Below are 55,998 nucleotides of genomic sequence, written 5' to 3'. Positions count from 1 at the left end.
ACCTTTTCCTGAAGGAGAAGTTCGGCCTCACCTACGGCACCACCGGGGCCATCTTCGCCCTATCCGCCCTGGCCACCGGGGGGGCCATGCTCCTCCAGCCCCTGCTGGTGGCCCGCCTTGGGAAGCTGGGGGCCATCGTCTTTGTCCAGGCCCTTTCCCTTCCCTTCCTGGCTGCCTTGGCCTGGGCCCCCTGGCTTCCCGTGGTCACCCTGGCCCTTCTGGTGCGGGGGGCCCTCATGAACGCCGCCGGGCCGGTCTACGCCGCCTTGGTCATGGACTACCTGCCCGAGGAGGAGCGCCCCGGCTTCTTTCTCCTGGAAAGCGCCCTCTGGAGCCTTCTCTTCGCCCTGGCAAGCGCCCTTTCCGGGGCGGTGCAGGAGGCTTTGGGCCTGAAGGCCTTTGACCTCCTCTTCGGGGTAACCCTCGCCCTCTACACCTTGGGCATTGCCTTTTGGCCCTGGGCCTTCCGGGGGCTTGAGCGGGTAGACTGAGGTCCGATGCGGACGAACCTTTCCGTGGAGGAAGCCCTGAGCCTGGTCTTGGAGGAGGCGAGGGGTGAGCTTAGCGTGGAGGAGCTGCCCCTCAAGGAGGCCTACGGCCGGGTCCTGGCTGAGGACCTGGCCTCCGAGGTGGACCACCCCGACCAGGACGACACCGCCATAGACGGCTACGCCTGCCGGCAGGAGGACACCCGCTCGGCCTCCCCGGAAAGCCCCGTGCGCCTTAGGGTCATCGGCGAGGCCCCGGCGGGAAGACCCTTCCCCGGGGAGGTGGGGCCGGGCGAGGCCGTGGCCGTTTACACCGGAGCCCCCATCCCCAAGGGGGCAGACGCCGTGGTGCGGGTAGAGGACACGAGGCGGGAAGGGGAGTACGTTCTCCTCTTCGCCCCGGCAAGCCCCAAGGACATAAGGCCCAAGGGGGATGACCTCAAAAAGGGAGAGGTCTACCTCAAGCGGGGGGACCTCCTCACCCCAGGAAGGCTCGGCCTGGCGGCGGCCATGGGCTATCCCCGCCTGAAGGTTTTCCGGAGGCCTAGGGTGGGGATCCTCTCCACGGGGGACGAGGTGGTGGAGCCGGGGGAGCCCCTGCCCTTTGGTGGGGTCTACAACTCCAACGCCTATAGCCTCTGGGGGCTGGTCCTCGAGGCGGGCGGAGAGCCCGTTCTTTTGGGCAAGGTCCCGGACGACCCGGAGGCGGTGCTCGCGCGGCTTAAAGAGGCGGGGCCTTTGGACCTCCTCCTCACCTCGGGGGCGTGTCCATGGGGGAGTACGACGTGGTGCGCAAGGTCTTGGAGCGCCACGGGGAGGTGGTCTTCTGGAAGGTGCGGCAGCAGCCCGGGGGGCCCCTCCTCTTCGCCAGGCTAGGGGGGCTTCCCGTCCTCGGCCTTCCGGGAAACCCGGTCTCCAGCATGGTCACCTTCTTCCTCTACGGGAGGCCCTTCCTCTTCCGCCTTCTCCGGCGCACGGAGCCCCCCTACCGCTCCTTGAGGGCCAGGGCCCTCACCCCCTTCCGGGGGGCGGTGGACAAGAAGGTTTTTCGCCGGGGAGTCCTCTCCTTTGAGGGGGAACTGGTGGTGCGCACCACCGGGAACCAGAGTAGCGGGGTGCTCCGCTCCATGGCCGTGGGCAACGCCCTGGTGGTCCTCCCCCAGGCCAGGACGTGCGGGAAGGGGAGGAGGTGGAGGCCATTCCCTTGACATTCGTGCTTTAGTTCACTAAAATTAAAAGGTTTACGGGCTTTACCCCTCCTCCTCGGGCGCGGGTGGGGTCCGGGAAGCGAGAGAGAATGGAGTTTAAAGACTTTCCCCTGAAGGACGAGATCAAGGAAGCCCTTTTGCGGCGGGGCATCACCGCCCCTACCCCCATCCAGGCGGCGGCGTTGCCCTTGGCCTTGGAGGGCAAGGACCTCATCGGCCAGGCCCGCACGGGCACCGGCAAAACCCTGGCCTTCGCCTTGCCCATCGCCGAGCGGTTGGAGGCCAGCGGTGAGCGGGGACGGGCCCCCAGGGCTTTGGTCCTCACCCCCACCCGGGAGTTGGCCCTGCAGGTTTCCGGGGAGCTGGCCGCCGTGGCCCCCCACCTGAAGGTGGTCACGGTCTACGGGGGCACGGGCTATGGCAAGCAGAAGGAGGAGCTCCTCCGGGGGGCGGACGTGGTGGTGGCCACCCCGGGAAGGGCCCTGGACTACTTGAAGCAGGGGGTTCTGAAGCTCTCCCAGGTGCAGATCGCCGTCCTGGACGAGGCGGACGAGATGCTCTCCATGGGCTTTGAGGAGGAGGTGGAATCCCTCCTCTCCGCCACGCCTTCCGAGCGCCAGACCCTCCTCTTCTCCGCCACCCTGCCCTCCTGGGCCCGGAGGCTTGCTGAGCGCTACATGCGTTCCCCCGTGGTCATCAACGTGGTGCGGGAAGAGGGGGTCACCTACCAGGAGGAGGCGGTGCCCGCCCCCGGGGACCGGCTCGCCCTCCTCTCCGACCTCCTCTACGTGAAGGCCCCCAAGCGGGCCATCGTCTTCACCCGCACCAAGGCCGAGACCGAGGAGGTGGCCACGGGCCTTCTCCGCCTGGGCCACCCGGCCCGGGCCATCCACGGGGACCTCTCCCAGACGGACCGCGAGCGGGTCATGAAGGCTTTCCGCGAAGGGGAGGTGCGGGTGCTGGTGGCCACGGATGTGGCTGCCCGCGGCCTGGACATCCCCGAGGTGGACCTGGTGGTGCATTACCGCCTGCCCGACAAGCCGGAAACCTACCAGCACCGCTCGGGGCGCACGGGCCGGGCGGGCCGGGGGGGTGAGGTGGTGGTCCTCTACGGGCCCCGGGAAAGGCGGGAGCTTTCCGAGCTGGAGCAGGCGGTGGGCCGCACCTTCAAGCGGGTGAACCCTCCCACCCCGGAGGAGGTCCTGGAGGCCAAGTGGCACCACCTCTTGGCCCGGCTGGCCCGGGTTCCGGAAAGGGACTACAAGCTCTACCTGGACTTCGCCGGGAAGCTCTTCGCCGAGGGAAGGGTGGAGGTGGTGGCCGCCCTCATGGCCCTTCTCCTGGGTGGGGCTCCTAAAGAGAAGAGCCTCCTCACGGGCGAGGAGGGCTGGCTCACCTTCAAGGCCACGGGGCCTAGGCTCAGCCTGCCCCGCCTGGTGGCTCTCTTGAAGGAGAAGGGCCTCGAGGTGGGCAAGATCGCCCAAGGGGAGGAGGCGTTTTACGTGGACCTCCGCCCCCAGGACCTTCCCCGCCTGGCCGAGGTGCAGGGGGTTCGGCTGGAGCGGGCTAAGCGGGTGGAGGCCCTGCCCGAGGCCCCCGCCCGCGGTAGACGCCCAGTGCGCTCCTGAGCGCTACGGCAAAGACTATCCCCCTCCGCCTGGGAGGGGGGATGGGCGTTTTCCCCTTTGGTGCGCCCGGAGGGATTCGAACCCCCGACCTAGGGCTTAGGAAGTCCTTGGAAAACGTTTCCTGTGCTCCGTGGGGACCCATGGAGGGGCACGGGGACGCGATTTATTCGCTTGGCTGTTTCCTGGTGTTTCTCCGTTTAGGGGTAGCCGTGGGGGTAGTATGGGGGTAAAAAGAGGGGTAAAACTTTGGAAAAGGGCTAATCTTTCTCCCGCCCCTCGAGGAGCGGGTAACTACAACATGTGGCGGTTATCACTTGCGACACCACTATATGTTGGGGTACAAGTGGAACCGGAGGGATAGCGGATGAAACAGAGCACCGGGCAGCCCCCCCTGGCCGTGAGCGTGAACGAGGCCGCGCGTTTGCTTTCGGTGAGCAGGGTTACGATCTACCGCGCGATCTGGCGCGGGGAGCTCAAGGCCATGAAAATCGGGGCGCGCACGCTCATCCCGTACAAGGAACTCGAGGCGTTTCTGGAAAGGGGATTGGGGGGAAGGAGGTAAAAAAGGCGCTCCCACGGGGGGCGTGGGAGCGTACGCGCGATCCGGCTGATGCGCAAGGTTCAGCTTATCCACCCAAACGCAACCTTGCAACCCCGCCCTGGAAACCGGGAACGGGCGGCCCTCTCCTACCCCCTACGCCGCATGACGGCACGGGCCGCTAGGGTCGGCGTGATGAGGGAGAAGAAACTCCTCACCTTCAACGAGGTGGCCCCCATCCTGGCCGAGCACCTGGGTCTGGGGAGGGATGGGGTGCGGCGGTTTATGAGGAAATACGGCGTTCGTGTGGGGCGCAAACTTTACCTTCATTCCAGCATCCTCGAGGGCCTTCTGGAGCGGGGCCGCTTGCCCCGGGAGGAGGCGTAGCCGTGGGAAAAGCTCAAACGCTTCGCGACCGCATCCTCCTGGCGGTCCTGCGCGTCATCCTCGCCATGCTCACGCCCACGGGCCGCGTTGACGCGCTGTACGCGGCCAACGAGGCGGTTGATTGGGACCTGCAACGTGAAGAGGAGGGGGCGGAAAAAACCGCCCCCGCCCTCGAGGGGCGAGGGAGGTGAGCACGATGAACCCGGTGCCCGCCGGTACTCGCACCCTAGGCCCCGAGGGGGTCCTCGAGCACATCCTCTGGGCCACCCGGGCCCGCCCCTCGGGCCAGGGCCGGTGGATCGGCCATTGCCCCGCCCACGAGGACCGGGATCCCTCTCTCTCCATCCGCCTCAGCCCCGAGGGGCGGGTCCTGTTGCATTGCTTTGCGGGCTGCCCCACGGAGGCCGTCCTCGAGGCCCTGGGCCTTTCATGGGGCGCACTTTTCCCCGACTCCCACGAGGAGCCCTTGGGGAGGGTTTTTCGCCGCGTTCGGCCCGCGCCCTCTCCCCGCCCCGAGCCCCGACCGGACGAGGGGCGGCGGAGGCTCCTCGAGGCCATCTGGGCCCGGGCTGTCCCCCTCGACCGCCCCGGCGCGGAGCTGGGGCGGCGCTACCTCGAGGCCCGGGGCCTGAGCCTCGAGGCCGTCCTCCCCGGCCTCCAGAACCTCCGCCTCCACCCCGGCCTGGAGTACCGGGAAGGGGAGGAGGCCTTAGGGACTTTTCCCGCCCTCCTCGCCCGGGTGGAGCACCCTCAGCACGGCTTAGTAGCCCTGCACCGGACCTATCTGAGCCCGGACGGGAGGGGGAAGGCCCCGGTGGGGAGCCCCAAAAAGCTCAGCCGGGCGGTTCTCGAGGGCGGCCTGAAGGGGGCGGCCATCCGCCTCTACGCCCCTGGGGGCGGGGTTTTGGCCGTGGCCGAAGGGGTGGAGACCGCCCTCGCGGTGCGCGAGGCCGCGGGCCTTCCCGCCTGGGCCGCCGTGAGCGCGGGGGGCCTCGAGGCGTGGGAGCCCCCACCCGGGGTGGGAGAGGTCTTGATCGCGGCTGACGGGGACGAGAGGGGGGTGGAAGCTGGGAAAAAACTGGCGAAGCAGCTTTTGGCGCTTGGGATCGCGGTGAAGTTGGCCGTGCCGCCAGACGGCACGGACTGGCTTGACGTGCTGGCGGCGAAAAAGCGCGCGGGGCGGGTAGAGGCCGCCCCGGGAGAGGAGGAAACTGATGCTCAAGGAACACTCTAAGGTTTTGAACGGCGTTTCGCAACAGGCTGACGGCTTCGACCCCGAGAAGGCCCTCGAGGCCCTGCGCAACGTGCCCTACGTGCGGCCCGAGGACGTGGACGATTGGCCAGAGCCCCTGCCCCTGTTCCGGGAGGCCGACCCGCCCGAGCCCTACCCCCTCGAGGCCCTCGGGCCCCTGGAGGGCGTGGTGCGGGAGGCCCTGCGCGTGGTCCAGGGCGCGGAGGCCCTGACCGCCGCCGCGTTCCTCGCCGGGGCGTCCCTGGGGGCCCAGGGCATCGCCAACGCCGGGGTGGACGGGCGGACGTACCCGGCGAGCCTGTTTTTCCTGACCGTGGCCGACTCGGGGGAGCGCAAAACGGAGTTGGACCGCCTCGCCCTCCTGCCCGCCCGGGCGTGGCAGACCGCGAAGGCGGAGGTTGCCGCCTTGGCCGAGGAGGCCTGGCGCGCGGAGCGCGAGGCCTGGGAGGCGGAGCGCCGGCGCATCCAGGGGGAAAAGGGCCTCTCCCGGGAGGAGCGGGCCGAGGCCCTGAAGGCCCTGGGCCTCCCCCGGCCAGGCCGTGGAGCGGGATGTTCCTCCTCTCGGACGCCACCACCGAGGCCATCGTGAGCGCCCTGGCGGACGACTGGCCCAGCGTGGGGCTGTTCGCCTCCGAGGCCGGCGTGTTCCTGGGCGGCCACGCCATGAGCGAGGAAAAGCGGCTCTACACCATCTCCGTCCTGAGCCGCCTCTGGGACGGGCAGGGAGTGGAGCGGGCCCGGCAGGGGGACGGGAAGCGCCTCCTCCTCGGGAGGCGGCTCAGCGTCCACCTGGGCATGCAACCCGAGGTGGCCCGGGACCTCCTCGAGGACCGCCTGGTGCGAAACCAGGGACTCTTGGCGCGCTTCCTCACCGCCTGGGCCCCCCAGGTGGGCCCCCGGCGCTACGTGGAGGAGGACCTGACGCGAAACCCCGCCTACATCGCCTACCAGGGCCGTCTGGACGCCCTCCTCGAGGCCACCGCCGGGAACGTCCGGGACGACCCCGAGGCCCGGGTGCGGGGGTTGGAACTTCCCAGCCTCCCCCTGCACCCCGCCGCCAAGCGGCTGTACGTGGCGTTTTTTGAGTACCTGGAGGCGCAAAAAACGGGGCTTGGGGAGGCCCGGGCGTTCGCGGCCAAAACGCCCGAGCACGCGGTGCGCCTCGCCCTGGTCCTGGGCCTCTTCGAGGATCCGTCCCTCACCCGCCTGGGCCCCGAGCACATGGAGCGGGGCATCGCCCTAGCCGAGTGGTACATGCTGGAACACCGGCGGCTGATGGAGGGGGCCCGGGTGCCTGAGCCCCTTCGGCGGGCCGCGCGCCTCCTGGAGTGGCTGCGGGAGCGGGCGCGGGAGGGCGCGTTGCCCATCGCCACGCCGGACGTGGTGCGCTACGGCCCCCGGGCCGTGGGGCGCACCACCCAGGCCGTGCGGGAGGCCCTGCGGCTCCTCGAGGCCCACGGGTACGTTCGCGCCCATCGGGAGGGGCGCAGGGAGGCCTGGGAGTTGAACCCCCGGGCACTCTGAGCGGGGGGTGGCTATAGTGGCTATTTTGGCTACTGAACCCCACAAGCGCTGTCCAGGACGGCAAAAAAACAGTAGCCACCCCCTGGCTACTGTTGGCTACGGTTGGCTACGGAACGGCTACGGTCATGGGGAGCCCCATCCCGGGGCCCCGGCTACCGTAGCCGATCGTAGCCACAATAGCCACTCCGTAGCCACCCTGTGGCTACGGGATTTTCTCCGTTCTGGACGGAGAAAATCCCCCTTAGTAGCCAAAGTAGCCACCGTAGCCATAGCCGCACGGAGGAGGTATGGGGTACCGGCGGTTTCGGCCTGACCGGGTAGTGGAGCCCCCTGTTGCGCCAGAGAGCCGCACCGGGAGCGAGGAACCCCATCGGGCGGTGCCTGTCCGGCCCACCGGGCGCGAAGTCCGCGCCGCCTGGTTTGCCGCGCCGCCCCGCCCCCTCCCTCCCGAGGTCATGCGCAAGGTGGGGGCGGTCCTCGAGGTCCACGGCGTTCAGGGGGCCTGGAACATGGCGGGCAACCGCCTCCCCCCGGAGGAACTTGCCCGGCTCCTCGAGGCCTTGAGCAAGGGTGCGTTGCCAGCGTAAGGCCGGGGGTAGAATGGAGTCCCCTAGGGGGGGCCGGGATGAAAACGGTAGAGGTACCCATCAAGCCAGAAACCCTCCGGTGGGCCATGGACTGGGCGGGCCTCGAGGCAGAAAGCCTCGCCCGGAAGGTCCAGGTCAAGCCGGAGAAGGTGGAGCGCTGGCTAGAGGGGAAAGAGAAGCCCACCTACCCCCAGGCCCTGAAGCTGGCCCAGGCCCTCCATTTGGGCTTGGGGCACCTCCTCCTGCCCCCGCCCGAGGTCAAGCTTCCTTTGAGGGACTTTCGTCGGGGAAGAGGGCGGCAAGCCCCCCCAAGCCCGGAGCTCCTCGAGGCCTACCACGACGCGCGGCGTAAGCAGGAATGGTGGCGGGAGCGCAAGGGGAAGCCCCTTCCCTTCGTGGGAAGCGGCAAGGGCGCTTCCCCGGCGGAGGTGGCCCGGGAGATGGCGACCCTCCTGGAAGTGGAGGCCTTGCGGAGAAGGGCCCGGGACCATCAAGGCTTCCTCAAGGCCCTTGCGGACGGGGCGGAAGCCCTTGGGGTTCTGGTCCTCCGGCAAGGGCACGTGGGCACCCACACCCGGAGGACCTACGACCCGGAGGAGTTCTCCGGCTTCGCCCTGGTGGACCCCGTGGCCCCCGTGGTCTTCCTGAACGCCCGCGAGCACCCTTCCCGCCAGGTCTTCACCCTGGCTCACGAGTTGGCCCACGTGTGGCGGGGAGAAGGGGGACTGGAGGGCGGGCTGGAGGAGGAGGCCCGGGACGAGGTGGAGGTCTGGGCGGACCACGTGGCCGCGGAGCTTCTGATGCCCGAGGAGGAGTTTCGCGCGGCTTGGAACGGGCACCTTCCCCCCTTGGAGGCCGCCCGGGAGGCTTCCCGGCGCTTCTTCGTGAGCCCGAGGGCCGCCCTGGAGCGGGCCTTTCGCTTGGAACTTGTGCACCGGGAGGGGTACATGGAGGCCCTCGAGGCCCTGCGGAAGACCGCGCCTCCCCGTCCCAGGAAGGGGGGCGGGGACTTCTGGAAGACCCTGGTGGTCCAGAACAGCCCCGCCTTCGTGCGGGAGGTCAGGCGGGCGGCCCTAGAAGGGGAAGTGGACGCCAAGGACGTGGCCTTTCTCCTCAATGTGGACCTCAGGACGGCCTGGGCCTTCCTGGAGGGCAAGGGTGTACCTACTTGACGCCAACGCCATCATCACTCCCTTCGTCCCAGGCTTCCTGGAAGCCCTAGCTAAGGCCCTCGGGAGATCACCAGAGGAGGCCAAGGCCCATCTGGAGGCCTGGTTCCGGGACGGAATCAAAAGCGGCCTCCTCCGGCTAGGGCGCGAAGTGAGGGACGAGATCTTGCGAAAGCGGGGTCCGGGCCATGACCTTCTGAAGTCCTTAGACGGGCAGTACAAGCTTCTGGAAGTTACCGAAGCTTTTTTTGACGCCTTGGAGAAGGTGGCCCACTTCGTGAGGGAACACTATGCCCCTGAGGACGCTGAGCCTTTTCTCCGAGGCGCTGACCCGACCCTGGTGGCCCTGGCCAAGGTCCACAACCTCACCCTGATTACCCAGGAAAGGCACGTGGTGCCCCAGCTGGACGGGGCGAGTGGCCTAATCACGGGAAGGCCACGCCTACCCTATGTGGCCTTCGCCTTCGGGGTGCGGTGCGTGCCCTTGATGACGGCTCTCCTGGAGGTCCAGGGGCAGGCCAGCCTTCCTCAGGCTCCAGGCGAGGCGGGCGGAGGGTAATCGGTAGCCCATCCCTCGAGGCCCCGCCCGAACCGGTTCTGAACCGCCCTTCAATCGCCCGAGGCGCCGGAGGTCTTGGGCAGGCTCCAGGCCCCCCTAATCCTTCCGCGTAGGACTCGGAGCCAAGCGGGGTCAGAGACGGGCCGCTTGGCGGAGGGCATCAAGCTCTTGGAGGGTGCGCACCATGAGGAAGCGGTTGCCCGTCTTCCGGGCCCAGAGCTGGCCAATGGCCTCCTTCTCGTAGGTCTCGGGGGTGTGCGCCAGGTGCGCCCCCTTGTACTCCACCACGAGAAGGGTCCCGTTCCGAAGCTTGGCCAGGAAGTCCGGGAAGAAGGTGCCACCGGGGTAGGGCAGGCGGAAGGCGTGGCGCCAGGTGGGGTAGTTGCGCACCCAGAACTCCACCTCGTCTAGCTCGTCCAGAAGGCGGGCGCACTGGAACTCCTCCGTGCCGTCCTCGAGGTCGGCGATGACCGGGAAGAAGTGCTTGCGGAAGACGTAAGCCCCCCGGTAGGGGTTGGACGGGAAGTAGTCCCCCTCCAACCGCAAGGTGAGGGTCCCCAGGCTGGCAGGAGGGTTCTTCAAGAGGCGCTGAAAGACCTCCTTTCGGGCCGCTTCCCGGTGGGCGCGGATCTTGGCCTCCAGGAGGTCTCTGAGCCGCCGCTTCTCCGCCACCAGATCCTCTAGGGCGAAGCCCCGCTCCAGAAGCCCCCCAAGGCCCTGTAGAGGAAGGGCAGGGTCTCCTCCTGGGGCAGGTCGGGGTGGGGGATGTGGCGGTCCAGCCAAAGGGCGAGGCTTTCCAGGGTCCAGCCCACGTGGGGACCGAACAGCCTCCCCGCCCGGTCCAACCCCTCCAGGCGGGCGATGCGCACCCGGCCCCCCTCCAGGCCGATCTCCCCCCTCACCCCCAGGGGCCCCGGGACGAAGTCCACGTGGGCGTCCCGACCCGCCAGGCTCCACCCCTCCTCCAGAAAGTGCTCGGCCTCCAGGGGCTCCCCGTGCCAGGCGAGGAGGGGTACTTCCAGGACCCTGCCCTCCTCGGAGGGGGTGCGAACGGTTTGTGGAAGCTTGTCCCGGTCCTCCTCCTTCAGCCCCTCGCGGAGGATGGCCTTTTCGCTAGGGGTCAGGGGCTCCTTGAGGACCAGGGTTTTGGTCTTCGGGTCGTAGGCGATCTTGGACCCTAGGGACTCCAGGACCTCTGGCTTGGGATGGGCTTTGAGGGGCACGCGCTCCTCCAAGCCCAAGCCCACGGCGTACACGGCCCGCTCGGCCTCGTAGCGCTCAAACCCCTCGAGGACCAGGGCTTCCCGGAGGGTGTTGGCCGCCTCCCAGAAGTCCTCGGACACGGCGAAGGCGTAGGCCCGGTTGAGCTCCTCCCGCTCCTTGGGCCTGGCCCCCGGCATCCGCAGCACCCGGCCCAGCACCTGTTCAATGGCCGTGGACGACTTCAGGGAGCGCACCGAGGCCAGCACGTAGGCGAAGGGGCAGTCCCATCCCTCCTTGAGCTTGTCCACGGTGATGACGTAGCGCACGGGGGAGGAGGGAGAGAGGAGGTCCTGGCCCGTGAGGTCGTCCCGTTCCCCCGTGGAGACCGCTATCTGTTCTTCCTTTACCCCGAGCTCCAGGAGGAAGGAGCGGACCCTTTCCCAAGTGAAGGGGTCCTCGCCACGTTTGGGTTCGGCCTGGATCAGGAGGATGGGGCGGAGGTACTCCCGGCTTCCCTCGGCCAGGGCCTCGAGGTCCTTCCGCTTGGCCAGGGCCGCCTGTAGGACCGCCTCCCGGTCCTTCAGCACCACGAGCTCTATGGGCAGCTTGATCATGCCCTCCCGGTGAAGCTCGTGGGCCGTGGCGGCGAAGAGGACGTTGGAGTCCTCCCGGGGCGTGGCGGTGAACTCCAGGATGACCCCGGGCTCCAAGCGGGCCAGGGTGTCAAAGGAGAGGGGGGTGCGGGCGTTGTGGGCCTCGTCCACCACCACGATGGGACGCATGAGGCGGAGGAGGTTGGCCAGGGAGTACCGCCCCACCCCTTCCGGGGGCGAGGATGCCCCTTCCGGAAGGGCGGTCTCGAGGTTCCCGAAGACGGCCATGAGGTGGCCGTTGTCCTCGTAGACTTTGCGCCCCTCGGTTTCCTCCACCCGGAAGGCCTGGAGGGTGGCCACCAGCACCAGGCTGACCGCGCCTACGTCCCCGGGAGTCAGGGCCAGGGCCTCCCGTAGGTCCATGACCCGGACCTCACCCAGAGCCCCCTCGAGGGCCTGGCGGTAGGGATGGCGGGGGTCCTTCAAAGCCCGCAAGGTCTGCTGGCGGATGGCCTCCGTGGGCGTGAGCCAGACCACAGCGGGGGCGTCTTGGCCCAGGAAGCGCCGGGCCGGGGCCAGGGCGTGGGCCGCCAGGAGGGTTTTGCCCCCGCCCGTGGGGATGCGGAAGCACACGTAGGGGATCCCCTCGAGGCCCACCGGTTCGTAGTAAGGAGGGGGGTTGTCCAGATACCTCCCCGCCACTTCGCGGTAGGCCTGGCCCAAGGGGTTGGGAAGGCCGGCGTCCGCGTGAACCCTTACCCGGTGGAGGAAGTCCTCCAGGGCCTTCAGGGCTTCCTCTTGATAGGCCTTCAGCTTCATCATGGAGCCACCTCGTAAGGGATGTGGCGGAAGGTGATGCCCAAAGCCTTCAGGGTGGCGGGGCTCAGGCGGCAGGAGGTGCCGTAGACCACCTTGGGGCCGTCAAAAGGGGGCAGGTGGGCCAGGACCTCCCGGGTGAGGGCGTTTCCCCCCTTGGGGGACTTGTCCTTCAGCACCCCGTTGTAGAGGAGGTAGACCGCCACCCCGCGCTGGGACACGCCTAAAAGAGGGGGGGTGAAGGTCTCGGGCAAGGGCTCTCCCGTCTCCCGGTAGTAGACGTACCGGGCCAAGGTGAGGTAGTCCACCCCTTCCCGGATGCGCCCGTCTGGGGTGAAGAGGGGTTCCCCCAGGCGCAGGTACCGGAAGCCGCCCCCATGCGTCCTGGCGGCGTACTCCAGGCGCTTGCGGGTGATGTTCTGTGCGATCCCAGGGTCCAGCTCCACCAGGATGAAGCGCCGGTTACCCCCGTCCTCGGCGTTTTGCTTGAGCACCGCGTGCCCCGTGGTGCCGCTACCGGCAAAGGAGTCCAGGACGATGTCCTCGTCATGGGGGTTCGTGGCGATCTGCAGGATGCGCTGGAGGAGCCGGGTGGGCTTGGGGGTGGGGAAGTCCTCCCCTGCCAGGATTTGGCGCACCTCTCTGCGGGCCTCCTGGGTATCCCCAACGTCTTCCCGCAACCAGAGCGTGGTGGGCACCATGGCGGCCTGGACTTCACTTAGAAACTTCTTTAGCCTGGGTCTACCCCTACCATCTTTCCCCCACCAGATGCGATTTTCCTTCAAATGGCGCTCGTGTTCCTCACGGGAAAAGGCCCAGACCCGGGTAGGAGAGGGCCAGATCTCCTCGCCGGTGTTGGGGTTGACGATGGGGTAGTAAAGGTTGGGCCGCTCGTCTTTGGTTTTTGCGCACGTGTAATCTACCGACTGCCAAGGACCTCTCGGATCATCGTCCGGGTTTTGGTACCGGGCCACCTTCGCCGGCGTAGCGGGGAGTTTGTTCAGAGCCCATCCCGCAGGGTCGTCCCGGTTGGACTTTTTTCGCTTGGCGTAGACCAGGATGTAGTCGTGCATGTCGGAGAAGTAGGTGGCATCGTTTTGAAGCGAAAACTTCTTTTGCCAAATCACCGTGGCCACGAAGTTTTGAGGCCCAAAAATCTCGTCTAGGAGCATCCTCGCCCGGTGGACCTCGTTGTCGTCTATGCTCATCCACAGGCTTCCGTCCTCCCGCAAAAGCTCGTGGAGGAGCCTGAGCCTGGGATACATCATGGAAAGCCACTTGTCGTGCCGGGAGAGGTCTTCCGCTTCCGGGCCTACCACCTTCTTCAGCCAGGCCTGGATTTCGGGGCTGTTCACGTTGTCGTTGTAGACCCAGCCTTCGTTGCCCGTGTTGTAGGGGGGATCTATGTAGATGAGCTTCACCCGCCCCCGGTACTCGAGGAGGAGGGCCTTTAGGGCCTCGAGGTTGTCCCCCTCCACCAAAAGGTTCTCGCCCTCGCCGTAGGAGAGTTCGGGCACCGGGGCGAGGATGCGGTAAGGGACTTCCAAGTGGTGCCGCACCACCGCCTGCTTGCCGATCCACTCCAAGGCTGGCATGAGGAAGAGTATATCCCCAGGTATAATGGAACCATGCCACAGCAAAGCCCGGTCTATCCGGTGCCCACGCCCATCTACCACATCACCCACCTGGAAAACCTCGAGGGCATCCTCGTTTCATGCGAGACGACCTCCTCAAAGCCCCGGTGGAAGCCCTGGTCAACAGGGTGAACACCGTGGGGGTCATGGGCAAGGGGTGGCCTTCTTGAAGCGGGGGGCCCTCCGCCCCGAGGAGTGGCGGGACCGGCTTCCTAAACCGCCCGCCAACGTGGCCCAGGAAGCTTAGGCCACTCGCGCCCGCGCCTTCCCCGACTCCCGGGAAACCGCCCCGGGAGCTGTGCGTTGGCTACCGCATCCGGGGCAGGGAAGGCGGGACCATGTCCGGGTCGTTCACCACGTAGGCTTCCTCGTGAGGGGGCATGTAGCTGTGGGGCTCGTAGCGCTCCCCCCAGGCCACCTTCTGCTGGTAGTGGCGGATGGCCGCCCTCCAGAGCTTCTTCCAGTCCCCCTTCCAGTAGGCGGCCAGGCGCTCCCGGGCCACGGGGTCGTCCGCCTCCCCCTGCACGGGGGAGTCCTCCCCGTAGGCCTCTTGCAGCCAGCGCTTGATCCACCACCAGTAGGGGCCGAAGGCCACGTAGCTCATGGGGTCCATCCTCAGGAGCGTGGCCACCCCCTCGAGGAGCTCCTTTCCTGGTCCTTCCTTAAGCACGGCGGGCCTCCGTCACCAGCTTATACCAGAACTGCTCCAGAGCGTCTTTGATGGCGAGGCGGCTCCGGAGGCAAACTCCCAGGGAGGGTGGCCCACCTGCGGGAGAGGCGGAGGGCGAAAGGGGAACGGGATAAGGACCGTTATCCGTTGACAGGGGGGAGCGTCGGGGCATACTGAGGACGTGCCTGCGCATGGGCTCGCGCGCTAGACCCTGAAAGCCAAGCCTTCTACCTCGGCTTTGTGGGGCTTGGCGCGGCGTGGCACGGCCCGGCATGGCGAGGCGTGGCCCGGCGTGGCGCGGCTGGCGCGGTAAGGCCAGGCCTTGCGCGGCGACCCATCCGCACCACAAGCCTGCCTCTCTTGCGCTTGGCGAGGGAGGCAGGTTCTTTTGCTTGCAGGGGCTTGAGGGGCGGTCCCTTCTTGGGCAGGTGCTCCCTTCCCACACCCCCCTGGGCCACCTGTGCTTTAGCTCCACAAGAGTAGTCTAGTAAAGCAGTTGATTGATATAGTAGACTATCGGACAATGGGGCGGAAGCGCATTCGGTTCCGACTGCGGGAGTACCTGAAGGAGCGGGGGCTCAGCGTCTACAAGCTGGTGAAGCTCGTGCCCGAAATGCACCCGTCTACGGTCTACGCGATCGCCGCAGGTAGGATTGAAAGCGTTAGGCTCAGCACACTCGCCCAGGTGTTGGAGGGCCTCGAGCGGCTCACGGGCGAGCCCGTGGACCTGTGTGCGCTCCTGCGGGTAGAGGAGGTGGAAGGTGCCGAAACGGGGCGCTAAACCGCGCCGCCACGCCTCGGGCCTTTGGGAGGTCCGGGTGTATGTGGTGGAGGACGGCAAACGCGTGCGCCGCTCCTTTTACGGCAAGACGGCCAAGGAGGCGCAGGCGAAGGCGGCGGAGTACCAGGTCAAGCACCGGCTGGGACTCATCCCCAAGCGCGACCCCCGGACCTTTGCTGAGTTCGCCCAGGCCTGGCTTGAGCGCAAGGCCCGGGTGCGTGGCCCCACCACCATCCGGGCCTACGAGAGAGAGTTGCGGTACCTGCTGCCCACCCTGGGCAACAAACGCCTCCAGGACATCGTCCCGAGCGACATCCGCGCCGCTCTAGACGCCCTGGCCCGCAAGGGGCTTTCCCCCAGGTCGCTGAGGAAGGTCCTGGAGCGGGCCCGGGCCGTGTTCCGGGAGGCCCTGGCCCTCGAGCTGGTGGCGCGGGACCCCACCGCCGCCGTGCGGGTGGAGGTCCCCTCAAGGCCCCCCGTGGGCCGCGCCCTCGAGCCCCACGAGGTGGAGGCCTTGCTCCGGGCCTTTGACGCGTGGCCCACCTGGGAGGTGGGCATGGCCCTGCGCCTCTGCCTGGCCCTGGGGCTTCGCGCGGGTGAGGCGCTGGCGCTCCGGTGGGAGGACGTGGACCTCGAGGCGGGGGTCCTCCACGTGCGCCGGGCGTGGACTGCGATGGGCGGGCGGGGGGTCCTCACCGAGCCGAAGACGCCCTCCTCGAGGCGGAGCATCCCCATCCCCCATGCCACCCTGGCCCGGCTTCGCGCCCGCTACCAGGAGCTCCTCGAGCTGGGGATCCCGCCCGAGGAGCTTAGGTTGGCCTGGGTGTTTCCGGGGCGGACGGGGGGGCCCCTGAACCCCCACACTCTGGGGCACGCCTTACGGAAGATGACCACCCGCCTGGGCCTTCCCCCCATCCGCGTCCACGACCTTCGCCACACCTACGGGAGCCTGCTCCTCGCCAACGGGGCCCCCCTTGAGCTTGTGGCGGAGAGGATGGGGCACGCAAACCCCAGCATCACCCTGGGCATCTACCGCCACCTCTTGGCCCACGAGCGGGCGGCCTGGGTCGTGGACCCCGAGGAGCTGACGAGCCGGCCCAGGGGGCAAGCGTAGGTGGGCACATGAGGGGAGCTTGGCGCTATGGGGGTAGAACATGGGGGTAAAAAAGGCCCCGCCCACGCTTCCGTGGGCGGGAGGATTGCGTCCTGGTGCTGGTGCGCCCGGAGGGATTCGAACCCCCGACCTAGGGCTTAGGAAGCCCCCGCTCTATCCTGCTGAGCTACGGGCGCCCACAGGGAGGGATTGTACACCCTTCCTCCAAGGGAGGCAAGCCCGGCCCGCCGGGGTATAGTTTCACTGGCGGAGGGGGTTTTCCGCCAGGAGGAAGGATGAAGGAGACGCGGGACCTAGAGACCCTTTCGGTGAACGCCATCCGCTTCCTGGCCGTGGATGCGGTGGAAAAGGCCAAAAGCGGCCACCCCGGCATGCCCATGGCCATGGCCCCCCTGGCCTACCTCCTCTACCGGGAGGTGATGCGCCACAACCCCTTAGACCCCGCCTGGCCCGACCGGGACCGCTTCGTCCTCTCGGCGGGGCACGGGTCCATGCTCCTCTACGCCGTTCTCCACCTCACGGGCTACGACCTTCCCCTGGAGGAGCTTAAGCGCTTCCGCCAGTGGGGGTCCAAGACCCCGGGCCACCCCGAGCGCGGCCACACCCCGGGGGTGGAGGTGACCACGGGGCCTTTGGGCCAGGGGATCTCCACCGCCGTGGGGCTTGCCCTGGCGGAAAGGAAGCTTGCCGCTGAGTTCAACCGCCCGGGGCACGTGGTGGTGGACCACTACACTTACGTCCTCGCCTCGGACGGGGACCTGATGGAGGGGGTCTCCGGGGAGGCCGCCTCCTTGGCGGGGCACTGGGGCCTCTCCAAGCTCATCGTCTTCTGGGACGATAACCGCATCTCCATTGACGGTCCCACCGACCTCGCTTTCACCGAGGACGTCCTCTCACGCTTTCGGGCTTACGGCTGGCAAACCCTTAGGGTGGAGGACGTAAACGACCTCGAGGCCCTCCGCAAGGCCATCAAGCTCGCCAAGCTGGACGAGCGCCCCACCCTCATCGCCGTCAGGAGCCACATCGGCTATGGTTCCCCCAAACAGGATTCCCCCAAGGCCCACGGGGAACCTTTGGGCCCTGAGGCGGTGGAGGCCACCCGGAAGAACCTGGGCTGGCCCTACCCGCCCTTCGTGGTGCCCGAGGAGGTCTACCGCCACATGGACATGCGGGAACAGGGCAGGGCCTGGCAGGAGGCCTGGGAGCGGGCCCTCGAGGCCTACGCCCGGGCGTACCCGGACCTCCACCAGGAACTCCTGCGGCGCCTTAAGGGGGAGCTTCCTCCCTTGCCCGAGGAGCCCCCATCCTTTGACAAGCCCCTCGCCACGCGGGCGGCAAGCGGCAAGGCCTTAGACCTCCTCGCCCCCCGCATCCCCGAGCTTGTGGGCGGAAGCGCCGACCTCACCCCCTCCAACAACACCAAGGCCCAGGGCATGGAGGACTTCTCCCGGGGGAATCCCTTGGGCCGCTACCTCCACTTCGGGGTGCGGGAGCACGCCATGGGGGCTATCCTGAACGGCCTCAACCTCCACGGGGGGTATCGGGCCTACGGGGGGACCTTCCTGGTCTTTTCCGATTACATGCGCCCCGCCATCCGCCTCGCCGCCCTCATGGAGGTCCCTACGGTCTTCGTCTTCACCCACGACTCCATCGCCTTGGGCGAGGACGGCCCCACCCACCAGCCCGTGGAGCACCTCATGTCCCTCAGGGCCATGCCCAACCTCTTTGTGATCCGCCCCGCGGACGCCTACGAGACCTTCTACGCCTGGCTCGTGGCCCTGAGGCGTAAGGAAGGCCCCACCGCCCTCGTCCTCACCCGCCAGGCGGTGCCCCTCCTCTCCCCGGAGAAGGCCAGGGGGCTTTTGCGGGGAGGCTACGTTCTGGAGGACGTGGAGGAGCCCCAAGGGGTCCTCGTGGCCACGGGGAGCGAGGTGCACCTGGCCCTTAGGGCCCAGGCCCTCCTCCGGGAGAAGGGGGTGCGGGTCCGGGTGGTGAGCCTGCCTTCCTTTGAGCTCTTTGAGGCCCAGCCCGAGGCCTACCGGAAGGAGGTCCTGCCCCCCGGGCTTCCCGTGGTGGCCGTGGAGGCGGGGGCCAGCCTGGGGTGGGAGCGGTATGCCCACAAGGTGGTGGCCCTGGACCGCTTCGGGGCCAGCGCCCCCTATCCCGAGGTCTACGAAAAGCTCGGCTTCACCCCGGAGAGGGTGGCGGAGGCGGTCCTCTCCTTGGTGTAAAAAGGGCGAGATTGACCGGGGAAGGCCCCCGGGGGAGGGGCTTGGGCTAGGGGCATGGGGGAGGTGTTTCGCAAGGCCGAGGCGGCCATCTACCTCTTCGCCGGGCTTCTCGTGGTTCTGGGGGCGGTCTACGTCGCAGAAGTTCTCCTTCTCCCTCCAGGACCCCGGCTTCCAGGCGGTTTTGGCGGAGCTTCTCCTCCTTTCCCTCATGGTGCTGACCCTGGCCTGGGCCTACCGCCTGGTGCGCGGGGTATAGTGGGGCCCGTGCGGTTCGCGCCCTCCATTCTCACGGCGGATCTGGCGAGGCTAGGGGAGGCCATAAGGGAGGCGGAGGCGGCCGGGGTGGACTGGATCCACCTGGACGTGATGGACGGGGTCTTCGTCCCCAACCTCACCTTCGGGCCCCTCCTCGTGGAGGCGGTCAGGCGGGTCACCTCCTTGCCCCTGGACGTTCACCTCATGATCGTCCAGCCGGAGCGCTACCTCGAGGACTTCGCCCAAGCCGGGGCGGACCACATCACCGTGCACTTTGAGGCCACCTACCACCCCCACCGGGCGGTGCAGAAGGTGAAGGAGCTGGGAAAGAAGGCGGGGCTCGCCGTGAACCCGGGAACGCCCCTGGAGGCCTTTGAGCCGCTGCTTCCGGATTTGGACCTGGCCCTCCTCATGAGCGTCAACCCCGGCTTCGGTGGCCAGCGCTACCTTCCCACGGCCACGGAGAGGCTCCGGCGCCTCAAGGCCATGCGGGACCGGCTGAACCCCGCCTGCCTCATCGTGGTGGACGGCGGCATCAACCGGGACACCGTGGCCGAGGCCCGACGGGCGGGGGCGGACGTGGCCGTGGCGGGGAGCGCCCTCTTCAACGAGAGGCCGGTGGCGGAGAACCTAAAGGCCCTCCGCCTCGCCCTGATGGGTTAGGGCGTTAGGGCCTGGGGCGCCCTAGGACGAGGGTCCAGTACCCTTCCCGCCCCCAAAGCCCTGCGTGGACGAAGCGGGGGTCCATGAGGTTGGCGCAGTGGCCGGGGCTTTCTCGCCTCCGCCCGGATGGGGCTTTGGGCCACGTTCTCCCCCAGGGCGGACCAGGGGTACCCCGTCCGCTCCCGGACAGGGGAGCCGTCCGGGGCCACGTGCCCCACGAAGCCGTGGGCGGCCATCGCTTCCGTGTGGGCCTGGGCCGCGGCCCTAAGCCTGGCCTCCCAGGCCAGGGGAGGGGCCGCGCCCCCGCAGCCGCGCCCATCAGCCCGGATCCCGTTCAAGGCCTCGAGGACGGGGTCGGCCCCCTGCCCGGCGCAGGCGGTGAGGAGGGCGAGGAGAAGGAGGAGGCGCACGCTCCTTAGGGTAAGAAGACCCGCCCTTTTTTTGGGCGGGCCTTTCGCGCTGGTCGGGGAGGCCGGATTTGAACCGACGACCCCACGCACCCCAAGCGTGTGCGCTACCAGGCTGCGCTACTCCCCGGCGCGCAAAGGTTAGTCTAGCCCTCTTCCTCGCCCCCGTCAAGTAGACTCCGGACATGGAGATCAAGGACCTGAAGCGCCTCGCCCGCTACAACCCGGAGAAGATGGCCAAGATCCCCGTCTTCGAGTCGGAGCGGATGCTCTTTGACCTCTACGCCCTCCTTCCCGGTCAGGCCCAGAAGGTGCACGTCCACGAGGGCTCGGACAAGGTCTATTACGCCCTGGAGGGGGAGGTGGTGGTGCAGGTGGGGGAGGAGGAGGCCCTTCTCGCCCCTGGCATGGCCGCCTTTGCCCCGGCGGGGGAGCCCCACGGGGTGCGCAACGAGTCCGCCAGCCCCGCCTTGCTCCTGGTGGTCATGGCCCCCAAGCCCTAGGGCTTTCACACCCCTTTGAAACCCAGGCCTTAGGCTTTGAGGGATGACCCAAGCCGGCTCTCCCGGCGACCTGGGGTTTTTGGCGGAGCTCCTCCGCCGCTACCCTGTGCGCCTGGTGTTCCGGGGGGAGGTGCTCCCCGAGGGCCCGGTGCGGGGGAGAGGCTCTTGGAGGAGGGGGAGTTGGCCCTCTACCACATGGGCCGATACCCCGAAGCGGAGGCCAGCTACCGCCAGGTACTGGTCCAAGACCCCGGCAACCTGGACGCTCGCTGGGGCCTGGCGGAGGTGGCCTTGGCCCTGGGCCGCACTAAGGAGGCGGAGCTGCTCTCCCGGCAGCTCCTGGCCCTGGAGCGTTTTGTGGCCACGTTCCAGGTCTGGCGCAAGCGCGGCGTCTGGGGGGAGATGCGGCGCAAGGGCCTAGCGGCCACGAAAGCGCAGGACCACCAGGAGCCTTAGCCCCAGGGAGAGGAGGATGGGCAGGTGGTAGGGGCTTGGGCCAAGCCCAAGCCCCGCCACCGCCCCCGCCACCAGGCTTCCCCCTATGCCCCCTAGGCCCAGGGCCAGCCAGAAGAGGGCCAGGTACCCGTTCCGGGCCTCCTTGGGGGCCTGGGCTAAGGCGGCGTTGACCAGGGCGGTGCCCAGGCCGCTCCAGGCCAGGGCGTCGGCGGCGGCGGAAAGCCAGATGGGCCAGGGAAAGGCGGCGCTTCCCGCAAGCCAAAGCCCCGGCATGAGGGCCGCCACCAGCCCGGCGCGGAAGAGGACCACCCCGTGCCCCTCCCGGTCCGCCACCCGCCCCCACAGCGGCCCGAAGACCAGCCCGAAGAGGGCGGAGGCCACTGTCCAAAGGCCCACCTCGGTCATGGAAAACCCCCCTACCTGCACGAAGTAGGGGATGACGAAGGGCCCCCCCACCATCACCGCCCCATACCACAGGGCCACCAGGCCCAGGTAGCGGCGGTAGGGGCGGGCCCGCCAGGCGCCCGCCATAACTTCCCGCATCGGGGATGGCCGGGGTTCTTTGGGCTCGGCCTGCTGGCGGAGGAGGAGCACGGAGAGGAGGCCCGCCGCCACCCCCAGGAGGAGGACCACCTGGTAGCCGGAAGGGGGGGGCAGGCGGTCGGCCACCAGGCCCCCGAGGAGGTTGCCCAGGGTGCCCACCAAGCCCAAGAGGGCGTTGCGTAAGCCGAAGTAGCGCCCCCGCCTTTCCTCGGGTACAAGGTCGGCCATCCAGGAGAGCCAAAGCACCCCCACGGGGGCCGCCAGGAGCTGGGAGAGCCCGGCGAAGAGGAGGAGGCCTGGCACCCTGAGCCCCTCGGGTAGGAAGGCGGCCAGGACGGCGGGCAGGAAGAGGAGGCGGGCGAGGAGGTTGAGGCGCACCACCAGGGCCTTGCGGCTTCCCCTTAGGGCCAGGGCCAGGGGAGCGGTGAGCTGGGCCAAAAAGGGCAGGGCCCCCAGAAGGGCCAAGGCCTTGGGGGAAGCCCCCAGGGCCAGGGCGTAGCCCGTGAGGATCACCCCGGTGCTCCAGTTGATGAAGAGGATGGCCAGGGTTCCTTCCCAGATGGAAAGCCTTAGGGAGCGCTCCGGTTCCACCTACCGATTATCCTTGAACCGGGTAAAATCTGCCCCATGGAGACCGCCATCACCCGCATGCTGGGGATCCGCTACCCCATCGTGGCCGCTCCCATGTTCCTCGTTTCCGGGGCTCGGCTCCTCCAGGCGGTGGCCGAGGCTGGGGCCATCGGGGTCATACCCAGCCTGAACTTTCGCACCCACGCTGCCTTCCGGGAGTTCCTGGAGCACTTCCCCAAGGGAACGCCCTTTGGGGTGAACCTCATCCTCAAGGACAACCCCCGCCTCGAGGAGGACCTCCAGGCCGTGGCGGAGCGCCGGGTGCCCCTGGTGGTCACCTCCTTGGGGGACCCCACCCGGGTGGTGGAGCGGGTCAAGGCCTATGGCGGCGTGGTCTGGTGCGATGTGGTGGGTCTAAGGCACGGGAGAAAGGCGGTGGAGGCTGGGGCCGACGCCCTGGTTGCGGTGGCCGCCGGGGCCGGGGGGCATGCGGGGGGCATAAGCCCCTTCGTCCTCGGGCCCTGGCTTAGGGAGGAGCTGGGGGTGCCGGTGCTCATCGCCGGGGGCATCGCCACGGGCAGGCAGCTTTTGGCGGCTTTGGCCCTGGGGGATGGGGCCTATATCGGCACCCGCTTCATCGCCACCCTGGAGTCGGAGGCCCCCCTGGAGTACAAGGAGGCCCTCCTCCGGGCCACCCCCGAGGACATCCAGTACACCCCCGAGGTCACGGGGGTGCCGGCCAACTTTCTCCGGGAGTCCTTGGAGCGCTTCCGCCAGGGCGGGGGCAAGGCCTGGAAAGAGGTCTACTCTGCCGGCCACGGCGTGGCCTTCATCCGGGAGATCCCCTCGGCTAAGGAGGTGGTGGCCCGCCTGGTGGCGGAGTACCAGGAGGCCAAAGCTAAGCTCCCCTAGGGTATCTTGGAAGGGCCTCTGGGGATGCCCGGGGTTTTCCTTGCCTATGGCTAGGCTTCTCGCGTTTCTCCTGGCCCTGGGGTTCGCCTGGGCCCAGTACGACCTGGTGGTCTACGGGGCCACTCCCCAGGGGGTGACGGCGGCGGTAGCGGCGGCCCAAGAGGGCCTCAAGGTCCTCCTCCTGGAACCTGGCCGGGGGGTAGGGGGGGTCCTCACCCAGGGATGGCTGGCCACCCTGGACGTGGCCAAGGACCGAGAAGGGCTCCTCCAGGGGGGGCTTTTCCGGGAGTTCTACCGCCGCTTGGGCCAGGACCCCTCCTTTGACGTGAGGCAGGCGGAGGAGGCCCTCTGGGCCATGCTGCGGGAAGCGGGGGTGGAGGTGCGCCTGGAGGAGCCCCTGGACCGGCTGGAGCTGGCGGAGGGCCGCCTGGCCCTTCTTTCCACCCCCCAGGGGGCCTACCAGGCCCCCTACTTCCTGGACGCCACGGACACCGCCGAGCTGGCCTTCCGCGCCGGGGCCTCCTTCACCCTGGGTCGGGAGGACACCGGGCTGGACGGGCGGAGCATGGCTGCCACCCTGGTCTTCCGCCTCGAGGGCGTCCCCTGGGGGGCAGTCTTCCTCTCCCTCAACTACGAGGGCCAGGTGCGGCGCACGGGGGCCGGGGCCTGGGGCCGTAGCGGATGGGGCTTCGGGGAGCTGGTGCGGGGCTATTCTCCCTCCGACCCGGCCCGCTACGCCCTGAGGGGCCTGAACCTGGCCCGCCAGGACGACGGCAGCCTCCTGGTGAACGCCCTCCTCCTCTTCGGCGTGGAGGGGGCGGACCCCCTGAGCCTGGAGCGGGCCCGGGCCGAGGCCGCCCAGGAGGCCTTGCGGGTGGTGGCCTTCCTGCGGGAGAAGGACCCCTTGGTCTTCGGCACCGCCCGCTTGAGCGGGGTGGCCCCGGCCCTTTACGTGCGGGAAAGCCGCCACCTCAAGGCCCTCTACCGCCTGCGGGCGGAGGAGGTGCTTCTGGGCCGCACCTTCCCCGATGCCGTGGCCCTGGGGGGGTATCCCCTGGACGGCCAGGCCTACTACCCCGGGGAGACCCCTTACCTTCTCGGCACCCCGGCCCCCTACGGGGTTCCCTTCCGCACCCTGGTGCCCCGGGAGCTGAAAAACCTCCTGGTGGTCTCCCAGGCCGCCGGGTTTGACAGCGCCGCCGCCTTCTCCGCCCGGGTGGCCCCCTGCAGATGGCCCTGGGGGAGGCGGCGGGGGTGGCGGCCGCCCTTCTGCGCAAGGCCCCGCAGGCGGGCCTCCTCAAGGCGCCCCTGGCCGACTTCCACCAGCTGGCCCTAAGCCCCGCCGGGATGGAGGCCCTGCGCCGCCGCCTCTTGGAGCGGGGGGCGCGGCTCTCCTCCCCGGAGAAGGGGGTGGTGGAGGCGGACAAGCCTGGCTACCGGGAGGCGGTGGGCCTCTTGCGGCGGGGCCTTTTCGCCGGGCCCTACTACCTGAAAGGTTCCCTGGGGCTTTCCGAGCCCATCCTCCTGGGGGATTTCCTGGCCAACCTGGAGCACTACCATCGGGCCAAGGGACCTGACGAGCGCCTGCGGGTGATCCTAAAGGCGCGGGAGCTCTACCGGGAGGAGCTGCAACGCCCCTTGCGCCGGGCCACCTTGAACCAGCTCCTCCTGGCCCTGGGGGAGGCCAGGACCACGGGGGCGGAGGTGGTGAGCCGGGGAGAGGCCGCCCTTTTGCTCCACCGCCTTCTGCCATAATGGCCTAAGGTGCTGGCCGTCTGGCTTCTTCCCGAGTTCTCCGAGCTGGAGGCGGCCTTGGCCCTCGAGGCCGCCCGGCGGCTAGGGCTTCCCGCCTACACCGTGGCCAAGGGGCGGAAGGGCACGATGGCCCTCGCGGGCTCCGTCTGGACCCCCACCTACGCCTTCCCCGCGGCCCCACAGCCTAGGGCCCTGGTCATCCCGGGGGCGAGGCGGCCCAGGGAAAGGGCCCGGGACCCCGCCTACCTGGCTTTTCTGGAGGAGGTCTGGGAGGGATTGGAGGCTGTCTTCGTGGGCTTTAACGCCCACCTCTTCCTGGAGGAGGCGGGACGGCTTCCCGAGGCGGTGGCGGCCCCTTCCGGGCTTGGCCTCGAGGCCCGGGGCTACCGGGTGGTGGCCTCCCCCTGGCACCGGGAGGGCCGGGTCTACACGACCCGGGGGGGCTTCACCTCCTCGAGGCCCTGGGGGCCTGGGTGGGGCGGCCGGTTCCCCTTGTAGACTAGGTGCCATGGCCGTGCGTGAGTACCAGAAAAAAAGGCGGCGGGAGCGGATCTTCCGCGCCGCCATGGAGCTTTTCCGCGACCGGGGCTTCCAGGAGACCACGGCCACGGAGATCGCCAAGGCGGCCCACGTTTCCCGGGGCACCTTCTTCAACTACTACCCCTACAAGGAGGCGGTGCTTCTGGACTACGGGAGCCAGCTCCTCGCCGGCCTCCGGGAAGAGGTGCGGCGCCTCCTCGCCCAGGGCAGGGAGCCCGTGGAGGTCCTGCGCCACCTCTTCCGCGTCCTGGCCGAGGGGACGGCGCGGGAGAAGGACCTCCTCCTGCCCATGTTCTACGAGCTCCTCAACCCCGACCCTGTGCGGGCCCGGGCGGCCTTTGAGGCCCTGCCCCTGGGGGACCTGATCGCCGAGATCCTGAAGCCCCTTAGGGAGCAGGGGGTGCTGCGCCAGGACTTCTCCCTGGAGCGCATGGGCCGCACCTTGGCCGACCTCTACTTCCTCTCCGCCCTGCGCTGGGCCGCCTACACCCCGGGGCGGGACCTGGCCGAGGAGCTGGAGAAGAACCTCAGGCTTCTCCTCGAGGGGATGCTGGTCAGAGAAGCCCCCGCGCCCGGAGGGCTTTGAGGGCGGCCTCCCGCTCGTTCCAGGGCAGGGCCACCTGGCCCCGCTCCAGGGTGGTTTCGTGCCCCTTGCCGGCGAGCAGGACCGTGTCCCCGGGGCGGGCCTCGAGGATGGCCTTGAGGATGGCCTCCTCCCGGTCGGGAACGAGCTCGTAGACCCCGCCCTCGGCCCGGGCCGCCTGGGCCATGGCCTCCAGGATGGCGAAGAGGTCCTCGCCCCGGTGGTCCTCCTCGGTGAAGAAGGTCTTGTCCGCGAGGCGGGCCGCCACCCGGCCGATGTCCACGCGCCGCTGGGGGTCCCGCTCCCCGGCCGCCCCCACCACCAAAAGGAGCCTCCCCGGGGTGGTGGGGCGGAGGGTCTTCAGGGCGGCCTCCAGGCTCTTCCCGGTGTGGGCGAAGTCAATGACCACGCGGAAGGGGGCCTTGAGGACCACCTCCATCCGGCCCGGCACCCCGGGGAAGGTGGCGAGGCCCTCCAGCACCGCCTCGAGGCCCACCCCCAGGGCCAGGGCGGCGGCGCTTGCGGCGAGGGCGTTTTCCAGGTTGTAGGCCCCGAGGAGGGGCAAGAAGGCCTCCCCTGACCCCCAGGGGGTGTGGAGGCGGAAGGCCAGGCCCTCCGGGGTTTCCCGAAGCCCCTCCGCATAGACCTCCCCTCCCTCCCCGAAGCTCAGGTGGGGCCTCTGGGCGAGCCGGGGGAAGTGGGGGAGGCTACGGGCGAGGACAGCGAGGTCCGACCGCTCCACCAGGAGGGCCTTGGCCCGGAAGTAGGCCTCGGCGGTGCCGTGGAAGTCCAGGTGGTCGTCGGGGTAGAAGTTCACGAAGACCCCCACCCGGAAGGTGAGGCCCTCCACCCGCTTCAGGGCCAGGGCGTGGCTGGAGACCTCCAGCACGGCGCTTTTCAGGCCGCGGTCCGCCGCCTCCCGGAGGAAGGCGTAGACCTCGGGGGCTTCCGGGGTGGTGAAGTGGCCCACGGGGGGGCGGGCCTCCTCCCCCAGACGGAGGCCCACGGTGGAGAGGAGGGCGCTTCCGCCCTGGGCCCGCTGGAGAAGGTGGTGGAGGAGGCTTGCCGTGGTGCTCTTGCCCTTGGAGCCCGTGACCCCCACGAGGAGGAGCTTCCGGTCCGGCTCCCCGTGGAAGCGCCGGGCCAGGAGGGCGAGGGCCTGGCGGCCGTCGGCCACCTGGAGGTAGGGGACGGGGAGGGCGAGGGGCCTTTCCCCCACCACGGCCACCGCCCCCCGGGCCAGGGCCTCGGGGACGAAGTCGTGCCCGTCCAGGGGCTTCCGGTGGGGGAGGGGAACCCCGGGTACGGCCACGAAGACGAAGCCGGGCTCCACCCGCCTCGAGTCCAGGGTGAGGCCCCTGACGGGCACCTCCGGGGCTTCCTTCCCGAAGAGGGCGAAGAGTTCCTTCAAGGTGGGCATGGCCTCGTCCTCAGGGTATAGCCTCTCGGAAGGCCTAGGAGAAGCGTCCTGCCCAAGCCCACGCCGGCCTCACTCCCGTGGCCGGGCCATTAGGACCACGGTCACCTCCAGGCGCCTCCGGTCCCGCCAGAGGGTGAGGCGGACCCGGTCCCCGGGGCGGCGCTGGGCCACCAGGCGGACGACGTCCGCCTTGTCCTTCACCGCCACCCCGTCCACGGCCAGGATCACGTCCCCCAGGGCGAGGAGCCTCCCCTGGGTGTCCCGCTGGGCCCCTTTGAGGCCGGCCCTGGCCGCGGGGCTTCCCGGCTCCACCCGGTCCACCATGGCCCCCTGGGTGGAGGTGAGGCCCACGGCCCGGAGGAGGACGGGGGGGAGCTCGTCCAGGCTGATGAGGCTGGCCCCAAGCCACCCCCGTTGGGGGACGCCGAAGCGCTCCAGGTCGGCGATGCTTTGGGCCACCAGGTCCCCGGGCACGGCCACGCCGATGCCCCCGATCCCGGCCGGTCCCCCGATGACGTCGGCCACAAGGCCCACCACCTCCCCCTGGAGGTTGAGCAGGGGGCTTCCCGAGTTTCCCACGGTGAGGGGGGCGTCGGTGAAGAGGTACTCCCCCACCTCGGCGCCCACGCTCGGGTCCGGCAGGGGGACCTCCAGGGGGCCTACCCCTGAGAGGATGCCGAAGGAGGCCAGGGGCCCCTGGCCGTAGGGGAAGCCCACCAGGACCACCCCCATCCCCAGGGGGAGGCGCCTCGCCTCCACCTGGGCGAAGGCCAGCACCCTGGGGGCCCGCGCCCCCCGGACGGTGAGGAGGGCGAGGTCTATCCCGGGGTCCACGGCGTAGCGCTCCGCGAGAAAGGTCCTCCCGTCAGCGAGCCGGACGGTGAGGTCCTTGAGGTCCCGGATCACGTGGTAGTTGGTGACCACCCGGCTCGGCCCCACGAAGAAGCCCGTGCCCACCACGTCCTCCCCCCCGGGGGAAAGGGTGCTTCCCTGGACGCGCACCACCGCGGGGAGGGCCTTTTGGATCACCTGGGCCCGGGCCACCTCCTCGGGGGCGACCAGGCGCTGCCCCAGGACCAGGGTCAGGAGGAGGGCTAGGAGGAGAAGGGCCCGCATGGGCCTACATTACCTCAGGCGCGGGGATGCCGAGGAGGTCCAGGCCCGTGGCCAGGGTCCTTTGCAGGCTCTGGACGAGGCTTAGGCGGAGCTCCCTCAGCCCCTCAGGGGCGGTGAGGACGGGGGTGGCGGGCTGGCCGTTTTCCCGGGCGTTGTAGTAGGCGTTCCAGCTCGCCGCGAGGTCCAGGAGGTACTGGGCGAGGACGTGGGGGGTCTTCTCCTCGGCCGCGTCCAGCACCGCCTCCTCAAAGTCCAGCAGGTCCAGGGCCAGGGCCCGCTCGTAAGGGGTCGCCTGGGAGAGGTCCGGCGCTCCCCACTCCCCCGCCTTGCGCAGGATGCTGTGGGCCCGGGCGTGGGCGTACTGGACGTAGGGGCCGGTGTCTCCCTCAAAGGAAAGGGCCTCCTGGTAGCGGAAGTCGATCTGCTTCTTGGGCTCGGTCTTGACCATACTGAAGCGGATCGCCCCCAGGGCCACCATCCGCGCCGCTTCCTCCTTGTCGGGGTGGTCGGGGTTCTTCTCCTCCACGATGGCCCGGGCCCGCCGGGTGGCCTCTTCCAGCACCTCGTCCACGCTCACGGCAAGCCCCTTCCGCCCCGACATCTGCCGCCCCTCCAGGAGGACGGTTTCGTAGGCCAGGTGGTGGGCCTTCTCGGCGAGGTTTGGGTAGCCCGCGAGGGCCAAGGCGGCGCGCACCAGGGCCTGGGGATGGCTTTGGCGCACGTCAATGACGTTGATGGTCTCCTCTGCCTTGGGGGTGTAGGCTTCCCCTTCGGGGGCGCTCGTCCGGAGGCCGGGATAGTAGGGGTTCTCGTAGGGGCGGAAGCGGAGGCCTTCCAGGATGCCCATCTTCCAGAACTGGAAGGCGATGTCCTTGGCGTAGTAGGTGGCCGTGCCGTTGGAGCGCAGGAGGACGAAGAAGGGGTCCTCGAGGCCCGGGATCACGGGGCTCGCGTCCATGACCAGGGCCCCGGCGTACTTCCCCTCCCGGGGGCGGAAGACGTGGGGGCTTTGCTCCAGGAGGGCGAGGGCCTTCTGGAGGAGCCCCGCCCGGACGATGTCGGACTCCCAGACGAGGAGGTCGTAGCGGGCGTTCAGGGCGTGCATCGTGGCCATCTGGGCGAGGAGGATCCGGTTCACCTCCTCCCTGAGCTCCCCCCGCTCCAGGGCGTGGAGGACTTCCTCAATGGCGGGCTGGAGCCTCTCGTACTCGGGGTCCTGGTGCAGGCGGACGTAGGCCCGGCCGGCGAAGTGGTCGTACTTCTCCTTCCCGTCCCAGGTGAGGCCGTAGTGGCGGAGGGCGAAGAGGGTCTCCGCCGCCTGGCGGCCCGTGTCGTCAATGTAGTTGAGGACCAAAACCTCCCGGCCCGCGTAGGCCAGGATGCGGGCGATGGCGTCCCCCAGGGCGATGTTGCGCAGGTGGCCCACGTGGAGCTCCTTGTTGGGGTTCACCGAGGTGTGCTCCACCAGGACCACCCCGGGCCGCCTGGGGAAGGGGGCCTTGGGGCGGAGGGCCTCCCGGAGGAGGGCCTCGGTGCGGAGGCGGAAGTTCAGGTACCCCCCCACGGGGATGGCCTCCTCCACGAACTCGGGCAGGGGAAGCCGGTCCTTGAGCTCCTGGGCGATGGCCTGGGGCGGCTTCCGCAGCTCCTTGGCCAAGGCGAAAAGGGGGACGCCGTAGTCCCCCGGTTTGTCCTTGGGGGCCCGGGCCACCTTGAGGCGGACCGGAACCCCCATCTCCTTTAGGGCCTGGGCGATGGCCTCTTCCAGCGCGCGCCGCAGCATCAGGGGGTTATCTTAACCCCCGCGGCCAAGGCGGGGAGGACGAGGCCGGGGAGAAGCCCCAAGGCAAGGAGGAGGACCCCAGCGGCCAGGGCCGCGGCTCGGGCCCAGGGAGCGCCTGGGCGGAAGGGGGTTTCCTCAGCTCGCGCGAAGACGGCGAGCCCAAGCCCGAGGTAGTAGTAGGCGCTCACGGCGCTGGTGACGAGGGCCAGGACCAAGACCCCCCAGGCCCCGGCCCGGGCCGCCTCGGCGAAGGCCAGGTACTTGCCCCAAAAGCCCGCGAGGGGCGGCAGGCCCAGCAAGGAAAGCATGGCCACCAGGAAGGCGAGGCCCAGGAGGGGGTCTTTCCGGTAGAGGCCCCGGAGGGCCTCCAGGGGCACCCGGTCCGGGGAGATCTGGCTTAGGACGGCGAAGGCGAGGCCCGTGGCCAGGACGTAGGTGAGGAGGTAGAAGCCCAGGGCCTGGGCGTTTCCGGTGTAGAGGGCGAGGGCCATGTACCCGGCGTGGGCGATGGAGGAGTAGGCGAGAAGCCGCTTGGCCTCCTTCTGCGCCAGGGCCGCCAGGTTCCCCACCACCACGGAGAGGGCCACGAGGAGGGCGAGGGCCTCGGGGGGTGCGGCCACCCGGAGGAGGGCGGCGAAGGCCGCGGCCTTCACCGAGGTGGCCATGAAGAGGACCACGGGGGTGGGGCTTCCCTGGTAGACGTCGGGGGTCCAGAAGTGGAAGGGGGCGAGGGCCGCCTTGAAGCCCAGGCCCACCAGGAGGAGGCCTAAGGCGAGGGTGTAGAGGGGGCCTTCCCCGGGAGCGCCCAGGACGAGGCTCCCCGTGGCCCCGTAGAAGAGGGCCGCCCCGTAGAGGAAGAAGGCGGCGGCCAAGGCCCCCAGGAGGAAGTACTTGAGGGCGGCCTCGAGGCCCTCCCCCCGCCGCCAGGTGGCGAGGGCGTAGAGGGGGAGGGAGAGGGCCTCGAGGGCCACCAGCATCAGGACCAGGTTCTGGGTGGAGGCCAGAAGGTGCATGCCGGTGGCGGCGTAGAGGACCAGCAGGTGGAACTCAAAACGCCGCGTACGCACCAGCCCCACCGTCCAAAGGGCGCCCAGCAGGGCGAGGAGGGTGAAAACTTGGGAGATGTTGTCCGCCCGGTAGGGCCCGAAGGCGAAGGGCTTCCCCCAGGTGAGGAGGAGGCTTAGGAGGGCCAAGGCCAGGCCCAGGAGCGTGGCCCGTTTCACGCCCTGGGGCGGGAGGACGAAGCCGAGCAGGGTCAAGGCCACGGAGAAGACCGCGAGGATCGCCAAGGTCATGCGCCACCTCCAAGAAGCTTGGCGAAGGCCTCCGCCAGGGGGTAGAGCCCCCGGGCGAAGTAGCCGGGAAAGACCCCCATGAGGAGGAGGGCGAGGACGCTAAGCAGGGCGAAGCCCCACTCCGCCCCGCGAGGTCCTTCACCCCAGACCCCCCCTCCTCCCAGAAGGTCTTCTGGAAGGCGGTGAGGGCGTAGGCCGCGGAGGCGATGACGGAGAGGAAGGCCAAGGCGGCAAGCCAGGGGCTTGCCTTGTAGGCCCCGAGGAGGGTCAGAAACTCCCCAGGGAAGCCGGAAAGCCCGGGAAGGCCCACCATGGCGAGGAAGAGGATGAGGGCCAGGGCGGCGAGGCCCGGGGCGCTCTGCGCCAGGCCCCGGTAGCGCCCGATCTCCAGGGTGCCCGTCCGCTCGTAAAGCCTTCCCGCAAGGAGGAAGAGCCCCCCGGTGTAGACCCCGCTGGCCGCCAGAAGGTAAAGCCCCCCTAGGGCTCCTTCCGGCGTGCCCGAGAAGACCCCCAAGGCCGCTACCCCCATGTGGGAAAGCCCGGCGTAGGCGAGAAGCGTCTTAAAGTCCTTGGCGGCGAAGGCCACCCAGGCGCCGTAGAGGGCGGAGAGGGCGGCGAGGAAGAGGAGCATGCCCTGAACCTGGGCGAAGCCCTCGGGGGCCAAGGGGATGGCGAAGCGGAAGAAGGCGAAGACCCCCACCTTGTAGAGGGTGCCGAGGGCGTCGGCGAGGCCCGAAGGGTGGTTCTCCTGGTGGAAGGGGGGAAGCCAGGCGTGGAGGGGGAAGAGGGGCGTTTTGATGGCGAAGGCCAGGGCGAAGCCCAGGAAGACCCAGAAGGCGGCCTCTCCCTGGAGGGGGTGGGCCAGGAGGTCCTCCAGGAGGAAGGTGGGGCTGCCCGAGAGCAGCTTGGCCCGAGGACGGCGGCGAGCATGGGCAAGGAGCCCGCCAGGGTGAAAAGGACGAAGGTGTAGAGGGCCCTAAGCCGCCCCTCACCCCCGTAGAAGTAGAGCATGAGGAGGGCAGGGATCAGGGTCGCCTCAAAGAAGACGTAGAAGACGAGGAGGTCCCGGGCGGCGAAGAGGCCGAGGAGAAGCCCTTCCATGAGGAGGGCAAGGCCCAGGAAGCGCCCCTCCACCCTCGCCACCAGGGCCCCCAAGAAGACGGTGAGGGCGATGGTGAGAAAGAAAAGCGCGGAAAGCCCGTCCAGACCGAAGGCCCAGTACACCCCTGCCCCGGGGAGGAGGGGGGCTTGGAAGGCGTGGGCCACCCCGCCCGGGTGGGTAAGGAAGAGGTAGAGGTTGAGGAGGAAGGAAAGCCCCGCTCCCAGGACCCCGAGGGCCCGGGGTAGGCCCAGGAGGAGCAGGGCCCCGAAGAACATCGGTAGAAGGACCGCCAGGACTACCACCGCATCACCCCCAGAAGCACCAGCGCGCCCAGCACGAAGAGGAGGGCGTAAACCCTAAGGTAGCCGGTCTGCAAGCGGGCGAGGCCCTGCCCCAGGTTCCGCACCGCCCCGCCCAGGCCAAAGTAGCCGCTTAAGAGGCCCCGGTCCCCGTAGAAGAGGGCCTCCGCCAGGGCCTTCAAGGGGTTTACGATGAGGGCGTTGTAGGCCCGGTCCACGTAGAAGGCCTCCCGGCTCGCCGCTTCAAAGGCCAGATACCAGGCGGGAAAGGCCTTGCGCTGAAAGAAGACATAGCCCGCCCAGAGCCCCAGAAGGGCCACCGCCGCCGAGAGGGCGATGAGGCCCCACTCCACCCCCAGGGAGAGGTGGTGGGCCTCTACCTCCGCCAGGGCCGGCTTCAGGAAGGGTTCCAGGAGGTTGGGCAGGGGGTGGGGCAGGGCCAGGTAGCCTGCCAGCACCGAGCCCAGGGCCAGGAGGTGGTTGGGCCAGAGCATGACCGGAGGGGCCTCGTGGGGGTGGTGGTGGCCCCTTTCCTCCCCCAGGAAGACCAGGACGAACCAGCGCATGGCGTACATGGCGGTGAGGACCGCCACGAGAAGCGCCCCCACGTAGAAGCCCACCCCCCGAAGGGGTAGGTGAGGGTGGCGGTGAGGATGGCGTCCTTGGACCAGAAGCCGGAGAGGAGGGGCAGGCCCCCTAAGGCCAGGGCCCCGATCAGGCCGTGCCACCGGGTGGCGGGGAGGTGCTTCCAAAGCCCGCCCATCTTGCGCACGTCTTGCTCGCCCCCTAGGGCGTGGATGACGCTTCCCGAGGCCAGGAAGAGGAGGGCCTTGAAGAAGGCGTGGGTGAAGACGTGGAAGAGGGCCACCCAGTACGCCCCCACCCCCGCCGCCAGGAACATGTACCCGAGCTGGCTGATGGTGGAGTAGGCGACGATTTTCTTGATATCCGTCTGGCCGAAGGCGGAAAGGGCCCCGTAGGCCGCCGTGAGGAGGCCGATGACGGCGATGGTGTAGGAGACGTCGGGCAAGGCGCTATAGAGGAAGGAGCTCCGGGCGATGAGGTAGACCCCGGCGGTCACCATGGTGGCCGCGTGGATCAGGGCGGAGACCGGGGTGGGGCCGGCCATGGCATCGGGGAGCCAGACCATGAGGGGGATCTGGGCGCTTTTGCCCACGGCCCCGAGGAAGAGGAGGAGGCCCGCCAGGGCGAGGAGGCTGGGGTTCCGCAGGGGGCCCTCCATCGCTTCCTTAAGCTCGCTGATGGAGAGCGTTCCAAAGAGGGCCCAGAGGATGGCCATGCCCAGCATGAAGCCCAGGTCGCCGATGCGGTTCACGATGAAGGCCTTGCGGGCGCTGTCGGCGTACTGGGCGTTTTTGTACCAGAAGCCGATGAGGAGGAAGCTGGCCAGGCCCACCCCCTCCCAGCCGATGAACATCACCGGGTAGCTGTCGGCCAGGACCAGGGTGAGCATCATGGCGATGAAGAAGTTGAAGTAGGCGAAGAAGCGGCTAAAGCCCGGGTCCCCGTGCATGTAGCCGATGGCGTAGACGTGAATGAGGAAGCCCACCCCGGTGACGATGAGGAGCATGAAGCCGGAGAGGTTGTCCAGAAGGAGGCTGAAGGGTATGCCGGGAAGCCACTCCGCTTCAAAGCGGGCCCCGCCCGAGAGGAGTAGCCCCGTCCCCAGGAGGAAGGAGGCGAGGACGAGCCCCGAGGCGATGACCCCGGGGAGGGGTTCTTGCATCCTTCTGCCGAAAAGGCCCAAAAGGGCAAAGCCCAGAAGGGGAAGGAGGATGGTGGATAAGAGCGCCATAGCTACCCCCTAAGCTCGGAAAGGTCGTCCACCGCGGTGCTTTCCCGGTGGCGGAAGATGGCCACGATGAGCCCTAAGCCCACCGCCACCTCGGCGGCGGCGATGGCGATGACCATGAGGGCGGCCACCTGACCGTCAAGCCCGTAGGCCCGGGCGAAGCCCACCAGGGAGAGGTTGGCGGCGTTCAGCATGAGCTCAATGGAGAGAAAGACCAGGATGGCGGTTCTGCGGGTGAGGACCCCGTAGACCCCGAGGGCGAAGAGAAAGGCGGAGGTGAGGAGGTAGCTCACCGCACCACCTCCTCCCGCTTCTCCGCTTCCTGGGTCCTCGAGGCCTTCCCGGGCTCCACCAGGGCCACGGCCACCACTGTGGCGGCCATGAGGAGGAAGCCCACCGCGAGGAGGACGAAGAGCCAGTCGCCGTAGAGCAGGGGCCCCAGGGCCTGGGGAAGCCCGCCCTTCAGGTCCTGGGTGAAGGCGAGCCTGAGCCCCCAAAGCCCCGAGAGGAGTACCCCCGCCACCCCTAAAGCGAGAAGGGCGGCGAGGGGCTTGGAGCGCACCAGGGGGTCAAAGCCCACCTCCCCTTGGGCGGCGAAGAGGAGCATGATGACGAAGAGGAAGAGGACTACGATGGCCCCGGCATACACGATGATCTGGATGAAGCCCAGGAACCTGGCGTCCAGGGCCACGTAAAGCCCGGCTAGGATCAGGAAGTTGAGGATCAGGGCCAGGGCGGCGTGGATAGCGTTCCTTAGGGTCACCACCAGGACCCCGGTTCCCAGGAGGAAGAGGAGGGCCAAGGCTTCCAAGGGGCTCACTTCTTTCCTCCTTCCGTGGGGGCGCGGAAGCCCTCCAGCTCGGGCCGTACGTAGGGCACCACGTAGCCCACCTTCACCGGCTTGCCGGTCATCTTGGCCTCCCGGCGCTGGGGCTTGGTGCCCATCACGTCCACCAGCATGTCCTCCTTGCCGTAGATGAGGTCGGAGTACTGGTAGTCCGCCATCTCAAAGTCGTAGCCCAGCACGATGGCCCCCGTGGGGCAGGCCTCCTCGCAGAGGCCGCAGAAGATGCACCGGAGCATGTTGATCTCGTAGACCTTGGCGTACCGCTCCCCCGCGGAGACCGGGTTTTCCGGGTCGTTCTCCGCCGGCTCCACGTAGATGGCGTAGGCGGGGCAGGCGGCGGCGCAGAGGGAGCATCCGATGCACTTCTCTAGCCCGTTCGGGTGCCGGGTGAGGACGTGCCGCCCGTGGAAGCGGGGCTTCAGGGCCACGGGGGCGTCGGGGTAGGGGACGGTCACCGGCTTGGAGAAGAGGTACTTCAGGGTGATGCCGAGGCTTTGGGCGAGGGCCTTCAGGGTCATGCGCCACCTCCTTTGCGGGCGGGCTTGGGGGTGTAGAGGACCGCTCCCAGGAGGGCGAGGAAGCTTAGGGCGGAGAGGTAGAGGAGGTAGGTCCTGGGGAGGTCCAGGGCCACCACGAGGGCGGTGACGAGGAACCAGAGGAGGGCCACCGGGAAGAGGAAGCCCCAGCCGAAGCGGAGGAGCTGGTCGTAGCGCAGGCGGAACCAGGTGGCCCGGATCCAGATGAAGAGGAAGAGGAAGAAGGCGATCTTGAGGAACATCCAGAGGTAGGGCACCTCGAGGACGGGCATAGTCCAGCCGCCCAGGAAGAGGGTGGGGATGAGGGCGCTGGCGGTGATGAAGTGGATGTACTCCGCCATCTGGAAGAGGGCCCACTTGATGGAGCTGTACTCCGTGTGGTACCCGCCCACGAGTTCCTGCTCCGCCTCGGGGAGGTCAAAGGGGGTGCGGGCGGCCTCGGCCATGCTGGCGATGAGGTAGACCAGGAAGGCGGGGAAGGCGTAGAGGAAGAGCCAGCCGTTTTCCTTCTGCCAGTTCACGATGTCGTTCAGGTTGAGGCTGCCCACGAGGAGCACGGGGGCGAGGAGGGCGAGGCCCAGGCCGAGCTCGTAGGAGATGAGGCTCGCCGAGGAGCGGAGGGAGCCCAAGAGGCTGTACTTGCTCCCCGAGGCCCACCCGGAGAGGAAGATCCCGTACACGGCGAGCTCGCTCACGGCGAAGAGGTAGAGGATCCCCAGGTCCAGGTTGATCACCCAGGGCTGGTAGCCGAAGAAGCTTCCCGGCGGGCCAAAGGGGATGAGCCCGAAGGCGAGGAGGGCGAAGACCACGGAGATGAGGGGGGCGAGGACGAAGAGGAACCGGTCCGCCTGGGCCACCACGATGTCTTCCTTGAAGATGCTCTTGATGGCGTCGGCGAGGGGCTGGAGGAGGCCAAAAGGCCCCACCCGGTTCGGCCCCATGCGCACCTGGAAGCGGGCGAGGAGCCTCCTTTCAATGAGGGTCATGAAGGCGAAGGCGGTGAGGAGGCCCACCACCACCAAGAGGGCCTTTAGGGCCACCATCCAGTAGGGGTCTACGGGGTAGGACCAGTTCACGCTTCACCTCCCGCGGGCACCAGGACGCGCCCCTCCACCCGAAAGCCCGCTGCGGGCCCCAGGGCCGAGAGGTAAAGGTGGCCTTTGGGCACGTCCTCCCGGTGGATCACCCGGGCCTCCACCCGGCCGAAGGGGGTCTCCACGGCCACCTGGGCCCCCTCGGGCAGGGCCTCGAGGCGGGCCGTCTCCGGATGGGCCCAAAGCTCCGCCCGGGCCGCCTCTTGGACCTTGCCCACCGCCTGGTGGGCTTTCCACATGGTGGGCCGGAGGTAGAAGGCGCCCGCCCGCTCCTTGGGCCGGAGCTCCTTGAGGCGGAAGGCGAAGCGGCCCATGGCCTCCGGGACCTTCCTGGCCTTCAGGGCCTTCTGCGCCTCGAGGTGGAGCCGGAAGGGGGCCTCACCCCCAGGGCCTCGGCCAGGAGGGCGAGGACCTGGAGGGCGCCCTCTGCCTCCCCGTTCTCTATGGGGGCGGGGCTTAGGGGGAGGACCCGTCCCTCCAGGTTCACGAGGTGCCCCCGCTTCTCGTAGAAGGTGGGGGCGGGGAGGACCACGTGGGCGTAGCGCTCCGCCAGGGGGTGGAGGTGGCTTAGGTGCATCACCACGAAGCGCTTGCCCTTAAGGGCCTCTTCCGGGGGCACGAAGCCGTAGTAGGCGTAGAGGGCCCCGGGCTCGTCCCAGGAGGCCCCCTTCGCCCCGGGGAGGACCCCCATGGCCTCGAGGCCCCGGGCGTTCGCCGCCGGGGTCATGGCGAGGACCTTGGCCCCCTTGCGCTCGGCGAGGAGGCGGGCCCTTTCCGCGGCCACGGTGTCCTGGAGGACACCGGCCCCGAGGATGAGCACCGGGTTCTTCGCCTTCTCCCAGGCCTCCCTCGCCCGGGCCACCGTTTCGCTTCCCTCCTTGTCCCCGAGGAGGGCGAGGAGGATCTCCCGCTCCTCTCCCGGCTTGTGGACCTCGTGGATGGCGGCCCACTTCATGAGGGGGGCGCGGTACGGGGCGAAGAGGGCCATCTTGTCCGTGCGGCGGGGCATCCTTTCCTTGATCTGCAGGTCGGCGAAGGGGGTGCCGTGGTTGTAGCGGTGGGGAGGCTTGAGGTCGCGCACGAACTCGGAGAGGCGGAGGTGGAGGATGGGGGCTTCCTCCGTGGGGTCGCCGAGGATGAGGGCGAAGTCCGCCTGGAGGAGGTCCTCCAGGCTGGCGGCGGGGAAGAGGCTCGCCGGGGCGGCGGTGCGGCCCTGGAAGTCCAGGTGGGGGGTCTTCAGGGCCTTGGCGAGCTCGGAGGCCAAGAGGCCCTCCTCGAGGGTGGCGTCGTGGGCGAGGTAAAGCCCCACCTCCTCGCCCCTCGCCTCCTTCAGGCCCTCCTTGAGGGCGAGGAAGGCCTCCTCCCAGGTGGCCTCCACGAGCCTTCCCTCTTTCCGCACCAGGGGGGTCTTGAGGCGGTTTTGGTCCGCCCACTCGTGGCCGAAGCGGCCCGCGTCACAGATCCAGATCTCGTTGACCTCGGGCACCTCCCGGGCCCGGATCCTGAGGAGTTCGCCGCTGCGGGTGTCCGCGGTGATCCCGCACCCCACGGGGCAGAGGGCGCAGGTGGTGGGGGTTTCCTCCATCTCCCAGTTGCGGGCGCGGAAGCGGGCGGTGAGGTCCAGAAGGGCCCCCACGGGGCAGATGTCCGTGATGTTCCCGGAGAAGCCCGAGGGGAGGCCGAAGTCCATGGTGCCGATGAAGGTGTGCACTCCCCGCTCAATGAAGTCCAGGACCTCGTCCCCGGGGACCTCCTCAAAGTAGCGCACGCACCGCTTGCAGTGGATGCACCGCTCCCGGTCCAGGATGACGAAGGGGGAGAGGGGGTGGTGCTTGTCCACGTGGCGGCGGGTGAACTCAAAGCGGGTGTAGACGGGAAGCTCCAGGGGGCCCTTCTGGTAGTACTTCTCGTAAAGCCCGTACTCCACGGTGCGGTCCTGGAGCTCGCAGGCCCCGCCCTTGTCGCAGGTGGGGCAGTCCAGGGGATGGTTGAGGAGGGTGAACTCCACCATCCCCGCCTGGGCCTCCCGCACCACGTCCGAGAGGGTGTCCACCACCATCCCGTCCGCCACCGCCGTCACGCAGCTTGCGGCGAGCTTGGGCTGCCACTGGATCTCGGGCTCGCCCTTCTCGTTGAGGAGGGGCTTTCCATCGGGGCCCTTCTTGGGAAGGCCGATCCGCACCAGACACATGCGGCAGGCCCCGATGGGGAGAGGTGCTTTTCCGAGCAGAAGAGAGGCACGTCGTACCCCGCGTGGAAGACGGCGTCCATGACGCTCGTCCCCGGGGGCACCTCCACGATGCGGTCGTTCACCTTGACCCGGACCATCTCACCTCCAGAGGGAAGGCCTGGGCACGGGGCGCTTCTCCCGCGCCAGGGCCAGGTACTGGTCCTTGAAGTGCCTTAGCGAGCCCTTCACCGGCCACACCGCCGCGTCCGCCAAGGGGCAGAAGCTCCGCCCCTCAATGAGGGGGAGGAGGGCTTCCAGGTTCTCCACGTCCTTCTCCTCCCCTTGGCCGGTGCCGATCTTGGCGAAGAGGTTCACCATGAACCCCGCCACGCCCTCGCGGCAGGGGGTGCACTTGCCGCAGGACTCGTGGGCGTAGAAGCGGGTGAGGTTCCACATGGCGTCCACCATGCTCACCCGCTCCGGGATGAGGATGACCCCGCCCGTGCCCAGCATGGAGCCCTTGGCCTGGAGGTGCTCGTAGCTCATGGGGGTGTCCAGGACCTCCTCGGTGAAGGGCAAAGGCGGGGTGGAGGACCCCCCGGGGATGAGGGCCTGGATGGGCTCCAGAGGCCCTCCCGCCCACTCGTAGATGAGTTCCCGCAAGGTGGTGCCCATGGGGAGCTCGTACACCCCGGGGCGCTTCACGGGCCCGGAGATCTGGTAGAGCTTCATCCCCTTGGACTGCTCCGTGCCCATCTGGGCGAACCAGTCCGCCCCCCGCTCCAGGATGGGCACCACGGAGGCCAGGGTCTCCACGTTGTTGATGGTGGTGGGCTTGCCCCAAAGGCCCGACTGGGCGGGGAAGGGGGGCTTGAGCCGGGGGTTGGCCCTGAGGCCCTCTAAGGAGTTCATGAGGGCGGTTTCCTCCCCGCAGATGTAGGCCCCGGCCCCCCGGTGGACGTGGAGGTCAAAGGAGAAGTCCGTGCCGAAGAGGTTCTTCCCCAGGTAGCCCCGGGCCCGGGCCTCCTTGATGGCTTGTTCTAGCCGGTCCGCCGCCCTGCGGTACTCCCCGCGGACGTAGATGTAGCCCACCGTGGCCCGGATGGCGTACCCGGCGAGGATCATCCCCTCAATGAGGAGGTGGGGGACGTCCTCCAGGATGTAGCGGTCCTTGAAGCTCCCGGGCTCGGACTCGTCGGCGTTGCAGATGAGGTAGTGCTGCTTCCCGTCGTCCTTGGGCATGAAGCTCCACTTAAGCCCCGTGGGGAAGCCCGCCCCGCCTCGGCCCCTAAGCCCGGAGCGCTTCACCTCCTCTATGACCTCGTCCGGGGTCTTCTCCTTGAGCACCCGCTTCGCCGTCTCGTACCCCCCGTGCCGGAGGTAGTAGTCCAGGGTCCAGGACCCCTCCTTCCCCACGTGGGCGTAGAGGGTCCGCTCAAACCGGGGGTCCTTTCCGGATACGATGGGCCCGGTCATACCTCCACCTCGTGCACGTGGTGCCCGCACTTGCCGGGAAGCTCAATCTCCTCAAGCCGCTTCCCCGCCCTAAGGCCTGCGAGAAGGGCCTTAAGCCTCGCCCGGGTCACGCACTCCACGTAGGGCTCGTCGTTCACCTGGATCACGGGGGCGGTGTGGCAGCTTCCCAGGCACTCCACCTTTTGCACGCTGAAAAGCCCGTCCGGGGTCACCTCTCCCGGGCCGATGCCCAGCTCCTCTGTGAGGTAGTCCCAAAGCTCCTCGGCCCCGGCGAGCTTGCAGGAGAGGGTGGCGCAGACCTGGAGGTGGTACTTCCCCGTGGGCACGAACTGGTAGTAGGAGTAGAAGCTCGCCACCCCCATGACCTCCGTGGGGGTGGTGCCCACCAGGCGGGCGATCTCCTCTATCCGCTCGGGCCGGATCCAACCTTCCTCCTGCTGCACCCGCCGAAGAAGGGGCATGATGGCGGCGCGGCGCCCTTCCGGCGGGTACTTGGCGAAGGTTTCCTCCAAAAAGTCCTGCTTGTCGTCAAAAAACCCCATCTTCCCTCCTATCGGTCCACGTCCCCCATCACGGGGTCGAGGCTTGCGATGATGGCCACCATGTCCGGCACCTGCTCCCCCTTGCAGGCGTAGGGGAGGCTTTGCAGGTTGACGAAGCTGGGGGCCCGCACCTTGACCCGGTAGGGCATGGAGCCGCCGTCGGAGACGATGTAGTAGCCGAGCTCCCCGCGGGCCGACTCCGTGGGCACGTAGACCTCCCCCTTGGGGGGTGGAAGCCCTCGGTGTAGTGTTTGAAGTGGTAGATGACCGCCTCCATGGAGGTCTCCAGGAGGGGTCTTGGGGCGGGGTGATCTGGGGGTTGGGGTCGCGAACGGGGCCCGGCTCCAGCCGCTCCAGGGCCTGCTTGATGATCTTCACGGACTCCCGCATCTCCCGGATGCGGATGATCATCCGGTCAAACACGTCCCCGTGCTCCCCCAAGGGTACGTCAAACTGGTAGGTCTCGTACCCCGAGTAGGGGTAGGCCTTGCGCACGTCGTAGTTCACCCCGCTCGCCCTTAAGGACCCTCCGGTGAGGCCGAGGTCAATGGCCACCTCGGGCGGGATCACCCCCACGCCCCGGGCCCTCTCGTAGAAGATGGGGCTTTCGGCGAAGAGGGCCTCGTACTCGTCAATGCGGTGGGGCATGACCTCCAGGAACTTCTTGAGCTCGGGGACGAACTCCTCGGGAAGGTCTTCCTTGACCCCGCCGATGCGGATGTAGTTGTGGTGGAAGCGCTGGCCCGTGACCCACTCAAAGAGGTCCAGGATGGTCTCGCGCTCGCGGAAGGCGTAGAAGAAGGGGGTGAGGGCCCCGAGGTCCAAAAGCCCCGTCCCCAGGAAGACCAGGTGGCTTGCCAGGCGGGAAAGCTCGTTGAGGATGACCCTTATGGTTTCCGCCCGGGGCGGCACCACGGCCCCCACGAGCTTCTCCACCGCCAGGGCGTAAGCCAGGTCGTGGGCGAAGGAGTGCAGGTAGTCCATCCGGGGCGTGTAGGTGATGTTCTGGAGGTAGGTGCGGTGCTCCATGGTCTTCTCAAAGCCCGTGTGAAGGTAGCCGATGTGGGGCACCACCTCCAGGACCTCCTCCCCGGAGAGGGTCACCATGAGGCGGAGCACCCCGTGGGTGGAGGGGTGCTGGGGGCCCACGTTCAGGGTCATCACCTCGGTACGGAGCTCCTTGGCCTCCTCCGGGGGGGCGTCTAGGGGGATCTCCTCCAGGAACTCTTCCCTCATCCTTTAACCTCCCGGGCCTTCTTCAGGTCGGCCCAAAGGGACCTGTAGCCCTTGCGGCTCCCGCCCTTGTAGAGGGTGAGGCCGGGGTCTTTGCCGGTGAGGGCGGCGCGGAACTCTGCCGGGATGATGTACCGCCCCTCGCGGAAGAGGGTGGGGGTCTCCCCCAAGGGGTAGTCCTTGCGCAGGGGGTGGCCCTCGAGGTCCTCCGGGGTGAGGATCTTGCGGAGGTCGGGGTGGCCTTCAAAGACGATGCCGAAGAGGTCGTAGACCTCTCTTTCCAGGAAATTGGCGCTCCCCCAGAGGTCGGTGACCGTGGGGAGCCTGGGGTCCTCTTCGGGCACGTAGACCCGCACGAAGAAGCGGCTTCCGTCCCCGTCCTTCCAGCCCGGGAGGGAGACGAGCTCGTAGACCACGGCGAAGCGCTCGGGGCGGGGGTCCGGGTAGGTCAGGTAGTCCAAGCCCACGATGTCGGCCAGGAAGTTGAACCCCATGGCCTTGTAGTGGGCCATCTCCTCCTTGAAGCGTTCCTTGGGCAGGACCACCCAGAGGTTGCCGAGGCCGTTGTCCTCTATGGGGTAGCCCTTGGCCCGGGCCTCTTCCAGGACGCGCTCAAGCCGCATGCCTCACCCCCTCGTCCGCTTCCAGGCCGCCACCGGGGGAAGCCTCTCTCCCCGCTCGTTGTAGGCCTGGCCCCGCACCTTCTTCTGCAGCTGCATCACCGCGTAGATCAGGGCCTCGGGCCTGGGGGGGCAGCCGGGGACGTAGACGTCCACGGGCACCACCGAGTCCACGTTCTGCACGATGGCGTAGTTGTTGAACATCCCGCCCGAGCTCGCGCAGGCCCCCATGGAGATCACCCACTTGGGGTCGGGCATCTGCTCCCAGACCCGGCGCATCACCGGGGCCATTTTCTTGGAAAGCCTCCCGGCCACGATCATCACGTCCGCCTGGCGGGGGCTTGCGCGGAAGACCTCGCTGCCGAAGCGGGCCAGGTCGTTGCGGGCGTCCGTGGAGGCCATCATCTCAATGGCGCAGCAGGCGAGGCCGAAGGTGGCGGGCCACAGGGAGTTGCTCCGCCCCCAGGCCACGAGCTTCTCCAGGGTGGTGAAGAGGATCCCCTCCCGTTCCAGCTCCTGGACGTCCCGCTCAAAAAGGTCCTTCAGTGCCACCGCATCACCCCCTTCCACCACTCGTAGAGGAAGCCCACGAAGAGGAGGAGGGTGAAGGCGAGGACCCCGAGGAAGCCATAGAGGCCAAGCCCGCCCGCGCTCACGGCGTAGGGCCAGAGGAAGGCCACCTCCACGTCAAAGAGGATGAAGAGCATGGCCACCACGTAGAAGTGGACGGGAAAGCGCTTCACCTCCCCCGCGGGGTCGTTCCCCGACTCGTAGGGCATGAGCTTGGCCCTGCCCGGTTTCTTGGGGCCCAGAATAGCCCCCACCCCCAGGGCCGCCACCCCGATGAAGAGGGCCACCCCAAGGTAGATGAGGACGTTCACGTACTCTGTGATCGGCGCCAAGGTCCCCTCCTTTCGTGCATCTCTTCACGAGGCGGGGACCCAGTGGAGCCAAAGGACCCCGCCTCCTTTCCCGCCCATCTTACCACCCTACCCCCGAGACAAAAGGGGCGGGCTACACCGACCCGGGGGCTAATCGGTGTAAGTGCGCTGCTTATCGTGAGGTTTAAGCCTACACTGCGGTGTAGGATTCCCGCCTAGGGCTGGGGGGAGAGGAGAGCCTTCAGGCGGCGGAAGGCCTCCAGGCCAAGCTCCTCTGCCCGCACCTGCTCGGGGAGGCCCAGGGCCTTAAGGGCGGCCTCCACCGCTTCCCTGGGGTAGCCTGCTCCCATCAGGGCGTTTTTCAGCGTCTTCCGCCTCTGGCCGAAGGCCGCCTCTAGGAGGCGGAAGAGCCCGGGGTCGTCGGGTACCCCCTTGGGGGTCAGGCGCACCAGGCTGCTCCACACCTTGGGCGGGGGAAAGAAGGCCCCCGGGGGGAGGTCAAAGAGCCTCTCCGCCACGGCGTGGTGGGCTACCCGGAGGGTGAGGACCCCGTAGGCCGGGGTCTTGGGCCTCGCGGTCATGCGCTCGGCCACCTCCTTCTGCACGAGGAAGACGAGGCGGGCGAAGCGCCCGGTCTTGAGGAGGCGGGTGACCAGGGGGGTGGCGATGTTGTAGGGGAGGTTGGCCACGAGGAGGCTCCCCTGGGGCACCTCCTCCCAGGAGTAGAGGAGGGCGTCCTGGAAGACGAGGCGCACCGGGAGGCCGAAAAGGGTCTCCTCCAGGACGGGCCTCAGGCGCAGGTCCTTCTCTATGGCCGTCACCTCGGCCCCGGCCTCGAGGAGGGCCCGGGTGAGGGCCCCAAGCCCAGGCCCCACCTCAAAGACGGGCCCGGTGAAGGGCCGGGCCGCCTCCACGATGCGCCGGAGGTGGGCTTCGGAGACCAGGAAGTTCTGGCCGAAGCGCTTGTCGGCGAAGAGCCCGTGCCGCTCAAGGAGGGCGCGGACGCTTTGGGGCGAGGTGAGCTTATCCATGGAGGCGCCGCACCTCGGGCCTCGGGGGGTCGGCCTCGAGGTCTAAGGCCAAGTACTCCCCCAGGTCCAGGGCGTCAATGAGGGCGAAGCGGTCCTTGAGGAGGATGCCGTCCGGCATAGGGGTGTGCCCGTAGACCCCGTAGCGGTAGCCCATCCGTTCCACGTACTCGGGGGTGAGGAACCACCAGGTCTTGGCCTCGTTCTGGGCGTAAAAGAGGTCGTCGTACTCCTGGAGCCAGGGCACGGGGCCCACGTGGGCGAAGTGGACGCCCTTTAGAACGAGCTCCTTGGGGAAGGAGGCCATCCAGGACCGCAAGGCCTCGGGGAGGGCCTTCCCCCCGTGCTCCGGGTGGAACTCCAGGTGCTTAAGGTGCCGGTTGCCCAGGATGGGGCTTCCCTCCAGGAGGGCGGCCTCGTGGTTGCCAAGGAGGATGGTGACGTGGTCCCCCGCCTCCTCCTGGAAGGCCTTCAGGCGGAAGAGTTCCCGGATCTGCGCCCCCGCCGCCAGGCGGAGGTGGAAGGGGTCTTCGGGGTCGTAGGCCTCGAGGCCCGTGAGCCGCGCGTAGTCCCCCGGGGTCTTGGGGTGGACCAGGTCCCCCAGGAGGACGAGGCGCACCCGCCCCGAGCGCAGGGCCTCCGTGGGGCGGAAGCCTTCGTCGGCGAGCCCCTCCCGGCGCAGGATCCGCCAGAGGAGGGGGAAGTTGGCGTGGAGGTCCCCGAGGGCGATGACCCTCATCCCTTCAGAAGGTTGCGAAGCTCCCCGTAGAGCTTGCGCGTTTCCTCCGGGGTCTTGCCGTAGCCCCCGTACTTGTTCACGATCTGGGCTGCCTCCTTGCCCAGCCCCTTCTCTTTGAGCCTTTCCAGGAGCTGGTCAATGAGGCGGTGGGCCTCCGGCTTCTCCTCGCCCTCGGCCTCCGGCTCCGTCTCGGGGAGCTTGGGCGGAGTGAAGCGGCCCTTCTCGGGGTCGTAGTCCACCCACTGCTTCTCCAAGCGGTAGAGGTACCGCCCCACCCCGAACTTCACCGCCGCCCGTTTGAGGGCGTCGGAGAAGGCGGCCTTGAGGGAGTCCCCCTCCCCCACGTCCTCCTTGGTGACCCCGAGGACGGTGAGGCGGCACTTGACCTCGCAAAGGCGCTCCCGCCTCTCGCCCCTTTCGTCTTTCACCAGGCGCTCCGCGTCGGAGAGGACCTCGTAGGCGTCGTGCCAGCCTTCCGGACCCACCACCTTGTCCAGGCGGTCCAACACGGTGCGGGCGTCCACGTAGGGGACCACCAAGGCCCGCTTCTTGTCCCGGGAGAGGGCTTCCACGCGCCACTGCACCTCCCCCGGGGGAAAGGGTTCGGCCAGTTTCCGCCAGACTTCGTCCATACGTTTTAGTTTACTTTAGATTTCTCTCACCCCAAAGCCCCGGGGGAAAGCAAAGATGGGGGCATGAAGCGGTGGCTGGCGTTCCTTCCCTTCCTGGCCCTGGCCTGGGCTTTGGAGCTCAGGGTTACCGCCTCCTTGGTGGTGGACCTCTTCCCCCAGGCGGTGGTGGTGGAGCGGGTTACCGAGCCCCAGGGGATCGTGGTGGTTTACCAGGCTTCCCAGGCGGAGGCCGTTTTCCGCTACCACGACCTGGACCTCCGCCGCCGGGGCTGGGTGCGGGTGAAGTACGAGGTCAAGAAGGGCGAGTGGAAGGCGGAGTACCGCAAGGGTAAGGCCAAGGCCAAGCTCTCCGTGAAGGACAAGAAGGGCCGGGTGGAGGTGCGGCTCAAGGAGGGGGACTAGACAAGGCCCAAGCCCCTCGGTACCATATAGGGCGCGCGGGGCCGTGGCGCAGTTGGGAGCGCGCCTGAATCGCACTCAGGAGGTCAGGGGTTCGAATCCCCTCGGCTCCACCAGAAAAGCCTCCCGCCCTGGGGCGGGAGGCTCGGCTTTTCGCTCAGTAGCCCGTGGAAGAGTGGGGATTCAAGAGGGGAGCCAGGCTCTGCGGCGTGAGGGGGACCTGTTGGGGCCCCACGTGGTTGAGCGGTAAGGGTGTGGTGTCAATCGTGGCCACCGCCGAGAGGACCTTGGAGTTGCTGGAGTCGTAGTAGAGGGGGTAGTCGTTCGGCCCGGGCACCCATACCGAAGAGCAGGCGACGGTGACGTTCCGTGGACCTAGCGGCTGAGGGGCTGCACCGGATTGACCCCCTAAGGGGATTGCGGCCCCCGGGGGCCTTTGGCTAGCCTTTCCCCATGGGAAAGCGCCTCTCTGCCGTGGCGTATGACTTCCCGGACCACGTCCTACAGGTGAGGCCGACCCACCTCCTGAAAGGCTACGGGGAGGGGGTCCGGCGCTTTGGGTTTGCGGGCCCTCTGGGGGACCTCCGCCGGAGGGCCGGGCGGCTTCTGGACCTGGGCCCGAACGCCCCGTCCATCGGCCTGGACCCGGACCGGCCCTCCTGCCCGGCCCAAGCCCGGCACGGGCTCCTTTCCCTGGGGTTTTAGCCGTGGTCCTCGCCGCCTTGGTCTTGGTCCTCGAGGGGGAAGGCCTCCCCGAGCCCTTGGGCCTCAGGGGCTTCTTCTACGGCCTCCTTCGGGAGGTGGCCCCGGAGGTGCACGACCAGGGGGAAAACCCCTTCGCCCTGGGCTTCGGGGGGCGGGAGGGGGCGGCTTGGGCCCGGGTGAGCCTCCTCCGGGAGGAGCTCTACGCCCGCCTCGCCCCCCGCCTCTACGCCCTAGAGGGGGAGGAGGTGCGGCTTGGGCCCCCTTTCCGGGTGCGGGCCGTGCTCCAGGAGGGGCACCCCTGGGCGGGGGTTTCCACCTATCCCCGCCTCTTTCAGGGGCCTCCTTCCCGGGACCTCGCCCTGCGCTTCGCCAGCCCCACCTTCTTCCGCAGAAAAGGGGTCCACTACCCGGTCCCCGAGCCGAGGTTGGTGCTGGAGAGCCTCCTCCGGCGCCTCGAGGCCTTTGGCCCCCTGAAGGCCCCGGAAGGGGTGAGGGAGGCCCTTTTGGAGAGGACCACGGTGCGGAGCCTGGAGGGGCGGACCCTCCCCGCCCGCACGGAGGTGGACACCGCGGGCTTCGTGGGGCGGGTGGTCTACCACCTGCCCCGGGCCACGGAGGAGGAGGCCCTTTGGCTTTCCGCCCTGGGCCGCTTCGCCTTCTATAGCGGCGTGGGGGCCAAGACCTCCTTGGGCTACGGCCGCGCCCGGGCGGAAAGTGCCTAATCCCCCTTGGGCTTGCTTCGCCCTGCCGGACCGAGGGGAGGTCCTAGGCACCCCGCCTAAGGCGCGGGCCCTCAGTCCAGGCCCAGGAGGGTCCGGCGCAGGGCCTCGTGGACCCGCCCGTTGGTGGCGAGGATGTAGCGGCTGCCCAGGCGGTAGGGGTTCCCCTCGAGGTCCGTCACCCTTCCTCCCGCCTCCTCCACGAGGAGCCATCCCGCCGCCACGTCCCAGGGGTTCAGCTTTACTTCCCAGAAGCCCTCAAGCCGCCCCGCGGCCACGTAGGCCAGGTCCAGGGCCGCCGCCCCGGGCCTGCGGACGAGCAGGCCCTTGCGCAGGGCCCGTTCAAAGTAGGTGAGGTTTTCCGGGTCCTTGGCCACGTCGTAGGGGAAGCCCGTGGCGAGGAGGCTCCCCACGAGGCTCTCCCGCCCCGTGACCCGGATGGGGCGGCCGTTGAGGTAGGCCCCTTCCCCCCTCAGGGCGTAGAAGACCTCCCCCCGGGCGGTGTCCATCACCACGCCCATCTGGATGGCGCCCTCGGCCTCGAGGGCGATGGATACGGCGAAGAAGGGAAAGCCATGGGCGTAGTTCACCGTCCCGTCCAGCGGGTCCACGATGAAGCGGAGGGCCTTCCCGCCCTCGCTCCCCCCTTCCTCCCCTAAAAACCCCGCCTCGGGGAAGCGGGAAAGGAGGAGGCCCTTCACCGCCTCCTCCGCCTCCCGGTCCGCCTGGGTCACCAGGTCGGTGGGGCCGGACTTGGTCCCCTCGGTGAAGCCCCTTTCCAGGTAGTAGAGGTGGATGCCCCGGGCGAGGCTCGCCGCCTCCAGGGCCGCCTCCAGGTACGGGTAGTAGGGGTGGCGCCTTCCGATCACCCTTCCATCCTAAGGGAGGCGAGGCGGGCGAAGAGGGCCCGCAGCTTCTCCGCGCTCTTCACCCCGGGGGCCTCCTCCACCCCGCTCGCCAGGTCCAGGGCGTAGGGCCTGAGGGCGAGGACCTCCTCCAGGTTCTCCGGGGCAATCCCCCCCGCCAGGATGACCCGCCTTCCCGTGGCGAGGAGGGGCTTGGCCCAGGCCCGGGGGTAGGCCTCCCCGCTCCCCGGGCGCTTCCCGTCTAGGAGGAGGGCCTGGGCGGGGTAGTCCGCCCACTCGGGCCGCGCGGGGCCCTCGAGGGGGAAGGCCTTGATCACGGGGTAGAAGCGCCCCACGGCCTCCGCCCACTCGGGGGCTCCTCCCCGTGGAGCTGGGCCACCTGGAGCCGGGCCTCCTCCATAAGGCGGAGCACCTCCTCGGGCGGCTGGTCGCGGAAGACCCCTACCCGCACCACGAACGGGCCCAGGGCCTGGGAGATAGCCCGGGCGGCTTCCGGGGCGATCCTGCGGCGGGAGCCCGGTGCGAAGACGAAGCCCAAGGCGAAGGCCCCCAGGGCCTCGGCGAGGAGGGCGTCCTGAAGGCGGGTGATGCCGCAGATCTTGACCCGCACAGGGCCAGTATAAGGGGCCGGGCCTTTGGACCCGGCCCGAGCGCTTTTTGCGTCGCCACCCTGGGGGCATTCGGCCTAGGCCCTCCCCCGGGCGTCCGGGGATTGGCTCAGCCGCACTTGGCGTAACCGCAGGCCTGGCACTTCCAGCACCCCTCCTCCCGCACCAGGGCCTTCTCCCCGCAGGAGGGGCAGGGGGCGGCCCCGGCCAGGGCGATCCCGCCGCCCGAGAGGACGGGGGCGGAGGAGAGGTCCTCCGGGGCCCCTGAGGCCATCTGGGGGACGGTCTCCAGGGCCACGGCGATGAGGTCCGCCTTGCTGGAGACCAGCCTGCCCTGGTAGGTGCCGTAAAGCCCTCCGTTGATGCCCCGAAGCGTCCGGACAATGGCCTCCGGGGGCACCCCGTACTGGAGGGCGATGGAGACCACCCGGCCTAAGGCTTCACTATCGGCGTTCGCCTCGTCCCCGGCCTTGCCCGAGGTGAGGATGACCTCAATGGGCCGGCCCTCCAGGGTGTTCACCGTGACGAGGAAGCTCCGCTTGGACCCGTCGGGGGCGAAGAGTTTGACCATGTCGGTGAAGCCCATGAGGCGGCCGGGCCGTTCGTAGACGGGCTTGCCGGGTTCGGGGGCCTTGGCCTCTTGGGGCTTTGCCTCCTCCGGCTTCTTCTCCGCCTTCTCCTCCTTCTTCACCGTGAGGACCTGGAACTCCCGGGAGCCGTCCCGGTAGACGGTGATCCCTTTGCACCCTGTGCGGTAAGCCTCGGTGTAAGCGGCTTCCACATCCTCCACCGTGGCGTGGTTGGGAAGGTTGATGGTCTTGGAGATGGAGTTGGCGGCGTACCCCTCGGCGTCAAAGGCCCGCTGGACCACCCCCTGCATCCGCACGTGGTCCAAGGGGTGGACATCGTGGGCAGAGAGGAAGACCCGCCGGATCGCCTCGGGGACGAAGGGAAGGTTTCGCACGGAGCCGTGGCCGTCCTTCTGGATCTCCTCCACGATCTTCTCCCAGTCCCACTTCCCCTCCTTCGCGAAACCGGGCGCGGGCGGGTAGGCCTCCATGAGCTCCACGAAGAGGGGGTGGAGGAGGGGCTTGTACTCCCCGCCGATCCTGCGCCAGACGAAGGGGCTGAAGACGGGCTCAATCCCCGAGGAGACCCCCATGAGCATGCTCGTGGTCCCCGTGGGGGCCACGGTGAGGAGGGCCACGTTGCGCCGCGGGCGGATCCCGAGGCTCTGGAAGTACTCCCTGTGCTCCTCGTAGAGGGGGAAGGGGCCCCGTTCCTCGGCGAGGGCCTCGGAGGCTTTGATGGCCTCCTCCCGCATGGCGGAGACGATCTCGTAGACCTTCTCCCTCGCCTCCTCGGAGTCGTAGGGGAGGCCCATCTTGATGAGGGCATCGGCGAGGCCCATGAGGCCGAGGCCGAGCCTCCTGAGCCTCTTCGCCGCCATTTCGTTGTCGGGGAGGGCGAACTTGTTCACGTCCAGGACGTTGTCCAGGAAGCGGATGGCGGTGCGGACGTCCCGGCGGAACTCCTCCATCTGGAACTCCCCGTCCTTCACGTAGGCGGCGAGGTTCATGGCCCCGAGGTCGCAGGGCTCGCCCACGGTGAGCGGGATCTCACCACAGGGGTTAGTGGAACGGATCCAATAACGCTCCCCGAGCCCCTTGAGGGCCGAGAGCGCGTTCACCCGGTCCACGAAGATGAGCCCCGGCTCCCCCGTGGCCCAGGCGTGCCAGGCGATCTCGTGCCAGAGCCACCGGGCGGGGACCTTCCCCCCGTAGAGGGGGATGGCCTTGGCCCCGTCCTCCCGCTCGGGGAGGGGAGGAAGCTTGCCCGTGTAGGGGCCCTCTACGGGATAGGGGTAGTACTTCCCGGGGACCTCAATGGGGGTCACGGGCCAGAGCTCGTCCTTTTCCACCGCCTCCAGGAAGCGGTCGGTGGCTAGGACGGAGATGTTGAAGGTGGAGATGTCGCCCTCCGCCTTCTCCCGGTCCAGGTCCTTGGCGGTGAGGAAGTCCAGGAGGTCGGGGTGTTCTATGGAGAGGGTGGCCATCCCGGCCCCGCGGCGGGTGTTGTGGCTTACCAGGCCGTTGGCCAGGTAAGTGTGGTTGCCCTCCACGGAAAGGTCTAGGGTGAGGATCTCGCCCCCCGGCTCCACGGAAGCCACCCGCACATAGTACTCGTTGAAGGGGAAGGGGTCGGCTTCCAAGCCCAGGTCCTGGGCCTTTTCCAGGACCATGGCGTACCCCGTGGCGGTGAGCTGGCGCTCGCCCCGGAGGTACCGGAGGAGGTCTTTCCGCAAGGGGGTATAGGGGGAGGCGTAGCCCTTCCTGCCCTTTTCCGTCACCGTCAGGAGGGGTTTCAGCAACCCCTCGGCATGGGGCAGGGGCCAGCTGGACTCCCGGCGGATGTCGGGCTTGATCCCGTGAAGGGCCTCTAGGCGGGAGCCCTTGGGTACCCCGATCCTCTCCAAGTAGCGCTCCAGGCCCTTGGCGGTTACCACCCGGACCCGGTAGTGCTCGGCCTTGGAGAAGCGCCCCGGCAGGGGGTTATAGCGGAGGAGCTTGGAGGGGATGCCAAGCCCCCCCAGGAGGACCATCACGTCCTGGGCCAGGCGTTTGGAGGCGGTGGTCAGCATGGGGTAGCCTGCGGTAATGGTGCCGTCGGCCTCAAAGAGGCCCCGGAGGAAGGCGGCGAGGACAGGGCGGGGGCTTTGGCGGATGGCCCTGGGGACCTCCAGCTCCCGGGCCTTTCCCTTGAGAAGGCCGTTCTTCCTGAGCCAGGTGACCAGGGGACGGCTCCGGACCACCAGGGTGACGCTCCGGTCGCCGGGCTTTCGTTCCTCCCGGAGCTCCAGCCCAAAGAGCTCCCGGAAGAGGCGCTTGGCTTCTTCCCGCATGGGCTCCTCCTCGTGGACGGAGAAGCCGATCCGGTCCCCACTCACGAAGCCCTCTCCGAAGAAGAACCCTAGGAGGAAGGCCAGGTCCTCGGTGAGCACCTCCGGGGTGCGGATGGGGGTGGTGTTGGGGTGGAGGGGTTCGTCCAGAGGGGCAAGCTGGACCGGGGTTCCCGTGTGCTCGTCCAGCACCCAGATCACCCAGTCTCCGGGCCTGAGGTCTTGGAGTTCCACCCATTCCCGCGTTCCGTCCTCCCGAAGGACCTTGAGCTTGTGGTTGAGGGTTCCTTGGACCTCGAGGCCGTTTTCCAGCACCACCCGGAGGGTGGGCGCCACGCCGTTGTTGTAGCCTTCGGGGCTCGGCCGCCAGCCCTCATCGGTGGCCACGCTTAAAGTGTGGGGTTGCCAGCCCCGCCGGAAGGGGTCCACCAGCTCCCGGAGGCGCAAGGTGCCCCGGTCGGTGTGGACCAGGGTGTCGGGATGGAGGCACCCTCCCTGCCTGACCACCCGGAGCACGGGGGCGTAGACGTAGCGCAGGGTGGCCACGGGGCCCGCCTCCTCGGCCCCCAGGCCACCCACTCCAGGAAGTTGTCAAAGATCTCAAAGAGGAAGCTCACCGGCCCCGAGCTCGTCCCGCCGCTTCCCCGGATGGGGGCGCCTTCGGGGCGGAGGAGGGAGAAGTCCACGTGGGGCTTCTGGCCTTTGCGCGCCAGGTCCGCGGCCTCCCGGGCGGCGTCAATGATCCCCCCCATGTCGTCGGGAACGAGGATGCGCCCTTCCGGAGGCTCCTTGACCGTACGCACCCCGTAGCGCTCCGCCAGGGCCTTAAGCTCAGGGGAGAGGGCGCCGTAGACCACCCGGGCGAAGTTCTTGAGGGAGATCTCCTCCTTGGCCCCGTCGGGGTTGATGGGCGGGCGCATCAGGCCCCGGATGAAGTCCTCCACGTCGGGGTGTTCCGCCGAGAGGTAGGCCACGCCCTCCACGGCCCGCCGTGCCCTCTTCCCTTTGGAGCGGTAGGGGTCCAGGTTCACCCCGTTGCCCCCGCCCACCTTGGTGACCAGGGCGAGCTTCTTGGCCACCTCCATGATGCCCGCGAAGCTCTCGGGGGGGTTTTCCGTGGCGCCCTGGACGAAGCAGTTGAGGAGGTTGCCGTGGACGGTGCCCGCCCCGGCGAGGATCCGCCCCCCGGGGGAGAAGCGCTTCTCCGCCATGAGGCGGAAGAAGCGCTCCTCCCACTGGGAGCGCTCCTCCTCCCGCTCCACCTTGGCGATCTCCCGGGCCACGCGGCGGAACATGCCCAGGATGTCCCCGTCCCCGGGCTGGAGGTACTGGCGCCTGGCGATGGCCTGCGCGTGCTCGTCAAAGAAATACCCGTCCCTCATATCCATACCTCCACCTTAACCCCATATCTTGGGGCACCCATCCGGAAGGCTACTACCGGTTGGGTTTGGGCGCAAGTGTCGGGGTCCACACTTTGGCCTGGAATGTTGCCCGTAGCCTCCAGACTACCACAAGACCTCGAGGGCCCGTGGGGTTGACAAGCCGCGGGAGGAGGCCCCTAAATAGGGGGCGATGCCCAAGAGCGCCAAGCGCCGCGCGAGCCAGCCCACCGGCGCGGAGACCCTGGTGGTGGTGGAGTCCCCGGCCAAGGCCCGGAGCATCCAAAAGATGCTGGGGCCGGGCTACGAGGTCCGGGCGAGCCTAGGGCACGTGGTGGACCTCCCCGAGCGGAGCCTGGGGGTGGACGTGGAGCGGGACTTCGCCCCCACCTACGAGGTGAAGAAGGACAAGAAGCCCGTGGTGGAGGAGCTGAAGCGGGCGGCGAAGGGCAAGCGCCTGCTCATCGCCACCGACCCCGACCGGGAGGGGGAGGCCATCGGCTGGCACGTGGCCCGCCTCCTGGGGCGGGACCCCAAGGAGCCCCTCCGGGTGGAGTTCCACGAGATCACCCCCAGGGTGGTCCGCCAGGCGGTGGAGGCCCCGCGGCCCATTGACCAGAACCTGGTGGACGCCCAGCAGGCCCGGCGCGTCCTGGACCGCCTCCTCGGGTACAACCTCTCCCCCCTCCTCTCCCTGGAGTTCCGCAAGCGGGCCCTCTCGGCCGGCCGGGTGCAGAGCGTGGCCTTGAGGCTCGTGGTGGAGCGGGAGGAGGCCATTGAGGCCTTCCGGCCCGAGGAGTACTGGGTCCTCCGGGGCGTCTTCGCCGTGGAGGGCGGGGAGGCTCCCCTGGTGGCCGTGCTCCACGAGGTGGAGGGGAAGCGCCTCTGGACGGGGCAGGGGGAGAAGGAGGGCCGGCTCCACCTCGCCTCGGAGGCCGAGGCCCATGCCCTGGCCGAGGCCCTGCGGAAGGGGAGCTACCGGGTGGCCCAGGTGGAGGTGCGGGAGCGGCGCAAGGCCCCCCCGCCCCCCTTCACCACCTCCACCCTCCAGCAGGCCGCCTCAAGCCGCTTGGGCTACACCGCCGCCCGCACCATGCGCATCGCCCAGCGCCTCTACGAGGGGGTGGACCTGCCGGAGGGGACCGTGGGCCTCATCACCTACATGCGCACGGACTCGGTGCGGGTGGCCCCCGAGGCGGTGGCGGCGGCCCGGGAGGTGATCGGGAAGGCCTTCGGCCCGGAGTACCTGCCGGAGGCCCCGCGGGCCTACAAGAACCGCAGGGAAGGGGTCCAGGACGCCCACGAGGCCATCCGCCCCACCGACCCCAAAAGGACCCCGGAAAGCGTCCGCCCCTACCTGTCCGAGGAGGAGTACCGCCTCTACGAGCTCATCTGGCGCCGCTTCCTGGCGAGCCAGATGCGGGACGCCCTCTACGAGCAGACGGCGGTCACCCTGGCCGACCTCGAGGGCCGCTACGCCTTCCGCGCCTCGGGCTCGGTGCTCCGCTTTGAGGGGTACCTCCGGGCCTGGGGGCGGGACGCCGAGGAGGAGGAGGAGCCCCCCGTCCCCGCGGTGCCCGAGGGGGTTTCTGCCCGGCTTGAGGAGGTCCAGGAGGAGCGGCGCTTCACCGAGCCCCCGCCCCGCTACACCGACGCCAGCCTGGTGAAGACCATGGAGGAGCTGGGGATCGGCCGCCCTTCCACCTACGCCCCCACCCTCGAGACCCTGGAAAAGCGGGGGTACGTGGCCCGAAAAGGGCGGACCCTTTTCCCCACCCCCCTGGGCCGCCAGGTCACCGCCTACCTGCGGGAAAGGTTCCCCCAGGTGGTGGCCTACGAGTTCACCGCCCGGATGGAGGAGCGGCTGGACGAGGTGGAGGAGGGGCGCGTTCCCTGGCCCAAGGTGGTCTGGGAGTTCTATGAACCCTTTTTGGGGGAGCTCGCCCAGGTGCCCAAGAAGACCTGCCCCCGGTGCGGCAGGCCCTTGGAGCTCAAGGTGAGCCGCTACGGCCAGTTCCTGGGGTGCACGGGCTACCCGGAGTGCACCTACACCGAGCCCCTGGAAAGGCGGGAGGCGGAGCCCATCGGGGAGGCCTGCCCCAAGTGCGGCCGCCCCCTCCTCAGGAAGGAGGGCCGCTACGGCGCTTTCATCGCCTGCTCCGGCTACCCCGAGTGCGACTACACCCGGGACGACGGGACCCCCACGGGCCACACCTGCCCCAAGTGCG

At 68.8% G+C, this 55,998-nt stretch carries 48 protein-coding genes, 3 tRNA genes and 9 pseudogenes (2 of these 60 cut by a window edge); 27 read left to right on the top strand and 33 right to left on the bottom strand.

Annotated features, from left to right (window positions below; all coding sequences use genetic code 11):
* From AV541_RS09455 to AV541_RS09400, 12 genes and pseudogenes are all read left to right on the top strand, one after another.
* Positions 1–491 carry the 3' end of an MFS transporter gene (locus tag AV541_RS09455; RefSeq protein WP_060384763.1) on the top strand. It extends 655 nt beyond the left edge of the window, so 491 of the gene's 1,146 nt are visible here — the last part of the coding sequence; the start codon falls outside the window, past its left edge; the stop codon is at positions 489–491.
* A gap of 6 nt (positions 492–497) precedes the next feature.
* Positions 498–1,710: pseudogene (locus tag AV541_RS09450) on the top strand (molybdopterin molybdotransferase MoeA).
* Between the two features lie 75 nt (positions 1,711–1,785).
* Positions 1,786–3,324: a DEAD/DEAH box helicase gene (locus AV541_RS09445; RefSeq protein WP_060384762.1), complete on the top strand. Its 1,539-nt coding sequence runs from the start codon at positions 1,786–1,788 to the stop codon at positions 3,322–3,324.
* Positions 3,325–3,688: 364 nt separating this feature from the next.
* A complete protein-coding gene (locus AV541_RS09440; RefSeq protein WP_008631012.1) occupies positions 3,689–3,886 on the top strand; it encodes a helix-turn-helix domain-containing protein in 198 nt (65 codons plus the stop codon).
* Positions 3,887–4,057: 171 nt separating this feature from the next.
* On the top strand, positions 4,058–4,249 hold the full coding sequence (locus tag AV541_RS09435) for a hypothetical protein (protein ID WP_008631014.1): 192 nt from the start codon (positions 4,058–4,060) through the stop codon (positions 4,247–4,249).
* Positions 4,250–4,251: 2 nt separating this feature from the next.
* Positions 4,252–4,440 (top strand): hypothetical protein, encoded by a 189-nt coding sequence (locus AV541_RS09430; protein WP_008631016.1) that lies wholly within the window; start codon positions 4,252–4,254, stop codon positions 4,438–4,440.
* Positions 4,441–4,445: 5 nt separating this feature from the next.
* The gene (locus AV541_RS09425) at positions 4,446–5,483 is read left to right on the top strand and encodes a DUF7146 domain-containing protein (protein WP_008631018.1); all 1,038 of its coding nucleotides are present in this window, start codon (positions 4,446–4,448) and stop codon (positions 5,481–5,483) included.
* A complete protein-coding gene (locus tag AV541_RS13195) occupies positions 5,464–6,090 on the top strand; it encodes a DUF3987 domain-containing protein (RefSeq protein ID WP_060384761.1) in 627 nt (208 codons plus the stop codon). The genes AV541_RS09425 and AV541_RS13195 overlap by 20 nt, the downstream gene beginning before the upstream one ends.
* The gene (locus AV541_RS13190) at positions 6,051–7,025 is read left to right on the top strand and encodes a DUF3987 domain-containing protein (RefSeq protein WP_038034995.1); all 975 of its coding nucleotides are present in this window, start codon (positions 6,051–6,053) and stop codon (positions 7,023–7,025) included. The genes AV541_RS13195 and AV541_RS13190 overlap by 40 nt, the downstream gene beginning before the upstream one ends.
* Before the next feature lie 455 nt (positions 7,026–7,480).
* Complete coding sequence (locus AV541_RS13185; RefSeq protein WP_269146128.1) at positions 7,481–7,612, top strand: hypothetical protein; 132 nt, start codon at positions 7,481–7,483, stop codon at positions 7,610–7,612.
* A 38-nt stretch (positions 7,613–7,650) separates the two neighbouring features.
* On the top strand, positions 7,651–8,784 hold the full coding sequence (locus AV541_RS09405; protein WP_008631024.1) for an ImmA/IrrE family metallo-endopeptidase: 1,134 nt from the start codon (positions 7,651–7,653) through the stop codon (positions 8,782–8,784).
* Positions 8,771–9,340 carry a DUF4411 family protein gene (locus AV541_RS09400; RefSeq protein WP_008631026.1) on the top strand — a complete coding sequence of 190 codons (570 nt, stop codon included), beginning with the start codon at positions 8,771–8,773 and terminating at the stop codon, positions 9,338–9,340. Before AV541_RS09405 ends, AV541_RS09400 begins: the two co-directional genes overlap by 14 nt.
* A 132-nt stretch (positions 9,341–9,472) precedes the next feature.
* Here the strand turns inward: AV541_RS09400 and AV541_RS12705 are convergent, their stop codons facing one another.
* From AV541_RS12705 to AV541_RS09385, 4 genes are all read right to left on the bottom strand, one after another.
* Positions 9,473–10,012, bottom strand: coding sequence for a hypothetical protein (locus AV541_RS12705; protein ID WP_244880533.1), 540 nt, complete (start codon positions 10,010–10,012; stop codon positions 9,473–9,475).
* Between the two features lie 8 nt (positions 10,013–10,020).
* Positions 10,021–11,958 (bottom strand): DEAD/DEAH box helicase, encoded by a 1,938-nt coding sequence (locus AV541_RS09395; RefSeq protein ID WP_244880532.1) that lies wholly within the window; start codon positions 11,956–11,958, stop codon positions 10,021–10,023.
* Complete coding sequence (locus AV541_RS09390) at positions 11,955–13,547, bottom strand: site-specific DNA-methyltransferase (protein WP_008631028.1); 1,593 nt, start codon at positions 13,545–13,547, stop codon at positions 11,955–11,957. The genes AV541_RS09395 and AV541_RS09390 overlap by 4 nt, the downstream gene beginning before the upstream one ends.
* 346 nt (positions 13,548–13,893) lie before the next feature.
* Positions 13,894–14,256, bottom strand: a complete 363-nt coding sequence (locus AV541_RS09385) for a hypothetical protein (protein ID WP_008631029.1) — start codon at positions 14,254–14,256, stop codon at positions 13,894–13,896.
* 523 nt (positions 14,257–14,779) lie between these two features.
* Here AV541_RS09385 and AV541_RS09380 point away from each other — a divergent pair.
* Both AV541_RS09380 and AV541_RS09375 read left to right on the top strand, forming a co-directional pair.
* Complete coding sequence (locus AV541_RS09380) at positions 14,780–15,037, top strand: helix-turn-helix domain-containing protein (RefSeq protein ID WP_060384760.1); 258 nt, start codon at positions 14,780–14,782, stop codon at positions 15,035–15,037.
* On the top strand, positions 15,018–16,151 hold the full coding sequence (locus tag AV541_RS09375; RefSeq protein WP_038034998.1) for a tyrosine-type recombinase/integrase: 1,134 nt from the start codon (positions 15,018–15,020) through the stop codon (positions 16,149–16,151). Before AV541_RS09380 ends, AV541_RS09375 begins: the two co-directional genes overlap by 20 nt.
* 99 nt (positions 16,152–16,250) lie before the next feature.
* Here the strand turns inward: AV541_RS09375 and AV541_RS09370 are convergent.
* Positions 16,251–16,327, bottom strand: a tRNA-Arg gene (locus AV541_RS09370).
* A gap of 99 nt (positions 16,328–16,426) precedes the next feature.
* Here AV541_RS09370 and tkt point away from each other — a divergent pair.
* Both tkt and rpe read left to right on the top strand, forming a co-directional pair.
* Positions 16,427–18,382 (top strand): transketolase, encoded by a 1,956-nt coding sequence (gene tkt, locus AV541_RS09365; protein ID WP_060384759.1) that lies wholly within the window; start codon positions 16,427–16,429, stop codon positions 18,380–18,382.
* Between the two features lie 255 nt (positions 18,383–18,637).
* Positions 18,638–19,300: a ribulose-phosphate 3-epimerase gene (gene rpe, locus AV541_RS09360; RefSeq protein WP_060384758.1), complete on the top strand. Its 663-nt coding sequence runs from the start codon at positions 18,638–18,640 to the stop codon at positions 19,298–19,300.
* On the opposite strand, the gene AV541_RS09355 is transcribed toward rpe, so the two are convergent.
* Positions 19,297–19,710, bottom strand: a complete 414-nt coding sequence (locus tag AV541_RS09355; protein WP_008631033.1) for a CAP domain-containing protein — start codon at positions 19,708–19,710, stop codon at positions 19,297–19,299. The two genes, rpe and AV541_RS09355, sit on opposite strands and share 4 nt — an antisense overlap.
* Before the next feature lie 50 nt (positions 19,711–19,760).
* Positions 19,761–19,837: transfer RNA gene (locus AV541_RS09350), tRNA-Pro, on the bottom strand.
* 55 nt (positions 19,838–19,892) lie between these two features.
* On the opposite strand from AV541_RS09350, the gene AV541_RS09345 reads away from it, so the two are divergent.
* Together AV541_RS09345 and AV541_RS09340 are read left to right on the top strand one after the other, a co-directional pair.
* Positions 19,893–20,210, top strand: a complete 318-nt coding sequence (locus tag AV541_RS09345; protein WP_008631034.1) for a cupin domain-containing protein — start codon at positions 19,893–19,895, stop codon at positions 20,208–20,210.
* A gap of 180 nt (positions 20,211–20,390) precedes the next feature.
* On the top strand, positions 20,391–20,666 hold the full coding sequence (locus AV541_RS09340) for a tetratricopeptide repeat protein (protein WP_244880531.1): 276 nt from the start codon (positions 20,391–20,393) through the stop codon (positions 20,664–20,666).
* Here AV541_RS09340 and AV541_RS09335 read toward each other — a convergent pair.
* Positions 20,628–21,800, bottom strand: a complete 1,173-nt coding sequence (locus AV541_RS09335) for an MFS transporter (protein ID WP_060384756.1) — start codon at positions 21,798–21,800, stop codon at positions 20,628–20,630. The two genes, AV541_RS09340 and AV541_RS09335, sit on opposite strands and share 39 nt — an antisense overlap.
* A gap of 36 nt (positions 21,801–21,836) precedes the next feature.
* Between AV541_RS09335 and AV541_RS09330 the strand changes: the two genes are divergently transcribed.
* The 4 genes and pseudogenes from AV541_RS09330 (at position 21,837) to fadR (ending at position 25,572) form a co-directional block, all read left to right on the top strand.
* Entirely contained in the window at positions 21,837–22,691 is an 855-nt protein-coding gene (locus AV541_RS09330) for an NAD(P)H-dependent flavin oxidoreductase (protein WP_060384755.1), read from the top strand.
* Between the two features lie 46 nt (positions 22,692–22,737).
* Positions 22,738–24,446, top strand: a pseudogene (locus AV541_RS09325) (FAD-dependent oxidoreductase).
* Between the two features lie 9 nt (positions 24,447–24,455).
* A pseudogene (locus tag AV541_RS09320) lies at positions 24,456–24,949 on the top strand (type 1 glutamine amidotransferase family protein).
* A gap of 5 nt (positions 24,950–24,954) precedes the next feature.
* Positions 24,955–25,572, top strand: a complete 618-nt coding sequence (gene fadR, locus AV541_RS09315; RefSeq protein ID WP_060384754.1) for a TetR family transcriptional regulator FadR — start codon at positions 24,955–24,957, stop codon at positions 25,570–25,572.
* Here fadR and AV541_RS09310 read toward each other — a convergent pair.
* The 20 genes and pseudogenes from AV541_RS09310 to AV541_RS09215 all read right to left on the bottom strand — a co-directional run bounded on the left by AV541_RS09310 (position 25,541) and on the right by AV541_RS09215 (position 46,195).
* Positions 25,541–26,989, bottom strand: a complete 1,449-nt coding sequence (locus AV541_RS09310) for a Mur ligase family protein (protein WP_060384753.1) — start codon at positions 26,987–26,989, stop codon at positions 25,541–25,543. The genes fadR and AV541_RS09310 overlap by 32 nt on opposite strands.
* A 69-nt stretch (positions 26,990–27,058) precedes the next feature.
* Positions 27,059–28,105, bottom strand: a complete 1,047-nt coding sequence (locus AV541_RS09305; RefSeq protein WP_060384752.1) for a S1C family serine protease — start codon at positions 28,103–28,105, stop codon at positions 27,059–27,061.
* A gap of 4 nt (positions 28,106–28,109) precedes the next feature.
* The gene (locus AV541_RS09300) at positions 28,110–29,888 is read right to left on the bottom strand and encodes an arginine--tRNA ligase (RefSeq protein WP_060384751.1); all 1,779 of its coding nucleotides are present in this window, start codon (positions 29,886–29,888) and stop codon (positions 28,110–28,112) included.
* The gene (locus AV541_RS09295; protein ID WP_060384750.1) at positions 29,888–31,183 is read right to left on the bottom strand and encodes an NADH-quinone oxidoreductase subunit N; all 1,296 of its coding nucleotides are present in this window, start codon (positions 31,181–31,183) and stop codon (positions 29,888–29,890) included. Before AV541_RS09295 ends, AV541_RS09300 begins: the two co-directional genes overlap by 1 nt.
* Positions 31,180–32,587, bottom strand: a pseudogene (locus tag AV541_RS09290) (complex I subunit 4 family protein). The gene AV541_RS09295 and the pseudogene AV541_RS09290 overlap by 4 nt, the downstream one beginning before the upstream one ends.
* Positions 32,581–34,400: pseudogene (nuoL, locus tag AV541_RS09285) on the bottom strand (NADH-quinone oxidoreductase subunit L). Before nuoL ends, AV541_RS09290 begins: the two co-directional pseudogenes overlap by 7 nt.
* Positions 34,401–34,402: 2 nt before the next feature.
* A complete protein-coding gene (nuoK, locus tag AV541_RS09280) occupies positions 34,403–34,690 on the bottom strand; it encodes an NADH-quinone oxidoreductase subunit NuoK (RefSeq protein WP_014630206.1) in 288 nt (95 codons plus the stop codon).
* On the bottom strand, positions 34,687–35,217 hold the full coding sequence (locus AV541_RS09275; protein ID WP_060384749.1) for an NADH-quinone oxidoreductase subunit J family protein: 531 nt from the start codon (positions 35,215–35,217) through the stop codon (positions 34,687–34,689). Before AV541_RS09275 ends, nuoK begins: the two co-directional genes overlap by 4 nt.
* A complete protein-coding gene (gene nuoI, locus AV541_RS09270; protein ID WP_008631054.1) occupies positions 35,214–35,762 on the bottom strand; it encodes an NADH-quinone oxidoreductase subunit NuoI in 549 nt (182 codons plus the stop codon). Before nuoI ends, AV541_RS09275 begins: the two co-directional genes overlap by 4 nt.
* Positions 35,759–36,856 carry an NADH-quinone oxidoreductase subunit NuoH gene (gene nuoH, locus AV541_RS09265; RefSeq protein WP_060384748.1) on the bottom strand — a complete coding sequence of 366 codons (1,098 nt, stop codon included), beginning with the start codon at positions 36,854–36,856 and terminating at the stop codon, positions 35,759–35,761. The genes nuoI and nuoH overlap by 4 nt, the downstream gene beginning before the upstream one ends.
* Positions 36,853–39,202: pseudogene (nuoG, locus tag AV541_RS09260) on the bottom strand (NADH-quinone oxidoreductase subunit NuoG). Before nuoG ends, nuoH begins: the two are co-directional and overlap by 4 nt.
* A gap of 1 nt (position 39,203) precedes the next feature.
* On the bottom strand, positions 39,204–40,520 hold the full coding sequence (nuoF, locus tag AV541_RS09255; protein ID WP_060384747.1) for an NADH-quinone oxidoreductase subunit NuoF: 1,317 nt from the start codon (positions 40,518–40,520) through the stop codon (positions 39,204–39,206).
* On the bottom strand, positions 40,517–41,062 hold the full coding sequence (gene nuoE, locus AV541_RS09250; protein WP_060384746.1) for an NADH-quinone oxidoreductase subunit NuoE: 546 nt from the start codon (positions 41,060–41,062) through the stop codon (positions 40,517–40,519). The genes nuoF and nuoE overlap by 4 nt, the downstream gene beginning before the upstream one ends.
* A gap of 8 nt (positions 41,063–41,070) precedes the next feature.
* Positions 41,071–42,298: pseudogene (nuoD, locus tag AV541_RS09245) on the bottom strand (NADH dehydrogenase (quinone) subunit D).
* Positions 42,295–42,918 (bottom strand): NADH-quinone oxidoreductase subunit C, encoded by a 624-nt coding sequence (locus AV541_RS09240; RefSeq protein WP_008631066.1) that lies wholly within the window; start codon positions 42,916–42,918, stop codon positions 42,295–42,297. The pseudogene nuoD and the gene AV541_RS09240 overlap by 4 nt, the downstream one beginning before the upstream one ends.
* A 3-nt stretch (positions 42,919–42,921) precedes the next feature.
* Positions 42,922–43,467, bottom strand: coding sequence for a NuoB/complex I 20 kDa subunit family protein (locus tag AV541_RS09235; protein WP_011174271.1), 546 nt, complete (start codon positions 43,465–43,467; stop codon positions 42,922–42,924).
* Complete coding sequence (locus tag AV541_RS09230; RefSeq protein ID WP_008631070.1) at positions 43,458–43,817, bottom strand: NADH-quinone oxidoreductase subunit A; 360 nt, start codon at positions 43,815–43,817, stop codon at positions 43,458–43,460. Before AV541_RS09230 ends, AV541_RS09235 begins: the two co-directional genes overlap by 10 nt.
* Before the next feature lie 194 nt (positions 43,818–44,011).
* Positions 44,012–44,827 carry a 16S rRNA (adenine(1518)-N(6)/adenine(1519)-N(6))-dimethyltransferase RsmA gene (gene rsmA / locus AV541_RS09225; protein ID WP_060384745.1) on the bottom strand — a complete coding sequence of 272 codons (816 nt, stop codon included), beginning with the start codon at positions 44,825–44,827 and terminating at the stop codon, positions 44,012–44,014.
* Positions 44,820–45,563, bottom strand: coding sequence for a metallophosphoesterase (locus AV541_RS09220; RefSeq protein ID WP_060384744.1), 744 nt, complete (start codon positions 45,561–45,563; stop codon positions 44,820–44,822). Before AV541_RS09220 ends, rsmA begins: the two co-directional genes overlap by 8 nt.
* On the bottom strand, positions 45,560–46,195 hold the full coding sequence (locus tag AV541_RS09215; RefSeq protein WP_060384743.1) for a Rad52/Rad22 family DNA repair protein: 636 nt from the start codon (positions 46,193–46,195) through the stop codon (positions 45,560–45,562). The genes AV541_RS09220 and AV541_RS09215 overlap by 4 nt, the downstream gene beginning before the upstream one ends.
* A gap of 63 nt (positions 46,196–46,258) precedes the next feature.
* Between AV541_RS09215 and AV541_RS09210 the strand changes: the two genes are divergently transcribed.
* Positions 46,259–46,597 (top strand): hypothetical protein, encoded by a 339-nt coding sequence (locus AV541_RS09210; protein ID WP_011174276.1) that lies wholly within the window; start codon positions 46,259–46,261, stop codon positions 46,595–46,597.
* Positions 46,598–46,634: 37 nt separating this feature from the next.
* A tRNA-Ala gene (locus AV541_RS09205) sits at positions 46,635–46,710 on the top strand.
* A 41-nt stretch (positions 46,711–46,751) separates the two neighbouring features.
* Here the strand turns inward: AV541_RS09205 and AV541_RS09200 are convergent.
* A complete protein-coding gene (locus AV541_RS09200; RefSeq protein ID WP_060384742.1) occupies positions 46,752–46,931 on the bottom strand; it encodes a hypothetical protein in 180 nt (59 codons plus the stop codon).
* A gap of 116 nt (positions 46,932–47,047) precedes the next feature.
* Here AV541_RS09200 and AV541_RS09195 point away from each other — a divergent pair, with 116 nt between their 5' ends.
* Both AV541_RS09195 and cas6 read left to right on the top strand, forming a co-directional pair.
* The gene (locus AV541_RS09195) at positions 47,048–47,299 is read left to right on the top strand and encodes a hypothetical protein (protein ID WP_008631082.1); all 252 of its coding nucleotides are present in this window, start codon (positions 47,048–47,050) and stop codon (positions 47,297–47,299) included.
* A gap of 2 nt (positions 47,300–47,301) precedes the next feature.
* Positions 47,302–48,021 carry a CRISPR-associated endoribonuclease Cas6 gene (gene cas6, locus AV541_RS09190; RefSeq protein ID WP_060384741.1) on the top strand — a complete coding sequence of 240 codons (720 nt, stop codon included), beginning with the start codon at positions 47,302–47,304 and terminating at the stop codon, positions 48,019–48,021.
* 71 nt (positions 48,022–48,092) lie between these two features.
* Here the strand turns inward: cas6 and AV541_RS09185 are convergent, their stop codons facing one another.
* The 4 genes and pseudogenes from AV541_RS09185 to AV541_RS13660 all read right to left on the bottom strand — a co-directional run.
* On the bottom strand, positions 48,093–48,887 hold the full coding sequence (locus AV541_RS09185; protein WP_060384740.1) for an inositol monophosphatase family protein: 795 nt from the start codon (positions 48,885–48,887) through the stop codon (positions 48,093–48,095).
* Positions 48,884–49,494 (bottom strand): annotated as a pseudogene (locus AV541_RS11465) (phosphoribosylanthranilate isomerase). Before AV541_RS11465 ends, AV541_RS09185 begins: the two are co-directional and overlap by 4 nt.
* A 107-nt stretch (positions 49,495–49,601) precedes the next feature.
* On the bottom strand, positions 49,602–52,937 hold the full coding sequence (locus AV541_RS09175) for an adenosylcobalamin-dependent ribonucleoside-diphosphate reductase (protein ID WP_420855374.1): 3,336 nt from the start codon (positions 52,935–52,937) through the stop codon (positions 49,602–49,604).
* 662 nt (positions 52,938–53,599) lie between these two features.
* Positions 53,600–53,773, bottom strand: a pseudogene (locus AV541_RS13660) (ribonucleotide reductase N-terminal alpha domain-containing protein); the annotation flags it as partial.
* A gap of 190 nt (positions 53,774–53,963) precedes the next feature.
* On the opposite strand from AV541_RS13660, the gene topA reads away from it, so the two are divergent.
* Positions 53,964–55,998, top strand: the 5' portion of a protein-coding gene (topA, locus tag AV541_RS09170) for a type I DNA topoisomerase (RefSeq protein ID WP_060384739.1). It continues 440 nt past the right edge of the window; only the first 2,035 of its 2,475 coding nucleotides appear in the window; it begins with the start codon at positions 53,964–53,966; its stop codon lies off the right edge, out of view.

Source organism: Thermus parvatiensis, assembly GCF_001535545.1.
In the GTDB taxonomy this organism is placed as follows: domain Bacteria; phylum Deinococcota; class Deinococci; order Deinococcales; family Thermaceae; genus Thermus; species Thermus parvatiensis.
Note: the sequence above shows the minus strand (reverse complement) of the source record. Positions and strands in the feature narration are given on the sequence as shown.

Coding starts and splice junctions, on each gene's coding strand:
- nuoE (WP_060384746.1), bottom strand. CDS start 41,062: ATGGGGTTTTTTGACGACAAGCAGGACTTTTTGGAGGAAACCTTCGCC.
- AV541_RS09345 (WP_008631034.1), top strand. CDS start 19,893: ATGGAGATCAAGGACCTGAAGCGCCTCGCCCGCTACAACCCGGAGAAG.
- nuoI (WP_008631054.1), bottom strand. CDS start 35,762: ATGACCCTGAAGGCCCTCGCCCAAAGCCTCGGCATCACCCTGAAGTAC.
- rsmA (WP_060384745.1), bottom strand. CDS start 44,827: ATGGATAAGCTCACCTCGCCCCAAAGCGTCCGCGCCCTCCTTGAGCGG.
- fadR (WP_060384754.1), top strand. CDS start 24,955: ATGGCCGTGCGTGAGTACCAGAAAAAAAGGCGGCGGGAGCGGATCTTC.
- AV541_RS09220 (WP_060384744.1), bottom strand. CDS start 45,563: ATGAGGGTCATCGCCCTCGGGGACCTCCACGCCAACTTCCCCCTCCTC.
- AV541_RS09295 (WP_060384750.1), bottom strand. CDS start 31,183: ATGACCTTGGCGATCCTCGCGGTCTTCTCCGTGGCCTTGACCCTGCTC.
- AV541_RS09435 (WP_008631014.1), top strand. CDS start 4,058: ATGAGGGAGAAGAAACTCCTCACCTTCAACGAGGTGGCCCCCATCCTG.
- AV541_RS09425 (WP_008631018.1), top strand. CDS start 4,446: ATGAACCCGGTGCCCGCCGGTACTCGCACCCTAGGCCCCGAGGGGGTC.
- AV541_RS09215 (WP_060384743.1), bottom strand. CDS start 46,195: ATGGACGAAGTCTGGCGGAAACTGGCCGAACCCTTTCCCCCGGGGGAG.
- AV541_RS09440 (WP_008631012.1), top strand. CDS start 3,689: ATGAAACAGAGCACCGGGCAGCCCCCCCTGGCCGTGAGCGTGAACGAG.
- AV541_RS13190 (WP_038034995.1), top strand. CDS start 6,051: ATGTTCCTCCTCTCGGACGCCACCACCGAGGCCATCGTGAGCGCCCTG.
- AV541_RS09300 (WP_060384751.1), bottom strand. CDS start 29,888: ATGCTGCGGCGCGCGCTGGAAGAGGCCATCGCCCAGGCCCTAAAGGAG.
- AV541_RS09310 (WP_060384753.1), bottom strand. CDS start 26,989: ATGCCCACCTTGAAGGAACTCTTCGCCCTCTTCGGGAAGGAAGCCCCG.
- AV541_RS09405 (WP_008631024.1), top strand. CDS start 7,651: ATGAAAACGGTAGAGGTACCCATCAAGCCAGAAACCCTCCGGTGGGCC.
- AV541_RS09305 (WP_060384752.1), bottom strand. CDS start 28,105: ATGCGGGCCCTTCTCCTCCTAGCCCTCCTCCTGACCCTGGTCCTGGGG.
- nuoF (WP_060384747.1), bottom strand. CDS start 40,520: ATGACCGGGCCCATCGTATCCGGAAAGGACCCCCGGTTTGAGCGGACC.
- AV541_RS13195 (WP_060384761.1), top strand. CDS start 5,464: ATGCTCAAGGAACACTCTAAGGTTTTGAACGGCGTTTCGCAACAGGCT.
- tkt (WP_060384759.1), top strand. CDS start 16,427: ATGAAGGAGACGCGGGACCTAGAGACCCTTTCGGTGAACGCCATCCGC.
- AV541_RS09330 (WP_060384755.1), top strand. CDS start 21,837: ATGGAGACCGCCATCACCCGCATGCTGGGGATCCGCTACCCCATCGTG.
- AV541_RS09240 (WP_008631066.1), bottom strand. CDS start 42,918: ATGCGGCTTGAGCGCGTCCTGGAAGAGGCCCGGGCCAAGGGCTACCCC.
- AV541_RS09380 (WP_060384760.1), top strand. CDS start 14,780: ATGGGGCGGAAGCGCATTCGGTTCCGACTGCGGGAGTACCTGAAGGAG.
- AV541_RS09390 (WP_008631028.1), bottom strand. CDS start 13,547: ATGCCAGCCTTGGAGTGGATCGGCAAGCAGGCGGTGGTGCGGCACCAC.
- AV541_RS09210 (WP_011174276.1), top strand. CDS start 46,259: ATGAAGCGGTGGCTGGCGTTCCTTCCCTTCCTGGCCCTGGCCTGGGCT.
- AV541_RS09395 (WP_244880532.1), bottom strand. CDS start 11,958: ATGATGAAGCTGAAGGCCTATCAAGAGGAAGCCCTGAAGGCCCTGGAG.
- AV541_RS09445 (WP_060384762.1), top strand. CDS start 1,786: ATGGAGTTTAAAGACTTTCCCCTGAAGGACGAGATCAAGGAAGCCCTT.
- AV541_RS09195 (WP_008631082.1), top strand. CDS start 47,048: ATGGGAAAGCGCCTCTCTGCCGTGGCGTATGACTTCCCGGACCACGTC.
- AV541_RS13185 (WP_269146128.1), top strand. CDS start 7,481: ATGCGCAAGGTGGGGGCGGTCCTCGAGGTCCACGGCGTTCAGGGGGCC.